At 71.4% G+C, this 56,222-nt stretch carries 52 protein-coding genes and 1 rRNA gene; 16 read left to right on the top strand and 37 right to left on the bottom strand.

The features are described from left to right. Nucleotides 1-670: 670 nt before the first annotated feature. From KBX71_RS27830 to KBX71_RS27820, 3 genes are all read right to left on the bottom strand, one after another. Nucleotides 671-955 (bottom strand): GlsB/YeaQ/YmgE family stress response membrane protein, encoded by a 285-nt coding sequence (locus tag KBX71_RS27830; RefSeq protein ID WP_210820771.1) that lies wholly within the window; start codon nt 953-955, stop codon nt 671-673. 380 nt (nt 956-1,335) lie between these two features. After that, nucleotides 1,336-3,213, bottom strand: a complete 1,878-nt coding sequence (gene lepA / locus KBX71_RS27825; protein WP_210820769.1) for a translation elongation factor 4 — start codon at nt 3,211-3,213, stop codon at nt 1,336-1,338. A gap of 116 nt (nt 3,214-3,329) precedes the next feature. Then, on the bottom strand, nt 3,330-3,866 hold the full coding sequence (locus KBX71_RS27820) for a DUF4240 domain-containing protein (protein WP_112588292.1): 537 nt from the start codon (nt 3,864-3,866) through the stop codon (nt 3,330-3,332). A 61-nt stretch (nt 3,867-3,927) separates the two neighbouring features. On the opposite strand from KBX71_RS27820, the gene KBX71_RS27815 reads away from it, so the two are divergent. Both KBX71_RS27815 and rpsT read left to right on the top strand, forming a co-directional pair. Continuing rightward, entirely contained in the window at nt 3,928-4,914 is a 987-nt protein-coding gene (locus tag KBX71_RS27815) for a phosphotransferase family protein (RefSeq protein WP_210820766.1), read from the top strand. 237 nt (nt 4,915-5,151) lie between these two features. Next, nucleotides 5,152-5,418: a 30S ribosomal protein S20 gene (gene rpsT / locus KBX71_RS27810; protein ID WP_030491765.1), complete on the top strand. Its 267-nt coding sequence runs from the start codon at nt 5,152-5,154 to the stop codon at nt 5,416-5,418. Between the two features lie 166 nt (nt 5,419-5,584). On the opposite strand, the gene KBX71_RS27805 is transcribed toward rpsT, so the two are convergent. The 4 genes from KBX71_RS27805 to KBX71_RS27790 all read right to left on the bottom strand — a co-directional run bounded on the left by KBX71_RS27805 (nt 5,585) and on the right by KBX71_RS27790 (nt 10,414). After that, the gene (locus KBX71_RS27805) at nt 5,585-6,022 is read right to left on the bottom strand and encodes a hypothetical protein (RefSeq protein ID WP_196929926.1); all 438 of its coding nucleotides are present in this window, start codon (nt 6,020-6,022) and stop codon (nt 5,585-5,587) included. Continuing rightward, entirely contained in the window at nt 6,019-6,999 is a 981-nt protein-coding gene (holA, locus tag KBX71_RS27800; RefSeq protein WP_196929925.1) for a DNA polymerase III subunit delta, read from the bottom strand. Before holA ends, KBX71_RS27805 begins: the two co-directional genes overlap by 4 nt. A gap of 143 nt (nt 7,000-7,142) precedes the next feature. Beyond that, the gene (locus KBX71_RS27795) at nt 7,143-9,485 is read right to left on the bottom strand and encodes a ComEC/Rec2 family competence protein (protein WP_247684235.1); all 2,343 of its coding nucleotides are present in this window, start codon (nt 9,483-9,485) and stop codon (nt 7,143-7,145) included. Between the two features lie 92 nt (nt 9,486-9,577). After that, the gene (locus KBX71_RS27790; protein WP_210820762.1) at nt 9,578-10,414 is read right to left on the bottom strand and encodes a ComEA family DNA-binding protein; all 837 of its coding nucleotides are present in this window, start codon (nt 10,412-10,414) and stop codon (nt 9,578-9,580) included. A 1,182-nt stretch (nt 10,415-11,596) separates the two neighbouring features. Here KBX71_RS27790 and KBX71_RS27785 point away from each other — a divergent pair. Then, on the top strand, nt 11,597-11,995 hold the full coding sequence (locus KBX71_RS27785) for an integrase (protein ID WP_210820761.1): 399 nt from the start codon (nt 11,597-11,599) through the stop codon (nt 11,993-11,995). Nucleotides 11,996-12,035: 40 nt separating this feature from the next. Here the strand turns inward: KBX71_RS27785 and KBX71_RS27780 are convergent, their stop codons facing one another. After that, nucleotides 12,036-12,410 (bottom strand): VOC family protein, encoded by a 375-nt coding sequence (locus tag KBX71_RS27780; protein WP_210820759.1) that lies wholly within the window; start codon nt 12,408-12,410, stop codon nt 12,036-12,038. Between the two features lie 229 nt (nt 12,411-12,639). Then, nucleotides 12,640-12,843, bottom strand: coding sequence for a hypothetical protein (locus KBX71_RS27775; protein ID WP_210820758.1), 204 nt, complete (start codon nt 12,841-12,843; stop codon nt 12,640-12,642). A gap of 250 nt (nt 12,844-13,093) precedes the next feature. On the opposite strand from KBX71_RS27775, the gene KBX71_RS27770 reads away from it, so the two are divergent. After that, complete coding sequence (locus tag KBX71_RS27770; RefSeq protein ID WP_091409860.1) at nt 13,094-13,315, top strand: GntR family transcriptional regulator; 222 nt, start codon at nt 13,094-13,096, stop codon at nt 13,313-13,315. A 20-nt stretch (nt 13,316-13,335) separates the two neighbouring features. Here the strand turns inward: KBX71_RS27770 and KBX71_RS27765 are convergent, their stop codons facing one another. From KBX71_RS27765 to nadD, 5 genes are all read right to left on the bottom strand, one after another. Next, nucleotides 13,336-14,109 carry an SDR family NAD(P)-dependent oxidoreductase gene (locus KBX71_RS27765; protein WP_210820756.1) on the bottom strand — a complete coding sequence of 258 codons (774 nt, stop codon included), beginning with the start codon at nt 14,107-14,109 and terminating at the stop codon, nt 13,336-13,338. Nucleotides 14,110-14,112: 3 nt separating this feature from the next. Then, nucleotides 14,113-14,967 (bottom strand): DegV family protein, encoded by an 855-nt coding sequence (locus KBX71_RS27760; RefSeq protein WP_210820755.1) that lies wholly within the window; start codon nt 14,965-14,967, stop codon nt 14,113-14,115. 48 nt (nt 14,968-15,015) lie between these two features. Then, nucleotides 15,016-15,675, bottom strand: a complete 660-nt coding sequence (locus KBX71_RS27755; RefSeq protein WP_210820754.1) for a histidine phosphatase family protein — start codon at nt 15,673-15,675, stop codon at nt 15,016-15,018. Beyond that, a complete protein-coding gene (gene rsfS / locus KBX71_RS27750) occupies nt 15,672-16,079 on the bottom strand; it encodes a ribosome silencing factor (protein WP_124817468.1) in 408 nt (135 codons plus the stop codon). Before rsfS ends, KBX71_RS27755 begins: the two co-directional genes overlap by 4 nt. A gap of 110 nt (nt 16,080-16,189) precedes the next feature. Further along, entirely contained in the window at nt 16,190-16,786 is a 597-nt protein-coding gene (gene nadD / locus KBX71_RS27745) for a nicotinate-nucleotide adenylyltransferase (RefSeq protein WP_124817466.1), read from the bottom strand. A gap of 125 nt (nt 16,787-16,911) precedes the next feature. Between nadD and KBX71_RS27740 the strand changes: the two genes are divergently transcribed. Continuing rightward, on the top strand, nt 16,912-17,655 hold the full coding sequence (locus tag KBX71_RS27740; protein ID WP_210820753.1) for a PadR family transcriptional regulator: 744 nt from the start codon (nt 16,912-16,914) through the stop codon (nt 17,653-17,655). Between the two features lie 187 nt (nt 17,656-17,842). Next, nucleotides 17,843-19,048, top strand: coding sequence for an FAD-dependent monooxygenase (locus KBX71_RS27735; protein WP_210820752.1), 1,206 nt, complete (start codon nt 17,843-17,845; stop codon nt 19,046-19,048). Nucleotides 19,049-19,150: 102 nt separating this feature from the next. On the opposite strand, the gene pepN is transcribed toward KBX71_RS27735, so the two are convergent. Further along, nucleotides 19,151-21,667, bottom strand: coding sequence for an aminopeptidase N (gene pepN / locus KBX71_RS27730; RefSeq protein ID WP_210820751.1), 2,517 nt, complete (start codon nt 21,665-21,667; stop codon nt 19,151-19,153). Between the two features lie 69 nt (nt 21,668-21,736). On the opposite strand from pepN, the gene KBX71_RS27725 reads away from it, so the two are divergent. Next, a complete protein-coding gene (locus KBX71_RS27725) occupies nt 21,737-21,955 on the top strand; it encodes a DUF397 domain-containing protein (RefSeq protein WP_124817462.1) in 219 nt (72 codons plus the stop codon). Between the two features lie 120 nt (nt 21,956-22,075). On the opposite strand, the gene KBX71_RS27720 is transcribed toward KBX71_RS27725, so the two are convergent. Beyond that, the gene (locus KBX71_RS27720) at nt 22,076-22,477 is read right to left on the bottom strand and encodes a hypothetical protein (RefSeq protein WP_210820750.1); all 402 of its coding nucleotides are present in this window, start codon (nt 22,475-22,477) and stop codon (nt 22,076-22,078) included. 144 nt (nt 22,478-22,621) lie between these two features. On the opposite strand from KBX71_RS27720, the gene KBX71_RS27715 reads away from it, so the two are divergent. Beyond that, nucleotides 22,622-23,869 (top strand): cytochrome P450, encoded by a 1,248-nt coding sequence (locus KBX71_RS27715; RefSeq protein ID WP_210820749.1) that lies wholly within the window; start codon nt 22,622-22,624, stop codon nt 23,867-23,869. Nucleotides 23,870-23,942: 73 nt separating this feature from the next. Further along, nucleotides 23,943-24,938 carry a glycosyltransferase family 2 protein gene (locus KBX71_RS27710; RefSeq protein WP_210820748.1) on the top strand — a complete coding sequence of 332 codons (996 nt, stop codon included), beginning with the start codon at nt 23,943-23,945 and terminating at the stop codon, nt 24,936-24,938. 90 nt (nt 24,939-25,028) lie between these two features. Here the strand turns inward: KBX71_RS27710 and KBX71_RS27705 are convergent, their stop codons facing one another. Genes KBX71_RS27705 through KBX71_RS27695 form a run of 3 tightly spaced genes read right to left on the bottom strand, consistent with a single transcriptional unit; the run spans nt 25,029 to nt 27,035 of the window. Beyond that, complete coding sequence (locus tag KBX71_RS27705) at nt 25,029-25,646, bottom strand: DUF3618 domain-containing protein (RefSeq protein ID WP_210820747.1); 618 nt, start codon at nt 25,644-25,646, stop codon at nt 25,029-25,031. Then, entirely contained in the window at nt 25,643-26,110 is a 468-nt protein-coding gene (locus KBX71_RS27700; protein ID WP_124817451.1) for a phage holin family protein, read from the bottom strand. Before KBX71_RS27700 ends, KBX71_RS27705 begins: the two co-directional genes overlap by 4 nt. 31 nt (nt 26,111-26,141) lie before the next feature. Then, the gene (locus KBX71_RS27695) at nt 26,142-27,035 is read right to left on the bottom strand and encodes a hypothetical protein (protein ID WP_210820746.1); all 894 of its coding nucleotides are present in this window, start codon (nt 27,033-27,035) and stop codon (nt 26,142-26,144) included. Nucleotides 27,036-27,264: 229 nt separating this feature from the next. On the opposite strand from KBX71_RS27695, the gene KBX71_RS27690 reads away from it, so the two are divergent. Continuing rightward, entirely contained in the window at nt 27,265-27,756 is a 492-nt protein-coding gene (locus KBX71_RS27690) for a DUF4383 domain-containing protein (RefSeq protein WP_210820745.1), read from the top strand. 56 nt (nt 27,757-27,812) lie between these two features. Continuing rightward, nucleotides 27,813-28,472 (top strand): DUF6766 family protein, encoded by a 660-nt coding sequence (locus tag KBX71_RS27685; RefSeq protein ID WP_210820744.1) that lies wholly within the window; start codon nt 27,813-27,815, stop codon nt 28,470-28,472. Nucleotides 28,473-28,501: 29 nt separating this feature from the next. On the opposite strand, the gene KBX71_RS27680 is transcribed toward KBX71_RS27685, so the two are convergent. The 11 genes from KBX71_RS27680 to KBX71_RS27630 form a co-directional block, all read right to left on the bottom strand. Beyond that, entirely contained in the window at nt 28,502-28,951 is a 450-nt protein-coding gene (locus KBX71_RS27680; protein ID WP_210820743.1) for a GNAT family N-acetyltransferase, read from the bottom strand. A gap of 70 nt (nt 28,952-29,021) precedes the next feature. Then, entirely contained in the window at nt 29,022-30,497 is a 1,476-nt protein-coding gene (gene obgE / locus KBX71_RS27675) for a GTPase ObgE (protein ID WP_210820742.1), read from the bottom strand. 95 nt (nt 30,498-30,592) lie between these two features. Further along, entirely contained in the window at nt 30,593-30,847 is a 255-nt protein-coding gene (gene rpmA / locus KBX71_RS27670) for a 50S ribosomal protein L27 (RefSeq protein ID WP_007464062.1), read from the bottom strand. An 11-nt stretch (nt 30,848-30,858) separates the two neighbouring features. Next, nucleotides 30,859-31,173, bottom strand: coding sequence for a 50S ribosomal protein L21 (gene rplU / locus KBX71_RS27665; protein ID WP_007464063.1), 315 nt, complete (start codon nt 31,171-31,173; stop codon nt 30,859-30,861). A 166-nt stretch (nt 31,174-31,339) separates the two neighbouring features. After that, nucleotides 31,340-31,822 carry a hypothetical protein gene (locus KBX71_RS27660; RefSeq protein ID WP_210820741.1) on the bottom strand — a complete coding sequence of 161 codons (483 nt, stop codon included), beginning with the start codon at nt 31,820-31,822 and terminating at the stop codon, nt 31,340-31,342. A 115-nt stretch (nt 31,823-31,937) separates the two neighbouring features. Further along, complete coding sequence (locus KBX71_RS27655) at nt 31,938-35,024, bottom strand: Rne/Rng family ribonuclease (RefSeq protein WP_210820740.1); 3,087 nt, start codon at nt 35,022-35,024, stop codon at nt 31,938-31,940. A 131-nt stretch (nt 35,025-35,155) separates the two neighbouring features. Continuing rightward, the gene (locus KBX71_RS27650) at nt 35,156-35,968 is read right to left on the bottom strand and encodes a TIGR03936 family radical SAM-associated protein (RefSeq protein ID WP_210820739.1); all 813 of its coding nucleotides are present in this window, start codon (nt 35,966-35,968) and stop codon (nt 35,156-35,158) included. Between the two features lie 156 nt (nt 35,969-36,124). Beyond that, nucleotides 36,125-37,528 carry a type VII secretion-associated serine protease mycosin gene (mycP, locus tag KBX71_RS27645; protein WP_210820738.1) on the bottom strand — a complete coding sequence of 468 codons (1,404 nt, stop codon included), beginning with the start codon at nt 37,526-37,528 and terminating at the stop codon, nt 36,125-36,127. Between the two features lie 10 nt (nt 37,529-37,538). Continuing rightward, complete coding sequence (locus KBX71_RS34435) at nt 37,539-39,026, bottom strand: WXG100 family type VII secretion target (RefSeq protein ID WP_210820737.1); 1,488 nt, start codon at nt 39,024-39,026, stop codon at nt 37,539-37,541. Nucleotides 39,027-39,036: 10 nt separating this feature from the next. Continuing rightward, nucleotides 39,037-39,477, bottom strand: a complete 441-nt coding sequence (locus KBX71_RS27635; RefSeq protein ID WP_210820735.1) for a hypothetical protein — start codon at nt 39,475-39,477, stop codon at nt 39,037-39,039. A gap of 237 nt (nt 39,478-39,714) precedes the next feature. Continuing rightward, nucleotides 39,715-41,715, bottom strand: coding sequence for a TIGR03960 family B12-binding radical SAM protein (locus KBX71_RS27630; protein ID WP_210820734.1), 2,001 nt, complete (start codon nt 41,713-41,715; stop codon nt 39,715-39,717). A 107-nt stretch (nt 41,716-41,822) separates the two neighbouring features. On the opposite strand from KBX71_RS27630, the gene KBX71_RS34015 reads away from it, so the two are divergent. After that, nucleotides 41,823-43,025 carry a hypothetical protein gene (locus tag KBX71_RS34015; protein WP_247684223.1) on the top strand — a complete coding sequence of 401 codons (1,203 nt, stop codon included), beginning with the start codon at nt 41,823-41,825 and terminating at the stop codon, nt 43,023-43,025. Nucleotides 43,026-43,081: 56 nt separating this feature from the next. On the opposite strand, the gene KBX71_RS27620 is transcribed toward KBX71_RS34015, so the two are convergent. Together KBX71_RS27620 and ileS are read right to left on the bottom strand one after the other, a co-directional pair. Then, a complete protein-coding gene (locus KBX71_RS27620; protein ID WP_124823372.1) occupies nt 43,082-43,771 on the bottom strand; it encodes a 1-acyl-sn-glycerol-3-phosphate acyltransferase in 690 nt (229 codons plus the stop codon). 104 nt (nt 43,772-43,875) lie between these two features. After that, nucleotides 43,876-47,100, bottom strand: a complete 3,225-nt coding sequence (gene ileS, locus KBX71_RS27615; protein WP_210820733.1) for an isoleucine--tRNA ligase — start codon at nt 47,098-47,100, stop codon at nt 43,876-43,878. 401 nt (nt 47,101-47,501) lie between these two features. Here ileS and KBX71_RS27610 point away from each other — a divergent pair, with 401 nt between their 5' ends. Beyond that, the gene (locus tag KBX71_RS27610; protein WP_247684228.1) at nt 47,502-47,933 is read left to right on the top strand and encodes a carboxymuconolactone decarboxylase family protein; all 432 of its coding nucleotides are present in this window, start codon (nt 47,502-47,504) and stop codon (nt 47,931-47,933) included. Then, nucleotides 47,930-48,808: an RNA polymerase sigma factor SigJ gene (gene sigJ / locus KBX71_RS27605; RefSeq protein WP_210820729.1), complete on the top strand. Its 879-nt coding sequence runs from the start codon at nt 47,930-47,932 to the stop codon at nt 48,806-48,808. Before KBX71_RS27610 ends, sigJ begins: the two co-directional genes overlap by 4 nt. 38 nt (nt 48,809-48,846) lie before the next feature. Here sigJ and ndk read toward each other — a convergent pair whose 3' ends face one another. Further along, a complete protein-coding gene (ndk, locus tag KBX71_RS27600) occupies nt 48,847-49,272 on the bottom strand; it encodes a nucleoside-diphosphate kinase (RefSeq protein WP_091409968.1) in 426 nt (141 codons plus the stop codon). A gap of 142 nt (nt 49,273-49,414) precedes the next feature. On the opposite strand from ndk, the gene KBX71_RS27595 reads away from it, so the two are divergent. Next, nucleotides 49,415-50,854 carry a VOC family protein gene (locus KBX71_RS27595; protein WP_210820728.1) on the top strand — a complete coding sequence of 480 codons (1,440 nt, stop codon included), beginning with the start codon at nt 49,415-49,417 and terminating at the stop codon, nt 50,852-50,854. Nucleotides 50,855-50,897: 43 nt separating this feature from the next. Here the strand turns inward: KBX71_RS27595 and KBX71_RS27590 are convergent, their stop codons facing one another. Genes KBX71_RS27590 through KBX71_RS27580 form a run of 3 tightly spaced genes read right to left on the bottom strand, consistent with a single transcriptional unit; the run spans nt 50,898 to nt 55,278 of the window. Continuing rightward, nucleotides 50,898-51,332 (bottom strand): DUF4233 domain-containing protein, encoded by a 435-nt coding sequence (locus tag KBX71_RS27590; RefSeq protein ID WP_210820726.1) that lies wholly within the window; start codon nt 51,330-51,332, stop codon nt 50,898-50,900. Next, nucleotides 51,329-52,663 (bottom strand): folylpolyglutamate synthase/dihydrofolate synthase family protein, encoded by a 1,335-nt coding sequence (locus tag KBX71_RS27585; RefSeq protein ID WP_210820724.1) that lies wholly within the window; start codon nt 52,661-52,663, stop codon nt 51,329-51,331. The genes KBX71_RS27590 and KBX71_RS27585 overlap by 4 nt, the downstream gene beginning before the upstream one ends. Then, nucleotides 52,660-55,278, bottom strand: a complete 2,619-nt coding sequence (locus tag KBX71_RS27580; RefSeq protein WP_210820723.1) for a valine--tRNA ligase — start codon at nt 55,276-55,278, stop codon at nt 52,660-52,662. Before KBX71_RS27580 ends, KBX71_RS27585 begins: the two co-directional genes overlap by 4 nt. A gap of 69 nt (nt 55,279-55,347) precedes the next feature. Between KBX71_RS27580 and KBX71_RS27575 the strand changes: the two genes are divergently transcribed. Next, entirely contained in the window at nt 55,348-56,034 is a 687-nt protein-coding gene (locus KBX71_RS27575) for a hypothetical protein (RefSeq protein ID WP_210820715.1), read from the top strand. Between the two features lie 67 nt (nt 56,035-56,101). On the opposite strand, the gene rrf is transcribed toward KBX71_RS27575, so the two are convergent. Continuing rightward, nucleotides 56,102-56,218, bottom strand: a 5S ribosomal RNA gene (gene rrf / locus KBX71_RS27570). Nucleotides 56,219-56,222 lie beyond the last annotated feature (4 nt).

Genomic DNA, 56,222 nt, shown 5'->3' with positions numbered 1-56,222 from the left:
ACACCCGGGCCACCGGGCCCCGGGCCACCGGGCCCCGGGCCACCGGGCCCCGGGCCGCGTTCAACAAGAGGTCGTTGAGGCCGCCGCATCCGGCGGAGGCGGATGATGTCGTCCAACCGGAGCGGACCGAGAGATGGACTTGCCGGGGGTGATGGCACTGCTGCGCGGCGGTACATCCACCCAGGACGCCTCGACGTCACCACAACCGAGCCGATCACCGCGATCCAGCCCAGCGGGGACGCTCGACAGGGCGCCGCAGACCTCCGGCGGGCTCGCCCACAGACCTCGAGCCGCACGCCGCAAACGTCGGGCCGCACGCCGCAAACGTCGGGCCGCACGCCGCAAACGTCGGGCCGCACGCCGCAAACGTCGGGCCCACGCGGCACGCCGCAAACCCTCGAGCCGCCGCAAACGGCAGACCTCGGGCCACACACTGCGACTTCGGGCCGCGTGCCATGGCAGACCGCGGGCGCGCAGGAGGGCAGACCTTCAGGCCGCACGCCGGAGACGTCGGACGAGAGGCCGTCGCGGTGGACAGAACCGGCGACGACCGCGGCGGTGGACAGAACGCGGCGAAGACCGTCGTGGCGGGTGGAACGCCGATGGGCGCCCGACCTGTCGGTCGGGCGCCCATCGAGGTGTCGCGGTGGTACGGGTTGGTGCTGTGGTGTTACCGGGTCATGCGGCGGCGGCCACCCACACCGGCAACCAGTGCGACAGCGATCGCGGCCACCACGACCTGCACCAGCAGCTCGCCCCAGTCGACGCCGTTCGTCTCGGTCGCGATGCCGATGGCCCGCGCCAGTACGGTGCCCAGCAGGGCGGCGCCAATACCGATCAGCATGTGCAGCCAGATCGGCATGTTCTGCCGGCCCGGGACGACCAGGCGGCCGAGCGCGCCGACGATGAGACCAACAACGATCGCAGTGATGATGCCCCACACGGTGAACTCCACGGTCGCCCTCCTTCAAAAGAATGTCTGACACACGATGTGTGTGCTTCCTGTCGTGACCGGTAAGTGCCCGACCCACCGAAAGCCCAAACCGACTCACCGCAAAGGACAGCGCCAGTCGTCAATGTTCTCGGGGTGCGTCGGTTGGCGCGCGGGCACGTCCACACAGGTAGGAGCCCATGTCGTCGAGCGGCCGACCCCACGACAGCGACAGAAAAATTTTCCGCACCCGGCGGTCACACTCGCCACACCCCGGCGCCAGGCCGGCAGTAACGGCGGGCCCGACAGAGGCCAAGACGGGCGAGAACGCGAGACAGGCGAGCACACCGGAAACGCAACGCGCCCGGGTGCGTGTGGCACCCGGGCGCGTACGGCATCGCGAACTACTTCTTGCCGGCGGCCTTGCCGTCGCCGGAGTCGGAGGAGAGGGCGGCGATGAAGGCCTCCTGCGGCACCTCGACTCTGCCGACCATCTTCATCCGCTTCTTGCCTTCCTTCTGCTTCTCCAGCAGCTTGCGCTTGCGGCTGATGTCGCCGCCGTAGCACTTGGCGAGCACGTCCTTGCGGATCGCCCGGATGGTTTCCCGGGCGATGACCCGGCTGCCGATGGCCGCCTGGATCGGCACCTCGAACTGCTGGCGCGGGATCAGGGTGCGCAGCTTGGCGGCGATGGTGACGCCGTAGTTGTACGCCTTGTCCTTGTGCACGATGGCGCTGAACGCGTCCACCGGCTCGCCGTGCAGGAGGATGTCCACCTTCACCAGGTCGGACGCCTGCTCGCCGGAGGGCTCGTAGTCGAGCGAGGCGTAGCCCTTGGTACGGCTCTTCAGCTGGTCGAAGAAGTCGTAGATGATCTCCGCGAGGGGCAGCGTGTAGCGCAGCTCCACCCGGTCGGCGGAGAGGTAGTCCATGCCGAGCAGGGTGCCGCGCCGGCCCTGGCAGAGCTCCATGATCGCGCCCACGTAGTCGTTGGGCGTCAGCACGGTGGCCCGGACCACCGGCTCGTACACCTCGGCGATCTTGCCGGTGGGGTACTCGCTCGGGTTGGTCACGACGATCTCCTCGCCGTCGTCCGTGATCGCCCGGTAGACGACGTTGGGCGCGGTGGAGATCAGGTCGAGGTTGTACTCGCGCTCCAGCCGCTCCCGGATGATCTCCAGGTGGAGCAGGCCGAGGAAGCCGCAGCGGAAGCCGAAGCCGAGCGCGCCGGAGGTCTCCGGCTCGTAGTCCAGGGCGGCGTCGTTGAGCTTGAGCTTGTCCAACGCCTCGCGCAGGTTCGGGTAGTCGGACCCGTCGATCGGGTAGAGGCCGGAGTAGACCATCGGCTTCGGGTCCTTGTAGCCGCCCAACGCCTCGGTCGCCGGCCGGCTGTTGATGGTGACCGTGTCACCGACCCGGGACTGCCGGACGTCCTTCACACCGGTGATCAGGTAGCCGACCTCGCCGACGCCGAGCGCGTCGGCCTTGACCATCTCGGGTGAGATGACGCCGATCTCCAGCAGCTCGTGCACCGCACCGGTGGACATCATCTTGATCCGGTCGCGGGCGCTGATCCGGCCGTCGATGACCCGGACGTACGTGACGACGCCGCGGTAGACGTCGTACACCGAATCGAAGATCATCGCCCGGGCGGGCGCCGCGGCGTCGCCGACCGGTGGAATGAACTGCCGGACGATCTCGTCGAGCAGGTACGGGACGCCCTCACCGGTCTTGCCGGAGACCCGGATGCAGTCGGCGGGGTCGCCGCCGATGAGGTGGGCCAGCTCCTCGGCGTACTTCTCCGGCTGCGCGGCCGGCAGGTCGATCTTGTTGAGCACCGGGATGATGCGCAGGTCGTTCTCGAGAGCCAGGTAGAGGTTCGCCAGGGTCTGCGCCTCGATGCCCTGTGCGGCGTCGACAAGCAGCACTGCGCCCTCGCAGGCGGCCAGCGACCGGGACACCTCGTAGGTGAAGTCCACGTGCCCCGGGGTGTCGATCATGTTGAGCACCGCGTGCTCGCCGGCCCGCTCACCCTCGCGGATGGTCCACGGCATGCGGACGGCCTGGCTCTTGATGGTGATGCCGCGCTCGCGCTCGATGTCCATCCGGTCCAGGTACTGCGCGCGCATCTGCCGAGGGTCGACCACACCGGTGAGCTGCAGCATCCGGTCGGCCAGGGTCGACTTCCCGTGGTCGATGTGGGCGATGATGCCGAAGTTCCGGAGGCGACCGGGGTCGGTGGAACCGGGAGCGTTCGCGCCGGGATCGAGCTTCGGTGGCACAGCGGTCCGTTCTGGTCGGCTGACGTGAACAGGCCGGCGCGCCGCCGACCCCCTCTATGTTCCCACGCCGCCGGGGTGCGCCCACTGTGCGGGCGATGGATCGGCGCGAGGACCCCTCACTCCATCGGCGGCTCGACGAAGAGCGCGGCCAGCCGGGGCAGCCGCCGACGCGCCTCGTCCTCGTCGTCGAAGTCCCAGAAGTCGTTGAGGTCCGGTGTCCGCACCGGGTCGCGGTCGGCCGGCAGCTCGGTCGCGGTGGCCTTGCGGTACGCGTCCCAGGGCACCGAGAGCATCTGCTCTGCGGAGAACTCCTCGCCGCTGAGCGAGGCCGCCCGCACCTGGGGCAGTTCGGCCAGCGAGTCCGGTTCGGCGACCGCGCGGGCGAAGACGGCACGGCCCTGGGTCATCAGCCAGCCCCGGAAGTGTTCGAAGCCGTCGGCCGAGGCACCACCGTTGATCAGGTACGCCGCACCCCAGAGATCCGCCTTGTGTGAGGCGGCCAGCACCCGTGTCTGGTGCCGTGCGTACCCGATGATGTCCTCCGGGTCGCGCTCGGCGAGCAGCGCGACGGCCCGCGCGGCGACCGGGCCGGGCTCACCGCCGCCGCCGGCCCGCGCCTCGTCGATCAACTGCCAGAAGTCCTCGGTCCTCATGGCTTGGCAGTCTGGCAGTGTCGCCGTGCGTCGCGCACGTACCCCGGGGCAGCATGGTGGGATGTCCCCTCCCCTGCTGCCGCCGGTGCCGTACCACGCGAGCGCCCTGCGCCCGTCGTGGCCGGCCTTACCGGCGGCGCTGCGGGCCGCGGTCGCCGAACGGCTGGGCGCGCCGGTGGTCACCGCCCGGGTCGCGGGCGCGGGCTTCACCCGCGGCTTCGCCGCCGTGCTCGACACCGCCGACGGTGGTCGGGCCTTCGTCAAGGCCGCACCCGCCGCCGAGCAACCGCATCTGGTCGACTGGTACGCCCGAGAGGCCGCGATCCTGGACCGGCTGCCGGCGGACCTGCCGGCGCCCCGCCCCCGGTGGACCCTCTCCGCGGCCGGTTGGTTCGTGCTCTGCACCGACGCCGTCGACGGGCACACCCCGCGCCTGCCCTGGGCGCCCGCCGAGTTGGACGCAACCCTCGCCGGGTACGCGCAGGTCGCCGCCGCCCTGACCGACCCGCCGGCCGAGTTGACCGCGCTCGGCCTGCCGCGCCTGGCCGACCTGGCCCGGTCGGACATCCTCTGGTGGGAGGAGGTCGCCGCCGGTCGCGAGCCGAGCCCGCCACTGCCCGCGCCGCTCCTGGACCGGCTGCCCGAGCTGGTGGAGTTGGAGTCCCTCCTCCCCCGGTACGCCGATGGGGCGACCGGCCTGATCCACGGCGACCTGCGGGTCGACAACGTGCTGATCGGCGCGGACGGCCGAGCCTGGTTCTGCGACTGGACCTGGGTCTGCTCCGGGCCGGCCTGGTTCGACGTGGCCGGCCTGCTGCTCACCGCGTACGCCAGCGGGTTGGACGCGGATCGCCTCTTCGCCGCGCACCCGGCCACCGCCGGCGCGCCCCCGGACGCCCTGGACGCGACCCTGGCCGCGTTGGCCGGCTACTACCTCACCGGCGCTGCGGCGGCACCGCCGACGGCCTCACCACACCTACCCGCCCACCAGCGATGGAGCGGCGAGCAGTCGCTCGACTGGCTGGCCCGCCGCCAGGGCTGGCGGTGAAGCGGACGGGGCTGGCGGGGACGCGAGCTGGGCTGCCGCTCGGCTGGCGGGTGAGCCGCCGCCCTGGTCGAGGGCGTAACCTGGTCCCCGACGGGCCGGGTCCGTCCGCGCGAAGGCCGAGCCGTTTTGGCTCGTCCCGGGCGACCTGGTAACCTGGCTCTTCGCGCAGCGATGACGCATGTTCGTCATCACGCGCAATAAGCTGACCAACCCGAGCTATCAAGACGAGGCTGTCGCGTGGCGAACATCAAGTCCCAGATCAAGCGCAACCGGCAGAACGAGAAGGCCCGGCTGCGCAACAAGTCGGTCAAGTCGTCGCTGAAGACCGCCGTCCGGAAGTTCCACGAGGCTGCCGAGGCCGGTGACGTCGAGAAGGCGACCGCGCTCATGCTGGACGCCTCGCGCAAGCTGGACAAGGCCGTCAGCAAGGGCGTGATCCACTCCAACCAGGCCGCGAACCGCAAGTCCGCGATCGCAAAGCGCGTGGTGTCGCTCTCCGCCTGACGACTTCACCGTCAGACTGATTCGGAAAGCCCCGGGCCCAGGCCCGGGGCTTTCGTGTGTCCAGCGGCCGGCCGTCTAAGCCCCCAGGGCAGCATGCCCGCCTAGCGCGCCCGCCTTGAGATCTTGGAAGGAAAGTGCCCCAAGAGGGGCCGTTCCGCTCCAAGATCTACGACGAGTGCGTCGGTGGGCGCGTCGGCGCGTCGGTGTGCGGGGGCGATGTGTCCGTCGCCACGACGACGCCGGGCACGCTGTGCAGGATCCACTCCACCTGCGCTCGCCCGACCGCCGGCTCCATCTGCCGGCGAAACCGGTCCCGTTCCTGCTCGGGCACGAGCGCGGCGGAACGGACAACGACCGCGGCCACCATGTCGTTGAGTTTGACCATGGCCGCCACCACGACCGGCAACACCAGCACCGCCCACCAGCTGACCAACTCGGCGAGGGCGAGCAGCACCGCCAGGGCGATGGCGCCCTCGAAGAAGAGGAAGCACAGCACCCCGCCGGGGTTGACGAACCGCAGGCCGAGGAGCCGGGCGTAGAGCGGCCGGTAGCGCTCCTCGTCCACTCCGATGGTTGCCCACACTGGGCGGTTCGCCCTCGTCACCTGGTGCTGCCCTGCCGGGCCGCCGCGACGGAGAAGACCGCACGTTCCAGGGCGTACGCCCTGTCGTCGGAGCCGCCCTTGACGGCCGCGTTGCACTCGGCGGCGACCTGCATGGCCCGGACCAGGCCCTCCGGCGTCCAGCCCCGCGCCTGCCGCTGCGCCCGTTCGATCTTCCAGGCGGGCATTCCGAGGCTGCTGGCGAGCTGGTACGCATTACCTCGTCCGGCCGATGCCACCCGGGCCACAGTGCGCACGCCGTCGGCCAGGGCGTCGGCGATGGGCACCGGGTCGACCCCGACATGCAGGGCCCAGCGCAGTGCCTCAAGCGCCGCCGGCACGTCGCCGACCATCGTGGCGTCGGCCACCGTGAAGCCGGTCACCTCGACCCGGCCCCGGTAGTAACGGGAGACCGTCTCGGCGCTGATCCGCCCGTCGGTGTCGGCGATCAGTTGGGAGCAGGCGGCGGCCAGCTCGCGCAGGTCGTTGCCGACCGCGGCGATGAGCGCTTCGGCGGCGTCGTCGGTGCACTTCCCGCCGGCCCGGCGGATCTCGTCGCGGACGAAGGTAACCCGGTCGCGGTGCCCCTTGAGCTTGCCGGCCGGAACCACAGTCGCGCCGGCCGCCCGCAGACCGTCGGCGAACGCCTTGCCCTTCGCACCGCCCAGGTGCAGCACCAGCAGTTGGACGTCCGGGTCGGGGTTCTTCGCGTACGCCAACAGCGCGGCGACCAGATCCTTGCGGGCGTCCTGGCCGGAACGCAGGACCAGCAGCCGCCGTCCGCCGAACAGCGAGGGGCTGAGCATCTCGGCGATCTCGCCGACGGTGAGCGCACTGGCCTGGTACTCGCGGACGTCCACCTCGGCGTCGACGCTGCGAACCTTCGCGACAGCTTCGGTGACCGCGCGCGTGGCGAGCAGTTCCTCGTCACCGAGGACGAGCAGAATGGGGGCGAGGCTGGCGGGGGTCACGTCGCCCATATTCGCACGGCCTGCGGCGGGATCGTGCCTGCTCATTCGCTGCTTGATCGGCGCAGCCCGCACACAGCGCAAATCCAGACATCAACCCCAATTCCTCGCTTAATCCACAAGTCACCCGCTCAATGGACGGCCCGCCGCCTTGATCAGGGTTGTCGGCCTGCGGGCACCCCTCGTCGGGCCACCGCCAGACCGTCGCCCGTTCGGACCGCCGCCACATCGCCGTCCGTGTCGGTACGCAGCACCCGCACGCCGCCTCTGCTCAGTCGGGCAAGCAACCCTGGACTCGGGTGCCCGTAGGTGTTGCCCGTGCCCACCGGCACGAGCGCCACCGATGGCCGCACCGCGTCGAGGAAGCCCGGGTCCTGGTACGCCGACCCGTGGTGCGCGATTTTCAACACGTCCGCCCGCAACTGGCCGGGCGCCGCCCGCGTCACCATCGCGTGCTGCTCCTCGGTCTCCGCGTCGCCGGCCAGCAGGATCCGCACCCCGGCCACCGTGGCGCGCAGCACCAGCGAGTTGTTGTTGGGGTCGGACCTCGTCCCAGCCAGCGGGTACGGCGGGCCGAGCACCAGCAGGTCGACCCCGCCCACGGGATGGCGAGCGCCGGCCACCGTGGTCAGCAGCGCTGCCCGCCCGCCGGTGGCCGCCGCCCGGACCAGGTCCCGGCCGCTCTCCGGGTCGGTCGACGACGGCGTCAGCACGGCACCCACCCGCCGACCCCGAAACACTCCGGCCACCCCGCCGACGTGGTCGGCGTGGAAGTGGCTGATCACCAGCAGGGGCACCTCCCGCACGCCGAGCCGACGCAGGCAACCGTCCACCGCACCCGGTTCCGGCCCGGCGTCCACCACCACGGCCCGGCCGGGGTCGACCGGGAGCACCAGGGCGTCGCCCTGGCCCACCGCGCAGGCCACCACCACCCAGCCGGCGGGCGGCCAACCGGCTGCCATCAGCCGAACCGGCAGGGCACCCAGCACGGCGGCGACACCGACAACCGCCACCAGCCGACGTACGAGTGGCCGGCGCACCGCGATCAGCAACGCAACGGTCAGCCCGGTCAGCAGGAGGGCACCGGGCACCCCGCCCGGCCACGGCAGGGTGCCGCCCGGCAGTCGAGCACCCTGCCGGGCGATGATCACCAGCCACCAGGCCGGCCAACTTGCCAGCCACGCGACGAACTCGGCACCGGCCGGCCAGATCGGCGACATCATGGCCGCCAGCACGCCCAGCACGGTCGCCGGCGCGATGGCCGGCACCGCCAGCAGATTGGCCGGTACCGCCACCAGGCTCACCGTGCCGGAGATTCCGGCGACGACCGGGCCGCAGGCAAGTTGGGCGGCCGCCGGCACGGCCAACGCCTCGGCCAGCCCCGGTGGGACGCCTCGCCGCCGCAACCCGTCCCGCCAGCGTGGCGCGAGCAGCAGCAGGCCACCGGTGGCCAGCACGGAGAGCGCGAACCCCGGGTCCCCGGCCAGCTCGGGGTCGACGAGCACCAGCACGGTCACGGCGGCGGCCAACGCGGGCAACGCCGCGCGGGGACGACCGGCGGCGAGCGCGGCGAGACCGATCGCTCCCATCGTGGCGGCTCGTACGACGCTCGGCGACGGGCGGACCAGAATGACGAACCCCACCAGCGCCACCCCGCACAGCCCGGCGGCGAGCCACGGACCGGCCCGTGACCACCGGGCCAGCAACAACACCGCACCCACCACGATCGCGACGTTGGAGCCGGAGACCGCGTTGAGATGGGTCATCCCGGTGGCCTGGAACTCCTCCTCGACGGCGGGTGGCAGTCGGCTGGTGTCGCCCACCACCAGACCGGGCAGCAGCCCACCGGGGTCGTCGGGCAGCGGCGCGCAGGCGCGTTGCAGGCCGGTACGCAGCGTCCCGGCGGCGCGCTGCGCCCAGGACGGCGCACCGTGCCGCTCCGGTGGGCCGTTGGTGCTGAGCACCGCCGCGGTGAGGTCGCCACCGCGCGGTACGCCGAGCCGGCCGTCGGCGGTGAGGCGCTGCCCGGGCAACAGACCCCGCCACGCCGGGTCGGTGGCCAGGACGAGCAGCCGCACCGACGCATGGATCCGCCGACCATCCGGGCCGGTGAGCCGAACCAGTTCGGTCGAGACCAGCAACATGCCTGGCCGCCCGGCGCTCCGGATCGGGCGTGGATCGTCCCGGACGACCAGGTCGGCGGTCACCGGAGCGCGTTGCTCGGCCAGGACACGGATCGGCGGTGTGTCCCGGATGGCGAGCCGAGCAGCGGTGGCCGCCCCTGCGCAGACCACGCCGAGACCGACCGCGACGACGATCCAGCCGTAGCGGTGAGCCGTCGCCCGAGGCCAACGACCGAGGTGACCGAGCAGGTACAGGGCGCTGAGCACCGTCAGGACGACGGCGGCGCCGCCGACCAGCAACAGCGTGCGGGTGCCGAGATGCAGGCCGGCGAGCGCCGTGAGCCAGGCGGCCACCGCCAACCCGGCGAGCCGCAGATCTGGCGGCGACGTCTGGTCGTGGGCAACGCTCGGGTCGTTTCCAGCCCTTGTGCTCGACGGCTCCCGCTCGTCGGTGGCGCGGTGGGCGCTCACACCGTCACCAGGTCCTTGAGCTGCTCGTACCGGGCGTCACCAATCCCGTCGACCTGGCGCAGATCGCCAACGGACTTGAACCCGCCGTGCTGATCCCGATGGGCGAGGATCCGTTGGGCGAGGACCGGCCCTACCCCGGGCAACGCGTCGAGCTGGGCCAGGGTGGCGGTGTTGAGGTTCACCGGACCGGCGGCGGGTGCCGCGCCGCCCGCCACAGGCCCGGCCGCGCCCCCCGGCCCCGGTGGTGGCGTCACCCCGACCACGATCAATTCACCGTCGGTGACCTTGCGGGCGGGGTTGAGCAGCGCCACGTCGACCCCGGGCAGCGCGCCGCCGGCTGCCTGCACCGCGTCGGCGAGACGGGAGCCGGCCGGCAGGCGTACCAGACCGGGCTTGCGGACCTTTCCTGCCACCGCCACCACCAGCTCGCCGGACCCGGACGCGCTGAGGTCACCCGCCGGCGCAGCCGATGCAGTCTCGCGGGACAGCGGGGCGACCGGTTCCGACTGCGGCCGGGATCGCCAAGCCCAACCGGCCGCGACCAACAGCACCACCACGGCGACCACCGCCAACGCCCGCACCCCCCTGCGCCCGGGATCGAACGCCCCAGGCCCGGGCAACCGCGATTCAGACACCACCGCAAGGCCGCCCGGCACCAGCTCAGAGGCCTGCGCCGGTTGGGCCGACCGCACGTCCGGAGACGGCGCGCCGGGCGGCACGCCAAACGGGGGTACGCCCGCGAGCGACGCCTCGGTCCGGGTCAGCGGGACGACAACCGTCTCCGTCAGCCGGCGCAGGCGCTGGCGTACCTCTGTCTCCTCGTCGTGCGACACATCGCGACGCTATGGCGGCGGCCGGGACGGTGGACGGGGGCGACGCCGTCCTGTGGACAACTATCGCCACTGTGGACAACTACCTGATCAAGCCTCGATCTGCTACGGGGCAGAATGTTGACCTGGCCCGGTCAGGGCTGGCCCTGGACGCCAGAGAAGAACCAAGCCACGGTTCAGGATTGGCGGCGGGCCTGGCGAGGCGAGGACTCCAAGCGCGGCGGACCGGAACTGTGCCGACCGGTCCTGCCCCGCCTGCGCTTCCGCCGCGGGCGAGGGCCAATCTTGGCAGCAGAGCGTCTGGAAGGTCGTCGGCGACCCGACTTTGTCCTTCCGTCATCGATGCGCCGGCCGGCGGCCAGCATGCTGAGCACTGCTGTGATAACGAAGATGCCCGGCCAGAGCATCCATCCGGTCGTGCTCTCGACGAGTTCTTCCGGCAACCGTGGGTGGACCAGGCCTTCAGGGTCACGCACCACAGTGACGTGTTGTCCCACTACCCCCTCCGGCTTGTCCGGCGCTCCATCGGGGTTCCCTGGCCAACGCCCCAATTCCCCGCGAATGCGCGGGTTGTCCTGATCGGCGAGAGTATAGTACAGCTGCCGGGGCCTCTCGCTGCCGTCTCGCACGGATATGACTGTGGCTACGACCCGCTCGCCGCGATGGTGGAGAACAGACGACCACAGTCCCGCGGCAACCATGAGCACGAAGAAGGCGCTGACCAGCCAAGCGAGGACCAGTCGGACCACGTGCGGTGGCATCCCGGGCGAGGTCACCCGCACGGCCACCGCCAAGGAGACGCACCACAGCAGGAGGGTCGGAATGATTGCGTCCCCGGGTCGGATCCAGGTTGTCGCTCCCACTGCACCGATCGCTTCGGTGACGGTAAACACCAACAGATACACCCCGGCCAGCGGATTGATCCATCGACGAACGCGCAGATCCCCCATGGGCGCAGAGTAGGTCCGGCAGGCAAAGACCGACGGACACTCCCGCGCCAGCATCGCTGGCGATGGCTCAGACGGTGGCGTCGGATCGTCCCGCCGGTCTCCACGGTCGAGGGACGTCATCGGCGGGCAGGGGCCGCCCGGCCAGCATGCAGAGGACGGCGAGCACGACGAAGACGATTGGGGAGTGCGGCGTAGGGTACGTCCCATCGATCTTGAAGGATCGGAGGTGGCTCGGATGCGGGCTCGACTACGGCAGATACACATCGACGGGCACACCTACACGTGGCGCGCGGCGCTGCACCGCGTACAGATCGATGGCTTCCACCACCGGGCGGTCTACGTCCGGGCCTGGGGTAGCGGCGGCAAGAACAGCCAGAAGCTCGAAGCGGATCTGTTGTCGGCCCCCGGGCCGTACGTTGTCGACGACGGCTACCCCACACCCGCCGACGTGCGGGCCGTCATCATCTGTGGTCTGAAGAGTGGTTGGCAGCCAGAGCAGCGGGGCGGAACGTTCGTGCTGTCCGACCGCGAGCATGGGGCCAGCTTCGCGGCGTCGGGGTTCCAGCTGACCAATCCCGTACGCCCGGGCGAGAGCGCCGACCGCACGGCCCACGAGGCTCAGCAGCGAGGCTGACGGCCGGCGGGCAACAGTGCCCGACCGGCCGCCGGGCCTGCTACAGGTACGGCCGGGTGATGATCTCGATGGCGTGTCCCACCGGGTCGAAGAAGTAGAAGCCCCGCCCACCGTGCTCGGTGTTGGTCTCCCCCTCCCGCTTCAGCTGCGGGTCGGCCCAGTACGTGATGCCACGCCCCTCGACGAACGCCAGGCACCGCACGAACAACTCGTCGTCGACGAGGAACGCGTAGTGCTGCATCTGGATGTCCACCGGCGGCTCGGCGAACTGGAGCAGCACACCCTCGTCCAGTTGGACGTTGGCGAACGGCCCCCATGAAGGCGCCTCCGGCAGCTCGAACAGCTCCCGGTAGAACGCGGCCGAGGCGCTCTTGTCCTTGCTGGCGATGATGGTGTGGTTGAACGTGACTGTCATGCGTACCGTCTTCTTTCCCGGTCGATCCGAAGACCCGACCGGAAGCCCACAGCGTTCACCCAGCCACGCAGATGACAAAGCCCCGAGGGCACCGACGCCCCGGATCCCGCACGAGAGACGCGTACATCGCATCGATCTCGGCGTGGTGGCTGAAGTAGCCAGAACCTCCGGGGGGTAGGCCCATCTGGGGCGCGCACGGAGGCTAACACAGCGGCGTGGGCGGGCTCATTCACCGTTTCTGGAGCATGACCGCGGCGACCTCTGCCAGGAGCGCCAACGCCCAGTCGAGTTGTCGGCACTCGTTGCGCCCTCGGCACTCCAGGCACCCGCCCGCCCGCCACGGCCGGTGGAGTGCCCGAGTCCAGTGAGCATCCAGTACCCGCTTGGCCGTGAACAGTTCCGTCGCCGTGGACACCGGTTCATCGATTGGCATGGTCGGCACCTCCGCGCGATCCGAAGTAGCCCGCCCTGGGGGCCGAGGCTTTGCGGTGCACTCCCTCAGGGCGGGCAGACCGGATACCTCAGGAGTGCTGAAGTCCAGGAGCACCCGGTCACTGTCTCACTGTATCCACTGTCTCGGTGTAGTCAAGTTCTCACTGTCTCCACTTTGCCGCGTTGTCGCCTTGCCTCGATCACACCCGGGCTGGAAACATGATCTCCGCTGAAGTCCGGGAGAACCGCTCATGCCAACGAGACCACCGCACTACCGCCGCGTGGCGGATGACATCGAGCAGAAGATCCGCTCAGGCGAATACTCGCCCGGCCAACAACTGCCGTCGGTGTCCGAGATCGGCGAGCTGTACAACGTGGCACGCTCCACGGCCTATCGAGCCGTCAAGGAACTGCACGAGCGGAACCTGATCTACGGTCAGCAGGGCCAGGGCGTCTTCGTCGCCGACAGCTAGAAGCCGAGCGGTCTAGGCGGTCAGCGGGCCTCTGGGTCGAGGCCGAGTACGGCTCGTCCGCCGTCCACCGGCAGCGTCACCCCGTTGACGAAGCTCGCCGCGGGCGACAGCAGGTACGCGACCGCCTCGGCCACCTCCTCGGCCCGCCCGATGCGGCCCACCGGGTGCAGCCGGGTCAGCTCGGCGTCGATCCACTGGGCCTGGTTGGGCTCCTGCGTGGCGAGGAATTCGGCGTGCCGCTCGGTGGCGATCGAGCCGAGCGCGACGGCGTTGGCGCGGATGCCGTGCCGCCCGTACTCGACTGCCAGTGCCCGGGTGAGCCCCTCCACGGCGGCCTTCGCCGTCGCGTACGGCAGGGCGCCTGACACCGGTCGACGGGCCTGGTGGGACGAGACGTTGACGATCGCGCCACCGGCGGCGCGGGCCAGGAAGCGGCGGACGGCGACTGCGGCGCCCACCACGGCTGGGCGCAGGTTCACGTTGATCAGGTCCAGCACCGTGTCGGCCGACGCGGAGTGCAGCGTGGCATCGCGGAACACCGCCGCGTTGTTCACCCAGCCGGTCAGTGGCGCGGCGCGGTCCGCCAGTTCGGCGGCGCGCTCGGCCACCTGCTCGTCGGCGGCGTCGCCGACCACCGGGACGAGCCGATCGGCGGCCGGATGGCCGGCCAACCAGTCGACCGCGGCGGCGTCGCGTTCCAGTACGACGATGGTGGCGCCGGTCGCCACCAGCCGTTCCACCACCGCCCGGCCGACACCGCGACCGCCACCGGTCACCACGCACGACGTGGACACGGCTCAGCCCTCCGGTCGGCGGTGGACGACCACGCAGGCCAGGCCGGGCCCGGCGTGCGCGGCGACGACGGCACCCGCCTCGGAGACGTACGTGTCGTGCAGCCGGTCGCCGAACCGTTCGGTCAGCGCGGCGCGCAACGCCTCGGCCCGTTGCGGTGCGGCCAGGTGGTGCACCCCGAGATCCACGTCGTCGTCGCCTGCCGCCTCGACGGCAAGGTCCACGAGACGGGCCACTCCCCGGCTGGCGGTGCGAACCTTCTCGCGCAGCACGATCGCCCCGTCCGGCATGTGCATGATCGGCTTGACGGACAGCGCGGTGCCGACCAATGCCTCGGCCGCGTTGATCCGGCCGCCCCGGCGCAGGAATTCCAGCGTGTCGACGTAGAACCAGACGGTGGTGCGGGCGATGGCGGCGAGCGCCGCGTCGCGTACCCCGGCAAGGTCGCCGCCGGTCTCGGCGGCGATGGCGGCGGCGATGGCCGGAAAGCCCAGCCCCATTCCCGCCGAGCGGCTGTCCACGACCTCGACCCGGCCGTCCAGGTCGGTGGCGGCCAGCCGGGCGGCCTCCACCGTGCCGGACAGCGCGGCGGAGAGGTGCACCGAGACGATCCCATCGGCGCCGGCGTCGAGCAGTCGGCGGTACGTGCGGGCGAACTGCTCGGGTGCCGGGCGGGAGGTGGTCGCCGTGACCCGGCGGGCGCTCAGTGCCACTGTCGCGTCGGCCGGCTGGGTCTCCACCCCCTCCAGCCCTTCCGCTCCGTTGAGTACGACGGTCAACGGCACGACGGTCAGCCGGTGCGCCTGCACCAGCTCGGGCGGAAGGTAGGCGGTGGAGTCGATGACAACCGCGACGGGCATGCCCGGCACGCTAGCCGATCGAGGCCGCGAACGCCGAGGCGCGAGTGCTCAGATCGCGTCGACGGCGACCGGGGCGGTGATCAGGCCGACGTTGTGTGCCCGCAACTGCCACCCACTGACGTCCTGCGGGCGCCCGATGGCCGGCGCGCGGTCGTCGTGCCGCAGCTCACTCCAGTGGCAGTTGGCCAACGAGCCGATGGAGCGCAGCACGCCGGTGTCCCAGCCGAGAAGGTGGCCCATGCCCTGCCGGGAGCCGCCACCGTGGGTGGCGATCACCACCGTGCCGCCTGGTGGCGCCTCGGCCGCCTCCCGCAGCGCGAGGCCGACCCGCTCGCCGAGGTCGTGCAGGGGCTCCACATCCGCGCCCGGGTCGGGGTCGCCGGCCCGCCAGCGCGCGTACTCCTCGGGGAAGCGTTCGGCGACCTCGGTGAGGTGCAGACCCTGCCACTGGCCGAAGTGCCGCTCGCGCAGCCGGGCGTCGGTGCGTACCGGAAGCCCGGTCAGCGCGGCGAGCGCGGCGGCGGTCTCCGCGGCGCGGCTCAGGTCGCTGGCCACGATGGCGTCGGGTCGCAGCGCCGCGAGCAGCGGCGCGGCGGCGCGGGCCTGGTCGCGACCAAGCTCGTTGAGGGGTACGTCGGTCTGCCCCTGGACGCGGTTGGCGGCGTTCCAGTCGGTGTTGCCGTGCCGCCAGACGATCAGCCGGGTCATTCGGCGGCGGCGGACCCGCTGGCGTCGGCCTCGACCAGGTCGCGGTCGACGAACGGGATGGTGGGGCAGTCCTTCCACAGGCGGTCGAGCCCGTAGAACTCGCGCTCCTCGGTGTGCTGGACGTGCACCACGATGTCGACGTAGTCGAGCAGCACCCAACGGCCACCACGCTCGCCCTCGCGCCGCACCGGCTTCGCCTTGTCCGGCAGCTCCAGCAGGCTCTCCTCGATGGCGTCGACGATGGCCAGCACCTGACGCTCGTTGGGGGCGGCGGCGAGCACGAACGCGTCGGTGATGGCGAGCTGGTCGCCGACGTCGATGATCGTGATGTCCTGCGCCTTCTTGTCGGCGGCGGCCTGGGCGGCCGCGATAGCCAGCTCGTGAGCGCGTTCGGAAACTGTCACCGTTCTCCTTCGATCAAGCGTGCGATCCTCCAAGCGTCTCATACCCGCCGGCACCCCGATCGTCCAGTTCTGGTCGGTTAGGGCCACGAACCTGGGCATAAGGGGCGCGTTCAGCGCTGATAGAGGCTCCGCTTGGCGATGTACTGCACCACACCGTCGGGCACCAGGTACCAGACCGGCTCACCCCTGGCGACCCGAGCGCGACAGTCGGTCGACGAGATGGACATCGCGGGCACCTGGATCAGGCTGACGGTGTCCGCCGGGAGGTGCTTGTCGGTCAACGGGAAACCCGGCCGGGTCACGCCGACGAAGTGGGCCAGCTCGAAGATCTCGTCCAGGTCCTTCCAGGACAGGATGCGTTGCAGGGCGTCCGCGCCGGTGATGAAGAACAACTGCACCTTCGGGCCGTACTCGGCCTGAAGGTCACGCAACGTGTCGACCGTGTAGGTCGGGCCACTGCGGTCGATGTCGACCCGGCTGACCTGGAAGCGAGGGTTCGAGGCGGTGGCGATCACGGTCATCAGGTACCGGTCCTCGGCCGGGCTGACCGGCTCGTCGGCCTTCTGCCACGGCTGCCCGGTGGGGACGAAGACCACCTCGTCCAGGCCGAACCGGTCCGCCACCTCACTGGCCGCGACGAGGTGCCCGTGGTGAATCGGGTCAAAGGTGCCACCCATGATCCCGATCCGCCGGATATCTTCCTCCACCCAGTGATCGTAGGCCGAGCGTCGTGGCCGACCGTCCCGGCCCGTCCGCAGACTGGGGTCGCGCCGACTCCGGCCGTCGGCGTATATTCGTCGACGAGTAACCGTCGACGAGCGAGGGGGTCATCGTGCCGAAGCGGCGCAAGGTCGGCAACCTGCTGGCGCTGGCCGTGCTGTCCGCACTGGTCCAGCGGCCGATGCACCCGTACGAGATCGCCACCGCACTGCGTACCTGGGGCAAGGACCAGGACATGGAGTTCAAGTGGGGATCCTTCTACACGGTGATCGGCAACCTGGACAAACACCACCTGATCGAGGCGGTGGAGAGCGTGCGCGAGGGCCGACGCCCGGAACGCACCGTCTACCGGATCACCGACGCGGGGCGGGCGGAGCTGGTCGACTGGGCCCGCGAGCTGGTCTCCACCCCGATGGCGGAGCATCCCCGTTTCCGGGCCGGGTTGTCAGTGCTCGCCGCGCTGCACCCGGACGAGGCCACCGACCTGCTGCGACAACGGCTCGATCTGCTGGAGGCCGCGATCCGCCAGGACCGCGAGGCGCTCGACGCGCACCTGCGGGAGATCCCGCGACTGTTCCTGGTGGAGTCGGAGTACGACCTCGCCATGCGGGACGCGGAGGCGGCCTGGCTGCGGGCGCTGCTTGCCGAGCTGACCTCGGGCAGCTACCCCGGGTTGGACACCTGGCGGACCTTCCACGAGACAGGCGAGATGCCGGCCGAGCTGACCGAGTTGGCCGAGAGAACGAACCCCCCGAAGGCCAACTCCGACACCCCAACCACCCACACCCCGGAGGCCAGCCCCGACAGCTCCGAACGCCCCGACAGCAGCAGCCGGAGAGGCGACACCACCGGCTGAAGAGCGGCCCCGGCGAGGTGCGCCAACACCTCACCGGGGCCCTGACCCCGAACCGACGCCTGGGAAGGCACCCGGCCCGAAGCGGCAACCACGAGGATAACCGGGCTCCCTCCCAGGTCCGCGCGCCCGCGCACCGACCACACCAGGTCCGCGCCCGCGCGCCAACGACCACAACCAGGGAGAGAGCATGACCACGGTACGAACAGCGATCGTCATCGGCAGCGGCATCGCCGGGCCGGTGACAGCGCTCGCGCTGCGCCGCGCCGGCATCACCGCAACCGTCTACGAGGCGTACCCGACCACGGCCAGCGGCATCGGCGGCACCCTCGCCCTCGCGCCAAACGGCGTGGCGGCTCTGCGTACGGTCGGTGCGCACGAGGCGGTGACGGCGATCGCCACACCGATCGACCGCAGCGCTCTGGCCGTCGGCCGCCGCCGCATCGCCATGCCCACGCTGACCGGGGTGCCGCCGCTGCACGTGGTGCACCGGGCCGAGCTGTACCAGGTGCTGCACGACCAGGCATTCGCCGAGGGCGTGCCGTTCGCGTACGGCAAGCGGCTGGTCGGCGCCGAGCAGACCGGCGACGGCGTGACCGCACGCTTCGAGGATGGCAGCACCGCGACCGCCGACATCCTCGTCGGCGCGGACGGGATCCGTTCCACGGTCCGGGGTCTCATCGACCCGGCCGCGCCCGGCCCCCGGTTCACCGGGCTGCTCGGCTTCGAGGCAGTCGCCCGCCACGAGGTGGACGCCGAGCCGGGCACTATGACGTTCGCGTTCGGCCGACGCGGTTACTACCTGTACTGGCCGGAGCCCGGCGGCGGCACCCGGTGGGGGGCCAACCTGCCGCAGCAGCGGCCGATGAGCCTCGTCGAGGCCCGGGCGGTGCCGGCGGAGCAGTGGCTGGACACGCTGCGCGCCACCTACGGCGATGACGACCCCGGCCGGGAGTTGGTCGCCACCAGCGACGCCGACGACCTCCAGGTGGTCGGGTCGTTGCAGATCATGCCGCCCCTGCCGCACTGGCATCGGGGGAGAATGGTGCTGGTCGGCGACGCGGCGCACGCGCCGTCGAACAGTTCGGGCCAGGGCGCGTCGTTGGCCATCGAGAGCGCGGTCCAACTCGCCCGCTGCCTGCGTGACCTGCCGGACGTCGAGGCGGCGTTCGCCGCGTACGTGCGGCTGCGTCGTACCCGGGTGGAAAAGGTCGCGGCCCGGGCGGCCCGGATCAACCACGCGAAGGCCCCCGGTGCGGTCGCGCGGACGTTGATGCCGTTGCTGATGCCGCTGATGGTGCGCACGGTGCTGGACCCGGAGAAGACCGTCGCCGACGAGCAGCGCTACGTCATCGACTGGGACGCGCCGGTCACGGCGGAGCCCGCCCTGCGCTGAGCGGTGGCTGCGGGATGGCCGGCCAGCCACCCCGCAGCGCCCCGCCCGCGCCGGGCCAGCCCGCGCCGGCCACCCGACGACGTCAGGCCGCGCGGGCAGCGGTCAGGCCGAGGCGGCGGCCGTCGCCGTCCGGGCGACCAGCGCGCGGCGCAGGTCGTCGTCGGCGTCGGTCACCACGCGACGCAGGCCGGGAGTCAAGTCGTCGCGGGCCAGCAGTGCCGCGGCCGCCTCCCGGGTGGGCTGCGCCACGGCGTAGCGGGGAAACGCCAGGGCCGCCACCCGGTCGGCCGTCCAGGGGGTACGCCGGTGCGCGGCGGCCGGCATCTCCGCGAAGTACCGATCGACGTACGCGGCGGTCAGCTCGGCCTGTTCGGGTTGCCAGAACCCCTCGGCGATCGCCTCCAGCAGCCGACCGGACAGCCCGGTGTCCCGCAGGATGATCTCCCAGGTCGCCTGCTTCGCTGCCGGGTCGGGCAGGGCCGCCCGACAGTGGGCGGCCCGTTGCGCGCCCGTGGAGCTGTTGTCGGCAGCGGCCTCGATGGCGATCTCCGCCTCGCCGGCGGCGCCCAACACCACCAGTCGGCGCAGCACCGACCAGCGCAGTTCCGCGTCGACCGTCAGACCGGCCGGCACGTCCCGGCCGGCGAGCCAACCGACGAGCAGATCCGCGTCGGTGGTCGCGGCGATCCAACCCCGCGCGGCGGCCAGCTGCAGCGACTCCCCGGCCGGCGCGCCATCGAGCAGCCGCTGGCACGCCCCCGACACCCTGGCCAGGGCCGTGGAGCGGGTCAGCGGGTCGAGGTAGCGGTCGACCAGGGACCGGCTGAGCGTCAGCACGTCCTCCGCGATGATCACCTCGGACTCGGCGGGCAGCGCGGCGACCATCAGGTCGACCAGGCCGGTGACCGGGCGCTCGCCGTCGGTCGCCGCGTCCAGCGCCTCGCGCCAGAGCAGCGCCCTCGCCAGCGGGTCGGTCAGACCGGGCAGCACCTGCGCGACGGCGTCCGCCGACGCCGGGTCGAGGCGTACCTTCGCGAAGGTGAGGTCGCCGTCGTTGAGCAGCAGCAGCCGGGCCGCCGGCTCGCCGGCCAGCACGCCGAGCACGGTCCGGCCTCCGTCGACGCTCGGGTCGATGTCCACCTCGTCGCGCCGCCCGGTGCCGTCCGCCGAGTAGCGGCCCACGCCGATCCGGTGTGGGCGCAGCACCGGGTACGACTCGGACGCGGTCTGCACCACGGCCACCTCGGTGTAGCGGCCCTCGGCGTCGACGGCGACCTCGGCACGCAGGGTGTTGACCTGCGGTCGGCGCAACCACAGCTCGGCCCAGTCGGACAGGTCCCGTCCGCTGCTGGTGGAGAGGCTGGCCAGCAGGTCGGCGAGGGTGGCGTTGCCGAAGCGGTGCGCGGCGAAGTGCGCGTTCAGGCCGGCGAGGAATGCCTCGTCACCGAGCCACGCGACCAGCTGCCGCAGGACGCTGGCCCCCTTGGCGTACGAGATGCCGTCGAAGTTGAGCAGGCCCTCCTCGGCGTCGGCGACCTCCTGCGGCGCGATCGGGTGGGTGGAGGGCCGCTGGTCGGCGGCGTACCCCCAGGCCTTGCGGCGCATGGCGAAGGTCGTCCAGGCCTGACCGAATCGGGTCGCCTCGGCGGTGACCCGGGTGCCGAGGTACTCCGCGAAGGACTCGTTCAACCACAGGTCGTCCCACCAGCGCATGGTGACCAGGTCACCGAACCACATGTGGGCCATCTCGTGGGCGATGGTGCCGGCCCGCTGCTCGCGCTGGGTGTCGGTGACCACCGAACGGAACACGTAGTCGTCGCGGAAGGTGACCAGACCCGGATTCTCCATCGCGCCGGCGTTGAACTCGGGCACGAACGCCTGGTCGTACTTGCCGAACGGGTAGCGCTCGGTGAAGAGCTGGTGGAACCGGTCCAGGCACTGCCGGGTGATGGTGAAGATCTCGTCGGCGTCGGCGTCCAGGTGCTCGGCGAGTGACCGGCGGCAGTAGATGCCCAGCGGTATGCCGTCGTGCTCGGCCCGCCGGACGTGGTACGGCCCGGCGATCAGCGAGAAGAAGTACGTGGCCAGGGGCGCGCTCGGGGCGAACTCCCAGCGACCGGGGGCCGGGTTGGCGGCCAGCTCGGCGTTGCCGGCGACGATCCACTGCGGCGGCGCGGTGACCGAGAGCCTGACCGGGGCCTTGAGGTCGGGCTGGTCGAAGGCGGCGAAGATGCGCGGCGCGTTGTCGAGGAAGGACTCGGCGTAGAGGTAGGTCTCACCGTCGGCCGGGTCGACGAAGCGGTGCATCCCCTCCCCCGTCCGGGAATATGCCATCTCGGCCTCGACGATGAGCGTGTTCGCCACGGCCAGGTCGTCGAGCGGCAGCCGGTTGTCGGTGAGCAGGTCGGGATCGAGGTCGCGGTCGTTGAGGCGTACGCCGAGCAGTTTGGCGGGCTTGACCTCGGCGAAGGTCGAGGCGCCGACGGTGGCCCGGAACCGGATCTCGACGCGGGAGCGGAACAACTCCCCGTCACCGGTCAGGTCGAGGTCCACCTGATAGGACTCGACAGTAATCGCCGCGCCACGCGCGGTCGCCTCTACACGGGTCAGGCTCGGCATCCGCTTATCCTGCCCGATGGGGATCGGCACCCGGTCACCACACGACCCTCGGCACTGGAGGAAAGAACAATGGCGCAGCACCCCAAGGGCGACTTCGACCTCTCACGGGCGGTCTGGCAGCGGGCCGAGGGGGACACCTCCGACAGCGCCGTTGAGGTCGCCTTCGTCGACGACCTGATCGGGATGCGCAACTCCGCCGAGCCGAACGGGCCGGTGCTGGTCTTCACCCAGGCCGAGTGGGACGCCTTCGTGGCCGGAGCGCAGGACGGCGAGTTCGACCTGGACTGATCGTGCCCGCCGACCCGTCGGCGTTGGGTCGCCGTGCCGGTGCCCGTGGTCGGGACACCGGCGCGGCCACGCGGGCGGGCTGGTCGACGCACTCCCGGATCGACCGCCCGGGACCGCCGGTCAACCATCACCGGGGCCGTCGCCGTCGCCCCAGCCGAGGCCACCGGGCCCCGGGGCGTGGTGGAAGCCCGGATGGTCGGCCACGTCGACGCAGCGCTCCCCGTCCGGGCCGACCGCGCCGCAGAACAGCCGCTCGGCCCGCTGCCAGGCGTCCGCCGGTGACAGGGCCGCCGCCCCGAGTGCCACCTCCGAGCGGAGCAGGCTCAGGGCCTCGGCGTACGCCACGGCCAGCTCGCGCGCCTCGGCCGGGCCGGGCGCGGTGAAGCCCAGGTGCACTGTGAAGAACCGGTGCGGGCGGGTGGGCCGCCGAGGCGGCCCGATGAGTGACCGCCCGTCGCGGACTCCGCCCAGTGCTCCGGCCGCTCGCCTCTGCCGCCAGTGCGGCGATCTGTTGTCGCGCATCCGCCCTCCCCGTGGTTGTCCCACCAGCAGCAAACCAGGTTCCGCCGCCCCCGGGAGGGGCCAGCCGCGCGGGGTTCAGCGGCGTCGACGGGGGTAAGCGCGGTGGTAAAGGCGACCAACCGCACCCGCGCGTGAGGAGACCCGATGGCGACCATGCCGGCCGACCGCAGCCCGGACAGCACTCTCGCGCTGCTCCGCGCCGGCTACCGGTTCATCGGCGAGCGCTGCGAGCGGTACGGCAGCGACGTCTTCCGGACCCGGATCCTGCTCGCCCCGACCATCTGCCTGCGCGGTCGGCCGGCGGCGGAACTGTTCTACGACAACGACCGCTTCCAACGCGCCACCGCGATGCCGCTGCGCGTGCAGCGGACCCTGACCGGTCGGGGTGGGGTGCAGGGGCTGGACGGGTCGGAGCACTCCGACCGCAAGGCCATGTTCATGTCGATCATGACGCCGGCCGCGATCCAGCGGCTCGGCCAGCTCTTCGACGACGAGTGGCAGGCCCGGATCACCGCCTGGGAGGGCGCCGCTCCGGTGTCGCTCTACGACGAGCTGGGTCGGATGCTGACCCGGGTGGTCTGCGCCTGGGCCGGGGTGCCGCTTCCCGCGTCGCAGGTCGAGCGGCGCGCCGTCGAGCTGCACGCCATGATCGAGGCCCCGGCGGTGATCGGGCCCCGCCACTGGCGGGGACGGCTCGCCCGGTACCGCGCCGAACGGTGGCTCGCCGACCTCATCGAACGGACCCGGGTCGGTTTCGCTCCGGCGCCGGCCGGCAGCGCCCTGGCCGTGATCGCCGAACACCGGGACGGGCGCGGCAACCTCCTCCCCCGGCGGATCGCGGCGGTGGAGTTGCTCAACGTGCTGCGCCCGGTGGTCGCCGTCGACCAGTACATGACCTTCGCCGCGCTCGCTCTGCACGACCATCCGGCCTGGCGGGAACGGGTCCGTGACGACGACGAGGCCACCGAGCAGTTCGTCCAGGAGGTACGCCGCTACTACCCGTTCTTTCCGATCGCGGCGGCCCGGGTCCGGCGGTCCTTCGACTGGCAGGGCCACCACTTTCCGAAGGGCCGGCGGGTGCTGCTCGATCTCTACGGCACCAACCACCACCCGACACTCTGGCCGCAACCGGAGCTGTTTCGCCCGGAGCGGTTCGCCGGCCGCCGGGTGGACCCGTTCGAGCTGATCCCGCAGGGCGGCGGCGACCACTGGGCCGGGCACCGCTGCGCCGGCGAGTGGATCACCATCGACCTGATGAAGCGGGCGGTCACCAACCTGGCCACCACCATGCGCTACGAGGTGCCCGTCCAGAACCTGGCCCTGGACCTGCACCGGATGCCCGCGCTGCCGCCCCTCGGGCTGACCCTCACCGACGTCCACCGCGCCGCCTGAGGGGGCGACGATCGTGCGTGGTCGAGGTGACGAGGCGGTACGGCGGACCGGCGCCCCACCGACCCTCCTACCGATGACGTACGTGCTGCCGCTGCGCTGGCACACCGACACCGGCCTGGCCGAGCTGACCGACTACCTGCGCTGGCTGGGTGAGCGGGTCGAGGTGCTCGTGGTCGACGGCTCGCCTCCGGACCTCTTTGCCCGGCACGCCGAGGCGTGGCGAGGGCTGGTCCGGCACCTCCCACCGGACCCGAGCGAGCACGGACTCAACGGCAAGGTGCTCGGCGTACGCACCGGCGTCCGTGCGGCCGGCCACGAGCACGTGGTGATCGCCGACGACGACGTCCGGTACGACGAGGCCGCGCTGACCGCCGTACACCGGCTGCTGGGCCGGGCCGACCTGGTACGACCGCAGAACTACTTCGACCCGATGCCCTGGCACTCCTGGTGGGACACCGGCCGCACGCTGCTCAACCGGGCACTCGGAGCGGACTACCCGGGCACCCTCGCCGTGCGGCGCAGCACCTTCCTCGCCATGGGCGGGTACGACCCGGACGTGCTCTTCGAGAACCTGGAGCTGATCCGCACGGTGCGCGGCTATGGCGGCACCGAGGCCGCCCCAGCCTGGCTGTACGTCCGCCGGCTGCCTCCGGACGCCGCGCACTTCCGCGGTCAACGGGTCCGTCAGGCGTACGACGATCTGGCTCAGCCGGCTCGCCTGCTGACCGCGCTCGCGGTGCTGCCGGCGCTGACGGCGGCGGTCGCGTCGCACCGGCCCAGGCTGCTGCTCGGCGCGGTGGCCGTGGTCGTCGCCCTGGCCGAGACGGGTCGCCGCCGCGCCGACGGATGCCGTGTTTTCCCGCCGACCACAGCCCTGGCAGCCCCGCTCTGGCTGTTGGAGCGTGGCATCTGCAGCTGGCTCGCGGTCGCCCAACGCTTCCTGCGAGGCGGCGTCCGTTATGGCGAGACCCGAATCCGCCGAGCCGCGACCCCCGCCCCCCAAACCCGCGCGATCTTGCACTTTCTGCGGGTGCGAAACACCCTAGAAGCGACAAAAAGCCAACCGTAAGTGCAAGATCGCGCGGGAAGGTCGGGGGTGGGTGGAGCGCGACGGCTCGCGGTCACCCCCGGGGGGTGACCGCGAGCCGTCGTGGTGGGGTCAGGGGGCGGCGTGGTCCTTGACCTGGTGGGCGGCGGACTTCGTGTCGTCCTTGACCGCGTGCACGGCGTCCTGAGCGGAGGACCTCACCGACTCGGCGGCGTGCTGGGCCGGCTCGCGCAGTTCGCTGGCCACCTCGCCCAGCTTCTCCTTCACCGCTCCGCTGTGCTCGCTGACCTTGGCCTTCACCTGGGTGGCGGCCTGCTGCTCACGGCGGGAGGCCGGGATCAGCGACGACGCCAGCCAGCCGACCCCGAACGCGATCAAGCCGGCGGCGAGAGGGTTGCCCTGGGACTTCTGCCGGATCACCCGCGGCGCGCTGTGCGCGGCGTCGCTGACAGTGGCCGCCGCCGACTGCGCGGCGTCGCCGACGCTGGACGCCGCCGACGAGGCGCGGTCACCCACCGAGTGGGCGGCCTGGCCGGTGCCGTCGCCGAGGTCAGACGCGGTTCCCATGACCTTGTCCCTCACATTCTGAAGAGCGGAACGGGCCCGCTGCTTGCGGTCGTCGACGATGCGGCTGGGGCTGACCTTGTACGCCAGCGCATCCACATCGGAGCTGAGACTGTTACGGGTGGCTTCGATCTCCCGGCGGATCTGATCGGGATCGGTGCTCATCGGGTGACTCCCTCCGGGTGCGGCTTGAGCGCGTCGGGGATCCGCTGCACGCTGTCGTTGGTCTGCTTGAGCCCGCGTACGTGCTGGGCGTTCTTCTTGGCCATCGAGTAGAGGACCGCGGCGACCGCCGCCCAGATCACGGCCACGATCAGCGCGGCCAGGCCGGAGTCCATGACGTTGTCCAGGAACTGCCAGACGGCGATGGACACGAAGAGCGCCACCATGTAGCCGCCGAAGCCGGCACCGCCGAAGAGGCCCGCGGCCTTGCCGGCCTTCTTGCCCTCCTGGCGGATCTCGGCCTTGGCCAGCTCGACCTCCTGACGCATCAGCGTCGACAGGTCGGTGGTGACCTGACGCATCAGGTCACCCAGCGAGCTGCTCTTCACCTCCGCCGCGCTGTGCGGGGCACCCGCGTCGGGGTGGTACCCGGAGTCCAGTCCGGACCCCTGCGTCGGCATGCTCATGCCGTCGTCTCCCTTCGGATGACTCGGCGGCTCACGGGCGGGGGCTGCCGCTGGACGGCACGCCCGGCAGCGGATCGGTCTGGGTCACCGGCGGCAACGGCTGACCGGTGCCGGAGTGCTCCGGGTAGTCGCCCCGATCGGGCTCCGCGTAGCCGCCGGGGGCCGGGTCGGCGTAGTTACCGGGGGCCGGGTCGGCGTAGTTACCGGGCGCCGGGTCGGCGGAGGTGCCGGGCGCCTGATCGGTGTAGCCACCGGACGTCGGCGGGGTGTGCGTACCGGGGGTCGGGTCGAGGTAGCCGCCCGGCGGAACGGCGTCCGGCACCGCGCGGGGCGCCGGCGGCTGCGTCGGGATCACGGCGGTCTGCTCCGGGTCGTACGCCCCGGCGCCCCGGTAGGTCGAGGAACCGTTGCCGGAGTCGTCGCCGGCGGCCGAGATGCCACGGGTCAGCCGGCCGGCCAGCACACCGAGCACCGCCGCGCCGACCAGGAAGGTGCCCGGGTTACGCCGCGCGTAGTCGCGGACCTCGGTGATCAGGTCGCCGGGCTCGCGCTGCTCGAGCCAACCGGCGACGCCGTGCACCCGGTCGGCGGCCTGACGGGCCAGCTCGGTCACCGGGCCGGCCTGGCCGCCCTGCTCGGCCATCGAGCGCATCTCCTCGGCCAGGGAACGCAGCCCACCGGCGGCTCGGCGCTGCTGCTCACCGGTCTGGCTGGCGAGCTGGCTGCGGGCCTCGCCGTACAGGTTGCGGGCCTGCCGGGCCGCCTCACGGCCGACCTCGGTGCCCTGCTCCTTGGCGGTCTGGGCGACCGCGCCACCAGCCTGCGCGGCCTCGGACCCGACCTGGCGCGCCTGGTCCCGGACGCCACCGCCGTTTGTCGACTGCTGCCCGTACGTGGAGGACGTAGGTGAAAGATCGTAAGTCATGATTTCCCTTCCGCTCAGAAAGTCGTCGCGGTTGTGCTGGGGGGATGCGGCGCGTTGCCGCCGCCGCTGACCATTCACCTACCCTGCGTTCTCGCTTCCATACCTCTTCGTGCATTTCTCTGCGCGGCCCACCGGATGGACTTCAAAATGGAGGATCGTCGGGCTGCGTCACGTCGCCGCCGCGGACAGTGAGGTTCGCGAGGCCGGCAGATCCACGGAGGGGGCAGCGATGGCACGAGACGCACGGGGAGGCCGAGGGGCCCGCCCCCGATCCCGGGTGCAGCTGGCCGCGCTGGTCGTGGCCGGGGTCTTCCTGCTGATCGGCGTTCTCGGCTTCATCCCCGGCATCACCACCGACTACGGCGAGCTGCGGTTCGCCGGGCACCACTCGGAAGCTGACCTGCTCGGGCTGTTCCAGGTGTCGATCCTGCACAACGCGGTGCACCTGATCTTCGGGCTGGCCGGCCTGCTGCTGGCCCGCAGCGTGGCCGGCGCCCGCGTGTTCCTGGCCGCCGGCGGCGCGATCTACCTCGCTCTCTGGCTGTACGGCCTGGCGATCGAGGCGATCAACCCGGAGGGCGGGGCGAACATCCTGCCGGTCAACGACAACGACAACTGGCTGCACCTCGCGCTCGGCTTCGGGATGCTCGCGCTCGGGCTGCTGCTGTCGAACCAGGCGGGCACCGGCGGACGCCTGGACAGCCCCGCCGACCGGCACTGACCTGGGTTTCGTGGTCGCGCCCGCAGGGGTAATCGACAGGCGAAGGAGGTGCGATCATGCCTCGTTGGCTGCGTGAAAACGCCCTGGCCGTCGCCATGCTGGGGGCGTTCCTGGTCTTTCTGGTGTTACAGAGCGTCTTCGGCTGGCAGACCCACAATAAGGAGCTGACCGAGTTCGGGGCCGTGCCGCTGAGCTGGCCCGCGTACCTGACCAGTGGGCACTTCGCCGAGTCGGTCTTCGAGAACTGGGAGTCGGAGTTCCTCCAGATGGGCGGGTACGTGCTCCTCACCGCGTACCTGGTGCAGCGGGGCTCGGCCGAGTCGAAGCCGATGGACCAGACCGACCGGCCCGAGGACGACGCGCGCCGGGCGACCCCGCAGTCACCCTGGCCGGTACGCGTCGGCGGCCTGCCGCTGGTGATCTACCGGAACAGCCTCTCCCTCGCACTGCTGCTGATCTTCGCCGGCTCGTTCGTCGGTCACCTGTTCGGTGGCACCGCCGCGTACAACCAGGAGCAGGCGCTGCAGAGCGGAGCGCCGCCGATCGGGGCGTGGGAGTTCCTCGGCACCAGTGACTTCTGGTTCCAGTCCATGCAGAACTGGCAGAGCGAGTTCCTCGCGGTCGGCGCGCTGATCCTGCTGAGCATCGTCCTGCGCCAGCACGCCTCGCCGGAGTCGAAGCCGGTGACCGTCGCGCACGCCACCACCGGCGCCTGAAACGGCGGTCGCGGCCACGGCGACGACAGTCAGGCCGCGACCGGCAACCGCTTGGCGAAACACACGCTGTACGGGTTGCCCACGTACTCGCCGTAGACCGGGATCCCCTGATAGCCACACGAGGTGTACAAGGCGATGGCGGCCGGCAGGTAGGTGCCCGTCTCCAGGCAGACCACCGAGTGCCCCTGCCGGAACGCGCACTCCTCCAGCGCGGCGAGCAACTGACGACCGATCCCCCGCCCCCGGTACGCGGGCCGGACGTACATCCGCTTGATCTCACCGGTTTCGGCATCGAGCGCCTGGAGCCCACCGCAGGCGACTGCCCGACCGTTCACCACCACCGCCAGGTAGCGGACGTCGTCATGGGGGACGAAGACCTGCCCGTCCAACCCACCATCGGCCTCGCGCAGCTCACGCTGCTGCGCGGTGACCATGGCGGCGATCTCCGGATCGATGGCAGGCCGGGACTCGATCAACATCACCCCACGCTAGGACGCGTGGATTTCGGGGAGGTTTCCGGCAATCAACCCCGTCACGGAGCGCAGCGAACTACTCGGCGTCGTCCTCGTCGTCGAGGTCGGCGTCGAGGTCGTCGGACGCGTCCGCGCCCACCTCGTCGGCCGACCGCACCCGACGAGCCTTCCGGGCGGCGAGCCGATCCGCGGCGGAGGCCCGGTTCGACTTCTCCTCCAGGCGGACGTCGGTGCCCCGGTTGCCGGGTACGAAGTCCACCCCGGCGAAGAGCGTCGGCTGCCAGTCGAACTCGCGCGCACCGATCCGGACCAGGTCACCGGGCTGCGCGCCGGCCTTGGCCAGCTTGTCCTCCACCCCGAGCCGGGCCAGCCGGTCAGCCAGGTAGCCGACCGCCTCGTCGTTGTCGAAGTTGGTCTGCTTGACCCAGCGTTCCGGCCGTGTGCCGCGGACGGTGAACGAGCCGTCCGTCTCGGCCGTGATGGTGAAACCGTCGTCGTCCACCGCCATCGGGCGGATCACGATCCGGGTCGGCTCGGCCGGCGGAGCGGCCTTACGCTCCGCGTCGACCAGCGCGGCCATCGCGTAGGTCAACTCCTTGAGCCCTTCCCGCGTGGCCGCGGAGACCTCGAACACGCGGTAACCGCGCTCCTCCAGGTCGGGGCGCACGATCTCGGCGAGGTCGCGGCCGTCCGGCACGTCGACCTTGTTCACGGCGACCAGCCGTGGGCGTTCGGCCAGGCCGCCGTACTGGCTCAGCTCGGCCTCGATGGCGTCGATGTCGGCCACCGGGTCACGACCGGGCTCAAGGGTCGCCGAGTCGATGACGTGCACCAGCACCGCGCAGCGCTCGATGTGCCGCAGGAACTCCAGGCCCAGCCCCTTGCCGGTGGCCGCGCCGGGGATCAGGCCCGGCACGTCCGCGACGGTGAAGGTGTGGTTGTCCATCCGGACCACACCGAGGTTGGGCACCAGGGTGGTGAACGGGTAGTCGGCGATCTTCGGCTTCGCGGCGGAGATCACCGAGATCAGCGACGACTTGCCGGCGGACGGGAAGCCCACCAGGCCCACATCGGCGACGCTCTTCAGCTCCAGCACGATGTCCAGTTGGTCGCCGGGCTCCCCCAGCTCGGCGAAGCCGGGTGCCTTGCGCTTGGCGTTGGCCAGCGAGGCGTTGCCCCGCCCGCCGCGCCCGCCCCGGGCGACCTCGAAGGTGGTGCCGGCGCCGACCATGTCGGCCAGCACGGTGCCGTCGGAGGTCTGCACCACGGTGCCGTTGGGCACCTTGAGCACCAGGTTGCGGCCGTTGGCCCCGTCCCGGTTCGAGCCGGCGCCGCCCTTGCCGTTGTCGGCCTTGACGTGCGGGTGGAAGTGGAAGTCGAGCAGCGTGGTCACCTGCGGGTCGACCACCAGGGACACGCTGCCCCCGTGCCCACCGTTGCCGCCGTCCGGTCCACCGAACGGCTTGAACTTCTCGCGGTGGATCGAGGCACAACCGTGCCCGCCATCGCCGGACTGCAGGTGCAGTACGACCCGGTCAACGAACGTTGCCACGGCGTCAATCCTTCCAGCGAGGTCCGACCTCGCACTTCGCGAAAAAGGCTAAGCGGGCCGGGACCCGGAGGTCCGCGGCCCGCTTAGCCCCAGAACTACTGCTGCGGAACGATGCTGACGGTCTTACGACCGCGCTTGGTGCCGAACAGGACCGCACCGGCGGACAGCGCGAACAGCGTGTCGTCGCCGCCACGGCCGACCAGGTCACCGGGGTGGAACTTGGTGCCACGCTGCCGGATGATGATCTCACCGGCGCTGACAACCTGACCACCGAAGCGCTTCACGCCGAGTCGCTGGGCCGCGGAGTCACGACCGTTACGCGAGCTGGACGCACCCTTTTTGTGAGCCATTGGAGGACGACCTACTTCCCGCTGGAGATGCCGGTCACCTTGACCTGGGTCAACGGCTGGCGGTGACCCTGGCGCTTGTGGTAGCCGGTCTTGTTCTTGAACTTGTGGATCCGGATCTTCGGGCCCTTGGTGTGCGCGGCGATTTCGCCGGACACCGCGACCTCGGCAAGCTTCGCCGCGTCGGTCACCAGGTCGTCACCGTCGACGAGGAGCACCGCGGTGAGCTTCACCGCGTCACCGGGGGCGCCGGTGAGCTTCTCGACCTCGATCACGTCGCCCTCGGCGACCTTGTACTGCTTGCCGCCGGTCTTGACGATCGCGTACATCGGAGGCGGACTCCCTGTCGTTGAGGCTGCTGGCGGTCGTCCCCGCAGCGGCTCGCCGGGTAGCAGTGCACGGCGGCGCGGGCACACGGGAACTCGGCACACCAAAGGTGGGCCGCAGGCAAGAGTACGCCATTGCTGGCCCGGACCCCAAACCGGCCCGCCCTGGTCAGCGCGGGCAGAGCTGGTCGAGGCGCTGCTGGAGCCTGTCGAGTTCGGTCTCGTCGATCGACTCGACGTCGGCGCCGAGCGCGGAGACTTCGGTCCCGATGTCGGTGAGCAGAGTCTTGAGCTGCGGATCGTCGGTCCGCGCCGACTGCTCCCGCAGCACCGTCCGCCAGTTGGCCAGCGCCGCTTCGGCCCGTCCCCGGGCGGCCTCGGCCGTGCGGGTGTCCCCGGCGCCCACCGCCACGAGCATCTGGCCCAACTCCGCCACGTACGTCCGGACAGCAGTGGTGCCGGCCTCCCGCGCGGCGGTGCAGACCTGGGTGGCCTCGCCACCCGCCACACCACCGCTGGCCGGCATGCCGGTCGGCCCGGAAGGGGTGCCAGCGGCCGCCGAGCCAGCGCCCCCGGCGGTCCCACCGGTGGAGCAGCCGGCCGCGCCGGAGAGCATGGTGAGCAGCGCGGTGACGGCGAGCAGACGGCGCATCTTCTTCTCCTGACCTGGGACGGCCGATCGAGGACCGGGTGGCCACAACGGCGAGGTCCCTCCCCCGTCACTTTCCGGGAGAGGGACCTCGTCAAACACGTGGCCGGTCAGGCGCTCAGGGGCGGGTCCGCCGACGGGCGCCACCGCGACGCGACCGGCGACGGCCGCCACCGCCCTCGGTGGTCTCCTCGTCGCCCTCACCGTCGGCGAGCGCGTCCGGGTCGTCCGCTGCGGCCAGCCGAGCCGACTCACCCTGCTGAGCGTCGGAGATCGCCGGTGCGGCGGCGGTGTCCGACTCGTAGCGGGACAGGTCGTACCCCATGGTGTCCTGGTAGTCGGCGTCCGGTTCGGCGGTGGTGTCGGTGTCGACGACCTCGACCACGGTCCGCTCCGCCGGGGCGTTCTTGCGCGCCCGGCGGCGGGACGACGTGGCTGTGGCACCCTGCTCGGCCGCCGGAGCGGCAGCCACCGACGAGGCGACCGCCTTGACCTTCTCTCCCGCACCAGCGGGACGCGGCTTCTCCGGCACCGGCTCGGTGTGCATGATGACGCCCCGACCCTTGCAGCACTCGCAGGTCTCGCTGAACGCCTCCAGCAGGCCCGCGCCGATCCGCTTACGGGTCATCTGCACCAGGCCGAGCGAGGTGATCTCGGTGACCTGGTGCTTGGTGCGGTCCCGGCCCAGGCACTCGGTCAGCCGACGCAGCACCAGCTCACGGTTCGACTCCAGCACCATGTCGATGAAGTCGATCACCACGATGCCGCCGATGTCACGCAGCCGGAGCTGACGGACGATCTCCTCCGCCGCCTCCAGGTTGTTGCGGGTGACAGTCTCCTCCAGGTTGCCCCCGGAGCCGGTGTACTTACCGGTGTTGACGTCGACAACGGTCATGGCCTCGGTGCGGTCGATCACCAGCGAGCCGCCGGAGGGCAGGAAGACCTTCCGGTCCAGGCCCTTGATGATCTGCTCGTCGATCCGGTACTCGGCGAAGACGTCGCTCGTGCCGACGTGCCGGCGCACCCGGTCGACCAGGTCCGGCGAGACGTGCGACAGGTACGACTCGACGATGTCGTACGACTGCTCGCCCTCGATCACCAGCTCGCGGAAGTCCTCGTTGAACAGGTCCCGGACAACCCGGATGACCAGGTCGGGCTCCCCGTAGAGCAGCGCCGGAGCGCCACCCTCGGCGGCCTTGGCCTGGATGTCCTCCCACTGCGCCTGCAGACGCTTGACGTCGCGGGCCAGCTCGTCCTCGGTGGCACCCTCGGCGGCCGTCCGGACGATCACGCCCGCGCCGTCCGGGACCAGCTTCTTGAGCACGTCCCGCAGCCGCTTGCGCTCGTTGTCCGGCAGCTTGCGGCTGATCCCGGAGGCGTTGCCGTTGGGCACGTAGACCAGGTGCCGGCCCGAGAGCGCGATGTGGCTGGTCAGCCGTGCGCCCTTGTGCCCGATCGGGTCCTTGGTGACCTGGACCAGCACCGAGTCGCCGGAGCGCAGCGCCTGCTCGATCGAGCGAGCGCGCCCCTCCAGCCCGGAGGTGTCCCAGTTGACCTCACCGGCGTACAGCACCGCGTTGCGGCCCCGGCCGACGTCGACGAACGCGGCCTCCATGCTCGGCAGCACGTTCTGCACCTTGCCCAGGTACACGTTGCCGGCCATCGTCCCGGAGGAGTTGCGGGTGACGTAGTGCTCGACCAGCACGCCGTCCTCCAGGACGGCGATCTGGGTGCGGTCACCGCGCTGGCGGACCGCCATCACCCGGTCGACGGCCTCGCGGCGTGCCAGGAACTCCGACTCGCTGAGGATCGGCGGGCGGGTACGGCGCTGCTCCCGACCGTCGCGGCGGCGCTGCCGCTTGGCCTCCAGCCGGGTCGAGCCGGACACACCCTGCACCTCGTCGACGGTCCGGCGCGGCTCGCGGATCTTCACCACGGTCGGCACACCGTCGTCCGCCGCACCCTCGGTGTCACCGGCGCCACGACGGCGACGGCGGCGACGACGACGGGTCAGGCCGTCCCCGCCCTCGGACTCCTCGTCCTCGTCGCCCTCAGGCTCGGCCTCGGCGGTCTCTTCCTCATCGGCCTGCGCCGCCTCTTCGGACTCCTCGTCCTCGGCGTCGTCGGCCCCGCCCTTGCCCCGGCCCCGGCCCCGGCGCCCACGCCGGCGGCGGCGGCGCGCGGCGGCGCTGTCCTCGTCGTCCTCATCCGCCTCGGCGGCCTCGTCGGCCTCCTCGGTCGGCTCTTCCTCTGCCTCGATGGCCTCGATCGGCTCCACCGGTTCGGCCTCACGGCGACCACGCCGACGACGGCGGGACGGCTCGGCGGCCTCCTCGACGGCCGGCTCCTCGGTCGCCGCGGCGGGCTCCACCGGTCGGGTCACCGGCACGGCGTCCGGCTGGGGCGCCATGAACAGCACGGTGGGCGCGGAGAGCGCAGCCCGCCGACGACGGGTACGCGGCTGCTCCGGCTCGACCTCGGCCGGCTCGTTCGGCTCATCCGTCACAACGGGAACGGCCACACCCGGTGGCACCTCGCCGGAGCGGTCCTGCGCGCCACTGCTCCAGGGGAGCTCGGCGGCGGACGTGCTCGGGAGGGTTTCGGAGTCGTTCAACTCGGCCTCGGCCTCGCGCAGGTCGGACTCGGCCGGCTCCTCGACGGCGGCGACCGGCTCCTCGACGGCGGCGGCCGGCTGCTCGGTGGCGGGCGGCTCCTCGACAGCGGCCGGGGTGGCCTTCTTGCGCCGGGTACGGGTCACCTTGACCGGCGGAACCACCTCGGCCGAGGCCGCCTCCGCGGAGGCGGCGACCAGCGGCTCTTCGGCGGTCGTCTCGACAGCTGTGGCCTTGCGGCGGCGCCGGGGGGTCTTCGGGGCGACATCCAGATCACCGGAGACCGGCGCGAACACCTCCGCCTGCGGCGATTCGGCGCTGCCGGCCCCACCGGTGGACGCCTCGACCGGGGCATCGGTCTGCTCCGGCTGGTTGAGCGGGGCGGCCCGACGACGGGTCGCCCGGGTGCGGCGCACCGGCGCGGCGGGCTCGACGGCCTCGCTCTCCGCGCCGGCTGGTTCCACCGAGGCCGAACCGACAGCCGTGGTGGAGGTCTCGACGGCGGCGCCGTCGGCCGTGGTGCTCTGGTCAGCGGTGTCGGCGGCCGGCTGTGAACCGGTCCGTTCGCCGCCCTCGGGCTCGTTCTCGAGCATGGACGTTCTCCAGTTCTGGCTAGCCCGGGCGCGGGTGAGCGCTGCCACGCAGGGTCGCCGCAAAAGTGTTTCCGCCGGGCGCGCGTGGTGCGCGACCGCCGAAGTCTGCCTGCCAGAACACCGACCGTCGGTCAGTGCCCAACGATGGCTGCCCCGTCGCGGTCCGCATCCAACGGATCCACGATCGCACCCTGCGCGGTCAACGTGCCCTGAGCCAGCCGGGTCACCCTCGGCGAAACCGGCGGCTCCAGGTCGGCCACCACGCGGAGGCCGGAAAGGACGTCATCGGGCCGTACGGACGGGGTGACCTGCCGCACGACCAGTTCGAGTATCGCACACGGGACGGCCGGCGCCCCGGAAGGCGTCGGGGCAGGAGGTTGGACATCGATAGACATCACGGCGGCGCGGGCATCGAAAGTGCGTCGACCCTGCTTGGTCATCCGCTCGACCAGCACCTCCTCGGCCGCGACGAAGGCGTCCACCGCGGCGCGCAGCGCCGCGGTGTCGACCTCGGGCAACTCGATGTACCAGTGCGACGCCTCGATCCGGTCCGGCAGATTGCCCCCCTCGGCGATCACGGCGTCCAGGACGTCCAGCCCCGGCGAGAGCGCGGCGTCCAAAGCGGCGCGCAGCGCCTCCGGGTCGACCTCGGCCTGAAGGGCGATTTCCAGGTACTCCGCCTCGCTCGCCACTCCGGTGGGCGCGGCGCTGGCGTAGGAGATCTTCGGGTGCGGGTGGAACCCCTGGGAGAAGGCGACCGGAACTGCGGCCCGGCGGAGCGCGCGCTCGAACGCACGGGCGAAGTCCCGGTGCGAGGTGAACCGCAGCGGCCCGCGCTTGGCGTACCGGATGCGGACGCGCTGGACGACCGGTGCCTGGCCGCCCTCGGGTTGAGGCTTTCTGGCGATCGTGGGCTCCTCGGGTGTACCTGCGTGTCCGCCCATCCTGGCTCAGGGCTCGTGACGGTACGCAGCCGGGGCGGTCGAACCGCCCCGCAGACGGGTGCGAAACGGCCAACAGGGTCGCGACCACCAGCCCCAAGAGCCGATGGCCGGCCGGTGACGCGCGGGTCACCGGCCGGCCATCACGGTCGGGACCGGTTATCGCTCCCTCGGCGGCGCGGGTGGCGCCTCGCCCGGCGGCGGGCCGTAGCCGGAGGGCGGGGTGTAGCCCGAGGGAGGGGCGTAGCCGGAAGGCGGGGCATACCCGGCAGGAGGGGCGTAGCCGGGCGGGGGCGGGTAACCCGGCGGTGGGGCGTAACCCGCGTCCGGCGGCGGGTACGCGCCCTGGGCCGCCCGGTCGAGCACCTCGTCCGGGATGTCGGCGGCTCGGGCCGCCTCCCGCCGGTACCGACGCCGGTTCCAGATGAGGAAGACCACCAGACCCAACAGCAACACCAGCACCACGGCGATGCCGATGCCGATCACCATGACCTGCTGGTCGGTGGGGCCACCGCGATCGCCGTGCTGGGTGACGTCGAACTCCTCGTCCGCGCCCTCGGCACGGGCCGGGCCCGGGTCGGTCGCCGCCGCGGCCGGGTCGAGCAGCGGGTTGGCGGTAACCGGTGGCACGTTGGCCGTCAACGCCTTGATCGGGTCGATCACCCCGAAGCCGTACTGCGGATCTCGCCCGGACGGGCCGGCGTCGCGCGCGGTCCGGATGATCCGGTTGATCACGCTCGGAGCGTTGAGGTCCGGGTGCTTGGCTCGGATCAACGCGGCCAGAGCGGAGACGATCGCAGCGGAGTCGGAGGTGCCGTCACCCCAGCCGTAGCCCCCCTCGTTGGCGACGTTGTAGATGCCGTCGCCGGGAGCGGCGACCACCGCCTCCGGCCCCTGGACCGAGCCGGGCCAGAACGCGCCACCTCTGGTCGTTCCGGTCACCGCGATCACGCCCGGGGTGTTGGCGGGGGTGCCCACTGTGGTGCGGCCCTGGGCGATGTTACCCGCGGAGGCGACCAGGACGACGTCACGGTCCAACGCGTACTTGATCGCGCTCGCTTCCACGGCGGTGGCGAAGCCAGCGCCACCGATGGATACGTTGATCACCTTGGCGCCACCGTCGACGGCCATCCGGATGCCCCGAACAATCCCGGCGCCCTTGTAGACCCCATCCTCCTTGCGCAGCTTGATGGGAAGGATCTTCACACCGGGGGCGATGCCAGTCACACCGTCGCTGCTGGCCTTGGCCGCGATGATGCCGGCCATGTGCGTGCCATGCCCATCCTCGTCAGCCCGACCATCTCCGGAACCGTAGCTGCGACCACCGGCAAGCACCTGACCGCGCAGGTCCGGATGACTGGCCTCGACACCACTGTCGATCACGGCCACGACCACGCCTCGCCCAGTCGAGATCTTGTGCACCTGATCGATCCGGAGCTCGTCCAAATACCACTGCTCGGCCCGCCGGGGCGCGGCGGCCGCCGGTTGAGCGGCCCCCACCACCAGGAACCCCGCCAGCAGACAGGCGACTACCGGCCGGAGGCTTCCGAGGTTCACCTTCATCCGTCCATCCTCATCGAAGGACACCCGGGGACGCGCTGTCACCAGGGCCCCACGGATCGTCGTCCTCAGTCAACCACGACGAGTGCTCGGAGCCGCTGCCACCGCCGCCGTGTCCGGCGCCGCCCGCGCCGCCCATCATGCCGCCGCCCATCATTCCGGCACCGCCGACACCGGCACCACGCGCGCCGCCCGCCATCCCGGCGCCGCCGGCGGCCTGGGCCGTGCGCAACGCGTTCGCCGCGCTCGTCATCGGCGGCAGTTTTCCGTTGCCGCCACCCACCATGCCGGGGATGCCGCCCACGCCGACCCCGGCACCGCCGCCGAGGCCACCGCCCGCGCCGCCGCCGATCCCGCCGGCCGAGCCGACGCCGGCACCGCCTCCGAAACCACCGCCGGCGCCACCGAGACCGGCGCTGCCGACCCCGCCGCCGCCGATGCCGCCGCCCAGGCCACCGACCCCGCCCGGGGTGGCGCCAGCCAGACCGCTGGTGTAGTCGTCGTCGCCGTAGCCCGGATAACCGGAACCGGTCGGTGGGGCCGTCAGCTGGCCGGTGCCGCCGCCGGTGGGCGGGCCATCGCCGATCCCACCGGGCTTGGTCGGGGAGAACGGGTCGACGGTGGACGTCGGACCGCCCGTGTCGCCGATGGTCGGTGGCCTGCTGCCGATCGTGGGGCCGCCACCACCGATGTCGGGCTTCCCGCCGATTTCGCCACTACTGATGTCGGGTCGCCCCGACGGCGGAACCCGGGGGTCGCGACGGAGCACATCCTCTCCGTCTCCCGCGTCCGGCCTGTTCACGGTGAGCTTCGGACGCTCGGTGTAGACCGCCTGGGGCAGCGGGGCCATCGCGGTGTTCGCCGCGTTCTGGTTGTCCCGGTACCAGTTGTCCAGGTGAGCCCCGGTGTCCCACCAGCCGCCCCGCTTCTGGTCACCGGCCTGGCCGTCGACCTTCATCGTCGCTTCCAGGTCGTCGGCCTTGTCACGGAACGCGCCGTCGGCGTACGAGCCGGGGTTGTTCTGGTAGTCCTTGCGCAGCGCGGCGAGGAACCCCGACGAGCTCTCGCCGTCGCGGGCGTCGTCGAGCTCGGTGCCGTTGGGCAGGCTCCACTCGTTGAAGCCGAAATCGTCCATCAGCGGGATCGGGATCGTGGAGACGGACTTACGGATGTCGCCCTCGATCCGCGTCAACGCGCCACTGACGTTCGTCGCGTCGGTGATCAGATCCTCGATCTGCTTGCCAATCTTGCCCAGGTGCTCGCGGTACGCGTCGCCACCGCTGCCCTTCCAGCCGGCCAGCATCCCGGGCAGACCGCCGACGTGCGGGCGCTCCTGGCCCGTAGCGATCGGGCCGACGAACGACCGACCGACGAGCGCGTCCCGCAGTTGTTGCAGGCCGCTGGAGAGATTGCTCCAGCCCGCTCCGACCGATCCGACAGTTTCCGGGTCCGCGGAGAGCGTCACCTCGCGGACGCACCGCTCCCAGGTTCCTCCAGCCATGACGTCCCCCTCAGGCCGTGTACGGGTAGGTGGGTGCGCCGCTGGCCGTGGGCGGCGGCGCCGCCGACTCCAGCAACCGCTCGATCTCCTTGCCGTTGGCGCCGTTGCGCGCCTCGGTGTCGCGGAACGCCTTGGCGATCTCCTCGGTGCCCTCCTTGAGCGCGGCGAGCTTCTGGGAGAGCGTCGTGAGGTGCGCTTCCATGTTCGCCGTGGACACCTCCAGGGCACGCCACTGCATGCGGGCGTCCTCGTACGCGCCGAAGGGAGTGCCGTTCGGGACGGTCTGGGCGTTGTTGCTGTCGCCCTTCATCCGCTCCTTGATGCGTTCCATCTCGTACTTGATGGTGTCGTCGATGTACTGCCTGAGCCGCTCGACGTACGTGGCGGCGGCGTCCAGGTCCTCGACGCTGACGTGCAGATCGCCGATGCTCGGCGGCGGGATGCTACCCATGCGCTTCCTCCCCCGTTCCCGACCCGCCGGGTCGGTCCATGTCAGACGCAGCGTATCGAGTCTGACCTAGTCGAGGCAGCCCCAGCCACCACCACGTGGTACAGATGACCGCCGATCTCGGGGAAGGTCCGATGCGCGGCGAGGCCCGTAACGGGCCAACGGGCCCGCGAGACGCGGACCCGTTGGGCGACATGTCGGATGTGGAGGGTGGTGCGCCGCCAGCCGGCGCTACCCCGGTCAGGGGTGCGAGTGCGAGTGGCCCGACGGGACCTTCATGCCGTTGCCGCCCAGCGGGGTGAGCGGCAGCAACTTCTTGCCGGTGGGGCCGATCTGGATCTCAGTGTCCATCGATGGGCAGACACCGCAGTCGAAGCAGGGGGTCCACCGGCAGTCGTCCTGCTCGAACCCGCTGACCGAGTCCTGCCAGTCCTGCCAGAGCCAGTCCTTGTCCAGGCCCGAGTCGAGGTGGTCCCAGGGCAGGACCTCCAGCTCGTCGCGCTGACGGGTGGTGAACCAGTCGAGATCCACCCCGAACGCGGGCAGCGTCTCGGCCGCCGCGTCCACCCAGCGCTGGTACGAGAAGTGCTCGCTCCACCCGTCGAACCGGCCGCCGTTCTCCCAGACCTTGCGGATCACCGAGCCGACCCGGCGGTCACCCCTGGAGAGCAGTCCTTCGATGAGCGACGGCTCGCCGTCGTGGTAGCGGTAGCCGATGGCCCGGCCCAGCGAACGGTCCGCGTTGATGGCCTGCTTGAGGATCTTGAGCCGGTGGTCGATGACCTCCGGACGGTCCATGGAGGCCCACTGGAACGGGGTGTGCGGCTTCGGCACGAACCCGCCGATGGACACCGTGCAACGGATGTCCTTGGAGCCGGTCGCGGCCCGGCCGGCCCTGATCACCTCGTGGGCCATCTCCGCGATCTCGAGGACGTCCTCGTCGGTCTCGGTGGGCAGGCCGCACATGAAGTAGAGCTTCACCTGCCGCCAGCCGTTGGTGTACGCGGTGACGACCGTCCGGATCAGGTCTTCCTTCGTCACCATCTTGTTGATGACCTTGCGGATCCGCTCCGACCCGCCCTCCGGGGCGAAGGTCAGGCCGGTACGCCGCCCGTTGCGGGACAGCTCCTGCGCGAGGTCGATGTTGAAGGCGTCCACCCGGGTCGACGGCAGCGACAGCGAGACGTTCGTGCCCGCGTACTGCTCGGCGAGGCCCGAGCACATGTCGCCGATCTCGGAGTGGTCCGCGGAGGAGAGCGACAGCAGGCCGACCTCGTTGAAGCCGGAGAACTCCAGGCCCTCGCGGACCATCTGGGCGACAGTGGTGATCGACCGCTCCCGCACCGGCCGGGTGATCATCCCGGCCTGGCAGAACCGGCATCCCCGGGTGCAGCCCCGGAAGATCTCCACCGCGTACCGCTCGTGCACCGTCTCGGCCAGCGGAACGAGGGGCTTCTTCGGGTACGGCCAGGCGTCCAGGTCCATCGTCGTGCGCTTGTGCACCCGGAACGGCACGTCCGCCCGGTTCGGCACGACCCGCTGGATCCGGCCGTCCGGCAGGTAGTCGACGTCGTAGAAGCGCGGAACGTAGACGCTCTCGGTGCGGGCCAGCCGCAGCAGCAGCTCGTCACGGCCGCCCGGCGAGCCCTCGGCCTTCCACTCCCGGACGATCGCGGTGATCTCCAGGACCGCCTCCTCGCCGTCGCCGAGCACCGCGGCGTCGATGAAGTCGGCGATCGGCTCCGGGTTGAACGCGGCGTGCCCGCCGGCCACGATCACCGGGTCGGCGTCGGTGCGGTCGGCGGCCAGCATCGGGATGCCGGCCAGGTCGATCGCGGTGAGCATGTTGGTGTAGCCAAGCTCGGTGGAGAAGGAGATGCCGAACACGTCGAACCCGCGCACCGCCCGGTGCGCGTCGACGGTGAACTGCGGCACGCCGTGCGTGCGCATCAGCGTCTCCAGGTCCGGCCAGACCGCGTACGTCCGCTCGGCGAGGGTGTCGGGCAGCTCGTTGAGCACCTCGTAGAGGATCTGCACGCCCTGGTTGGGCAGGCCCACCTCGTAGGCGTCGGGATACATCAGCGCCCAGCGCACGGTCGCCGCGCCCCAGTCCTTCGTCACCGCGCCCAACTCGCCCCCGACGTACTGGATGGGCTTGGAGACCTGGGGCAGCAGCGGCTCGAGCTGGGACCAGACGGAATTGGTCGCGGCCGCGCGCGGCGTCGTGGACGGGGCACTCATGATGCCCAAGGGTACGCGTTCGCTCGGCGACTATCGCGCGCACGCCCGATCGGCGGTGGTGGCGGCGCGGTACTAACCTCGGATCGGCGCGAGAGGAGATTGCCGCGATGCCGGAGCCCCAGCCGGAAGCACGGCCGGCCGACGGGAGCACCCCGGGCACGGAGCCGGAGCAGGACCCGGCGGTCGCCGACGAGCCGACCTCCCCACCCGTACCCTCGGACCAGCCGGAACCCTCGGACCAGCAGGACCCCCCGGACCAGCCGGAACCCACCGCCACCGCGGAGGTCCCGGCGCCCAGGTGGAGCGGCTCGGCGCCGGTGCCGCCGCCGCTGCCACGCCGGTCCTCCTGGGGCGAGTCGGCCGAGCCGACCCCTCCCCCGCCGGTCCCCGTCGGGCCGCCGGAGCACCAGACGCCTGTCGACCCGTGGGCCGGCGTGGACACCGGCGGCTGGGACCTGCCCTCCGCCGAACTGCCCCCGCTGCCGCCGACGATGTCGTACCCGACGCCGCCGGACACCCGGCAGTGGTCCGGGCCGCCAGCTTCCCCGGCCGGGCCACACCCCGTGCCGCCGCCGGCTGCCCCGAGCGCACCGCGGGCCGTCGGGCCCATGGTGCCGGCCCGACCGGTGTCGCCACCCGCGCCGCAGAAGGCGCCGAAAGTGCCGAAGCAGCGCCGGGGCCGGCGATCGACAGCGCCACCGCCGACGCCACCGCCCGGTTGGCAGGCCCCCAAGGGGTACGTGCCGGTCCCGGTCCGCCGGCGACGTCGCTGGCCGTGGCTGCTGCTCCTCACGCTGGCCTGCTGCTGTGGCTGCCCCGCCTACTACGGGTTCCCGATCTCGGCCCAGTACCCGGCGCGCGCGGCACTGCCCGTCCAGGTGGACGACCTCAGCCTGCGGCAGGACAACCGCAGCACGGAGACCGCCCAGACGTTGGAGAACGAGGTACGCAAGGAGCACTGGCTGGCCGAGGACACGTTCGCCGGCGTCTACTCAACGACGAGCGGCAAACTGGTGACCGTCTTCGGGGGCACCGGCTTCCGGCTGAGTCCGGAGTCGGACGCGGAAGCCGAGATCAGTCGGCTCACCGCGCGGTTCGCGCTGGACGCTCCGGAGAGCGTGGACACCGGTGTGCGGGGCAGGCACGAACGATGCGCGGTGGGTAGCGCCGACGGCAGTGCCGTGGTGGTCTGCACGTCGGTCGACCACGGCAGCATCGCCACCGGCGTGTTCACCCGGCTCTCGGTGGCCGACAGTGCCGACCTGCTGGCCACCCTGCGCGCCCAGATCGTCCAGCCCGAGCGGGGCTGAGCCGCACCCCGCGCGGTCGGCCCGCGCGGCACGTGCACTGCCGGCGGCAGCCGGGGTCAGGCGTCGCCTGTCGAGTCCGAGTGGGCGCGCGGCGGGGCGTAGCGGGCCACGTACTCCTGGCCGGTGAGCTTCTGGATCTCACTCATCAGCTCGTCGGTCATCTGCCGCAGTGAGGTGCGGTCGTCCGGTCGGCCGGTGAAGTCCAGCGGCTTGCCGAATCGAACCGTGATCTTGGCAGTGCCCGGCCGGGGCACCCGGGCACCGATCGGCTGCGCCTTGTCCGTGCCGATCATGCCGACCGGAATGATCGGTACGCCGGCCGAGATCGCCAGCCGAGCCGCGCCGGTCCGCCCCCGGTAGAGCTTGCCGTCCGGAGAGCGGGTGCCCTCCGGGTAGACCACCACCAGGTCACCGCCCTTGAGCGCCGGGATCGCCGCGTCGAACGCGGACAGCGCCGCCCGGCCACCGGCCCGCTCGACCGGGATCGCGCCCAGGCCGGTGAGGACGAACTTGGAGAACGCGCCCTTCGCGCCGGCGCCCGTGAAGTACTCCGACTTGGCCCAGAACGCCAGGTGCCGGGGCACGACCGTGCCGAGGAACAGCTCGTCGGCCACCGAGAGGTGGTTACCGGCGAAGACCGCGCCACCGGTCTCCGGCACGTGTTCCAGCCCTTCCACGGTCGGGCGGAACGCCAACCGCAGCGCGGGCGCCACGGTCAGCTTGCCGATGGTGTAGAGCAGGGGCACTGGTCCTCCGGCAGATCAGGTGCGAACAGGCGGTGTCACGGTAGCGGACGCCTCCACACCTCTCCGACGGAGGTGGGAGGCGCCCGCAACCGGGCGATGGTCCGTTATACCCGGCGTACGACCACAGTTACCCGCTCACCATCGCCGACCTCGCCAGCGAACCCCTCCAGGCCCTCAACGGCGGAGCCGTCCGGGCCCTCGACGGCGGAGCCGTCCGGACTTTCGGCGAAGTCCACCGAGTCGGCCAGCACCTCCGCGGAGACGAAGTCGACGTACGCGGCCACCGCCGCGCGTACCTCGTCGGACGCCGACACCGACACCACGATCCGGTCCGAGACGTCCAGGTCGGCGTCCCGGCGGGCCTGCTGCACCACCCGCACCACGTCGCGGGCCAGCCCCTCGGCGGCCAACTCCGGGGTGACGTCGGTGTCCAACACCACCACGCCCTCGCCGCCGGGCAGCGGCGCGGAGTGCTCGGCGTCGGCGGCGACCAGGCGCAGCTCGTACTCACCCTCGGCGAGGGTGACGCCGGCGGCCACCGGGGCGCCGTCGACCAGCTCCCACTCGCCCGCCTTGACCGCCTTGATCACCTGCTGCACCTGCTTGCCGACCCGCGGGCCGAGCGCCCGGGGCACCACAGTCAACACCTGCTCGCAGTACGCGGACAGCTCCGCGCTGAACTCCACGGTCTTCACGTTGACCTCGTCGGCGACCAGGTCGGCGAACGGCCGCAGCTGCTCCGCGACCGGCGAGGCCACGGTCAGCTTGGACAGCGGCAGTCGCACCCGCAGCCCCTTGGCCTTGCGCAGCGACAGCGCCGCCGAGGCGACCGCCCGCACGTTGTCCATCGCGGCGACCAGGTCGTGGTCGGCTGGGAACTCGCTCGCCTCCGGCCAGTCGGTCAGGTGCACCGAACGCTCCCCGGTCAGGCCACGCCAGATCTCCTCCGCGGTCAGCGGCGCGAGCGGCGCCACCACCCGGCAGAGCGTCTCCAGCACCGTCGACAGCGTGTCGAAGGCGTCGGCGTCGCCGGACCAGAACCGGTCCCGGGACCGGCGCACGTACCAGTTGGTCAGCGCGTCGAGGTAGGACCGGATGGTGCCGCAGGCACCGGAGATGTCGTACGCGTCCATCTGCGCGCCGACAGTCGACACCAGCTCGTTCGTCTTCGCCAGCACGTACCTGTCGAGCAGGGTGCCGGCGGCGGCTTCGCCGTCGCCGATCGGCTCCGCGTCGGTCTTCCGCTTTGCCCGGTACCCGTCGGCGTTGGCGTAGAGCGTGAAGAAGTACCACACGTTCCACAGCGGCAGCAGCACCTGCCGAACGGCGTCGCGGATGCCCGACTCGGTGACCGCCATGTCCCCACCGCGCAGCACCGGCGAGGACATCAGCATCCACCGCATCGCGTCCGAGCCGTACGAGTCGAAGGCGTGGTAGACGTCCGGGTAGTTGCGCAGGCTCTTGGACATCTTGCGCCCGTCCGACCCGAGCAGGATGCCGTGGCTCAGGCAGTTGCGGAACGCCGGCCTGTCGAACAGCGCGGTGGCCAGCACGTGCATCGTGTAGAACCAGCCGCGGGTCTGCCCGATGTACTCGACGATGAAGTCACCCGGGTAGTGGTGCTCGAACCAGTCCGCGTTCTCGAACGGGTAGTGCACCTGGGCGAACGGCATCGACCCGGACTCGAACCAGCAGTCCAGCACCTCCGGCACCCGACGCATCATCGACGCACCCGTAGGGTCGTCCGGGTTGGGGCGGACCAGGTCGTCCACCGCCGGCCGGTGCAGGTCGGTCAGGCGTACGCCGAAGTCCCGCTCGATGTCAGCCAGCGAGCCGTAGACGTCCAGCCGGGGGTAGTTCGGGTCGTCGGACTTCCACGCCGGGATCGGCGAGCCCCAGAACCGGTTCCGACTGATCGACCAGTCCCGGGCGTTGGCCAGCCACTTGCCGAACGAACCGTCCTTGATGTGGCCGGGCGTCCAGTTGATCTCCTGGTTCAGCTCGACCATCCGGTCCCGGAACTGGGTCACCGCGACGAACCACGAGGACACCGCCTTGTAGACCAGCGGGGTGTCGCAGCGCCAGCAGTGCGGGTACGAGTGGGTGTAGGTGTCCTGCTTGAGCACCACCCCCCGGTCCTTCAGCTCCCGGATCACCGGCTTGTTGACGTCGAAGACCTGCTCACCCTGGTACGGCGGGACCAGCGCGGTGAACCGGGTGTGGTCGTCGACAGTGACGATGGTGGGGATGCCGGCGGCGTTGCAGACGTTCTGGTCGTCCTCACCGAAGGCCGGGGCCAGGTGGACGATCCCGGTGCCGTCCTCGGTGGTGACGAACTCCGCGCCGAGCACCTGGTAGGCGTTCTCCCCGGCCTGCTCGACGAGGAAGTCGAACAGCGGCGTGTAGCGGCGCCCGACCAGGTCCCGGCCGTACACGGTACCGACCTGCTCGTAGCCGTCCAGCTCCTTGGCGTACGCGGCCAGCCGCGCCGCGCCGACGACGTGACGCTGACCCTCGCGCTCCAGCACCGCGTACTCGATGTCGGGGCCGACGGCGAGCGCCAGGTTCGACGGCAGGGTCCACGGCGTGGTGGTCCAGACGCCCAGCTTGACCGGCCCGCGCACCAGCTCCGGCGCGGACTCGTCGGCGGTCAGCTCGAACCACACCGACAGGGTGGGGTCGTGCCGGTCCCGGTAGACGTCGTCCATCCGGGTCTCGGTGTTCGACAGCGGGGTCTCGCAGCGCCAGCAGTACGCGAGCACCCGGAAGCCCTCGTAGATCAGACCCTTGTCGTGCAGGGTCTTGAAGGCCCACATGACGCTTTCCATGTAGTCCAGGTCGAGGGTCTTGTAGTCGTTGCTGAAGTCGACCCAGCGGGCCTGCCGGTTGATGTACCGCTCCCAGTCCTGGGTGAACTCCAGCACCGAGGTACGGCAGGCCTCGTTGAACCGGGCCACGCCCAGGTCGATGATCTCCGCCTTGCTGGTGATGCCGAGCTGCTTCTCGGCCACCACCTCGGCGGGCAGGCCGTGGCAGTCCCAGCCGAAGCGCCGCTCGACGTGCCGGCCGCGCATGGTCTGGTAGCGCGGCACCACGTCCTTGACGTAGCCGGTGAAGAGGTGACCGTAGTGCGGCAGGCCGTTGGCGAAGGGCGGGCCGTCGTAGAAGACGTATTCGTTCTTGCCGTCGTCGCCGGCCGGACGGGCCTCGACCGACGCCTCGAAGGTCTTGTCGGCCGTCCAGTGCTCCAGCACCCGGCGCTCGACCGCGGGCAGGTCCGGGCTCGCCGGCACACCGGCGGCGGTCGGGTCGTGCAACGGGTAGGCCATCGGGGGTCGCTCTCCTCATGCAGCTCACGCAACGTGGTCTGCGAGGACGAGCTTTCCGGGGTACGCCTGGAACGGCGCTCCCGGGTGGCCCGCGGTACCACCCCGCTTGGCGGTCAGGATCGACCGCCCGCTCATTTGCCGGCTGTGACGGGCCGCACCCGTCCGGTTCTACTGGGCCGGTCACCCGGCTGTTCTTCCGGAGGCTCACCGGTGATAGCCGGGTCAAAGCCTTACGGTCCCAAACGATACAAGACCCGCTCCCCCTCCCGCCCGTTCCCCGCCCCTCTCCCCACCCCGGCGGTTTCGGCGACATGAGCGGGCTCACACACCCGGTTGTCACGACCAAACCGGCCCACCCGTCGTACGGGTGTCGGACCGATCAGGAGGTAGTCGTGCAACGGATGAACGCGGCCGAGGTCGCACCGCAGGCGTACAAGGCCGTCATGGGGTTGGAGAAGTACGTCCAGACGAACGTCGACCGCACAGTGCTGGAGCTGGTGAAGCTACGGGCGTCGATGATCAACGGGTGCGCGTACTGCGTGGACATGCACAGCCGGGACGCGCTCGCCGACGGCGAGTCGAGCCGGCGGCTGTTCGCGGTCGCCACCTGGCGGGAGGCGCCCTTCTTCGACGAGCGGGAGCGGGCCGCGCTGGCCCTCACCGACGCGGTCACCCGGCTCGGTGAGCACGGGGTGCCGGACGACGTGTGGGACGACGCCGCGAAGGTCTGGTCGGAGAAGGAACTGGCCGACCTCGTCATCGCGATTGCCACAATCAACGTGTGGAATCGGATCGGGGTGACGATGCGGCTGGAGCCTCCGACCCAGGCGTGACCACCGAGGCGGCAGCAGAGGCGGCCGGTGCGCTCGAGGCGCACCGGCCGATGCTGCTTGGGCTCGCGTACCGCCTGCTCGGCAGCCGGCACGACGCGGAGGACGTGCTCCAGGAGTCGTACCTGCGCTGGGTGGGTGTGGACCGGGCCCGGGTCGAGGAGCCGCGCCGGTACCTGTCCCGGGTGGTCACCCGGTTGGCAGTGGACCGGCTGCGCGCCCGGCAGGCGGCCCGCGAGACGTACGTCGGGACGTGGTTGCCCGAACCGGTGCCGACCGCGCCGTCGCCGTTCGGGCCACTGGACCGGGTGGAGCTACGCGACTCGCTCTCCACCGCGTTGCTGCACGTGCTGGAGCGGCTCACCCCGCCGGAGCGAGCGGTGTACGTCCTGCACACGGCCTTCGACGTGCCGTACGCGGAGATCGCCGAGATCCTGGACCGGTCCGCCGCCGACTGCCGCCAGCTGTACCACCGGGCGACCGCGCGGGTACGGCAGGAGCAGCGCCGGTTCACCGCCAGTCGCCCGGAGCGGGAGCGGCTGCTGGACGCGTTCCTCGCGGCCGCCCGCGACGGTGACCTGGCGACGCTCACTGACCTGGTGGCCGCCGACGCCACAGCGTGGAACGACGGTGGCGGTCGGGCGCGGGCCGCCCTCAACCCGGTCACCGGCGCGGACCGGATCGCCAGGTTCTACGCCGGGGTCTACGGCCCGCGTCACCGGACGATCATGGATCCGGTCGAGCTCAACGGGGAACCCGCGATGCTGATCACCCGCGCGGACGGCAGTCGGTACACGCTGACCATCGCCGCGGCCGACGGACGGATCACCGGGATCTACGTGGTCGGCAACCCGGCGAAGGTGCCGGCGATCGACTGAACCGGGGCGTCGTCGGTCGGCCCCCGGGCCGGTGGACGTCAGCCCAGCTCGGGGAACCAGAGCGCGATCTCGCGCTTGGCGCTGTCCGTCGAGTCGGACGCGTGCACCAGGTTCTCCCGGTTGGACAGCGACAGGTCACCCCGGATGGTGCCGGCGGCTGCCTTGCGCCCGTCGGTGGCGCCGACCAGCCCGCGGACCACGTCGATGACCTGGTCGCCGGAGAGCACCAGGGCGACCAGTGGGCCGCCGGTCATGAAGTCCTTCAGCGGCGGGTAGAACGCCTTGTCGACGTGCTCGGCGTAGTGCTCGTCGGCGAGCGCGGCGTCCATCGTCCGGTGCACCATCGCGTCGATCCGCAGCCCCTTGCGCTCGAAGCGGGAGAGGACCTCGCCGACCAGGCCGCGGCGAACCGCGTCGGGCTTGATCAGAACGAGGCTGCGCTCATCCGGGCTGTTGCTGGACACGCTGGGTTCCTCCTGTACGCACTGAACGCTTGGGATCGGTACGGTCAGCCTAGCGACCCGGTCCCGGCGCCGGCGCGGCGGCCGGTCTTTCCCCCGGTGGCCGATCCGGCCTAGCCTGGCCCTGACCCCCGGGAGGTCCACTGTGGCGAATGGCGGGAACCGACCCATCGCGCCGGTACGCAAGCTGATCGGCACGGTGCTGGGCACCGTGGCCACGTTCATCGTCCTGTTCGGGCTGGGCATGACCAGTTGGGCCATCGTGGCTCTCGGGGTCGCCCTGCTGGTGCTGGCGATCGCGCTGGCGACCTTACGCGGCGGCGGTCGCACGTGGGTCGTCGGTGTCGGGCACGTGCACAGCGCCTCCGAACCACCCACCCAGTACGCTTTCGGCCGCTGCGAACTGCAACTGGTGATCGACGCCCCTGGTCTGCCGCCGCGGTCCAAGAAAATCATCGAGCCGAGGGTGCCGGTCTCCAAGTGGCCGTCGCTGGGCCAGACCCTGCCGATCCGGGTCGCATTGGACGACCAGCGGCACGTCAAGGTCCTCTGGGACGAGGTGCCGACCCATGCCGAGACCGCCGCCGCCGTCGCCGATCTCCCGCCCGAGTTCGCCGACGCGGAGGCGATGGACGAGCTGCTGATCCAGCAGGACGCGCCACCCTGGGCCGACCGTGCGCCGGACGACGACTTCCGCGACGACTTCCGCGACCCGGTCGGTGACCCGTTCCGGGACCCGCTCGGTGACCCTCTGCGCACCGACCCCCGGCGTGACGACCTCCGGCGTGACGACCCGGTCGTCGTGCCCGAGGAGCGCCAGCCCGTGGTGATGCACCAGAGCCCGGGTGGCCCGATGGTGCTGGAGGGCGTCGTCGTCGAACCGCAGGCCGGTGGGCTGCCCCGACGGGCAACCACTCCCGCGCCGCGCCCGCCCGTCGAGGAGCGCTTCGACGAGCCCACCGCCGACCGGTCCGACGCTCCGGAGGCGGACGGCCCGACCACCCCGTCCTCGGACGACTTCGTCGACCCGCCCAGCGCGCAGCGCTCCGACCCACCGCCCACGCAGCGGTCCGGCCCGGGTTTGGCCGACCCGCTGGACCCCCTCGACCTTCCGCTGGACGACCCTGCACCGGCCGGGGCGGCCCGCACGACAGTGACCAACGAGGAACTGGACCGGGCGATCTTCGGGTTCGACGGCGGCTCGGCCGCGCCGATCAGCGGGGTGGGTCTCACCCTGCTGGTCACCGACCTGCCGCGGTCGCTCGGCTTCTACCGCGACGTGCTCGGCTTCAGCGAGGTCGACCAGGGTGCCCACAACGCCGTCCTCGCCTCCGGGGCGACCCGGATCGTCCTGCGCGAGGTGAGCGGCGCAGCGCCCATCAGCCGCCGACTGGTGCACGTCAACCTCGAGGTGAACGACATCGAGGCGGCGTACGAGCGGTTGCGCGAGTCGGGCGTCCGCTTCACGTACGCGCCCCGCGTGGTCAACCGGGGCACCAAGCTGGAGGGGTGGGCGGCGGCCTTCCGCGACCCGGACGGCCACGGCGTCGCGCTCACCCAGTGGCGCGAACGCGCCGACGCCTGACCCGGCCCGTTCGCGCCGGGGGTGCCACCGGCCGGGTCAGGCGTCAGCCGAGGATGACGCGGCGAACGTGCAACGCGTACGCCCAGACCAGGGCGAAGATGATGCCCAGCCCGAGCAGCGACCAGTGCAGCAGACCGCCCAGCAACAACAGGCCCTGGAGCACGGTGCCGGCGTTCCAGGCCCAGGGGCGGCGCATCATGCCGGCGAGCACCACGGCGGCCACCGCCAGTGCCACGACCGCACCGATCGCGGCGCCGCCGAGGTCACCGCGGACCACCCGGATCGGCTGGATCGCCAGCAGGAGCACCAGCGCCTCCAGGCTGAGCGTGCCAGCGCCGAGACCGCGTACCGCCCGCTCCGGGTTGCGCAACCCGGAGCGCCGCGGCTGCCCGGTCGTGGGCTCCTCCCCCACCGGCTGCTCGGCCGGCGGGCCGGTCGGGTCCTCGGTGGTGTGCGGGTCCCGCTCCGGGCTGGTCATCGCTTCAGCAGCCTGCGCGCGTCGGCGACCGTCACCACGGAACCCGTGATCAGCACCCCGACGCCGCTCAGCTCACCTGGGACGTCCTCCTCGGCCATCGCCACCGCCAACTCGATGGCGTCCGGCATCTCCTCCGCCGAGGCCACCCGCTCCTCGCCGAAGATCTCGGCGGTCAGCGCGGTGAGTTCGTCCGTCGGCATCGACCGTGGCGAGCTGTTGCGGGTGACCACCACCTGGTCGACCACCGGCTCCAGCAGCTCCAGCATCGCTTCCGCGTCCTTGTCGGCGAGTACGCCGATCACGGCCACCAGCTTGCTGAACGCGAACTCCTCCTGGAGCGCGGTGACGGTGGCCTTCATGCCGTGCGGGTTGTGCGCACCGTCCAGCAGGATGGTCGGGGCGTTCCGGACCCGCTCCAGCCGACCCGGGGAGCTGGTCGAGGCGAAGCCCTCCCGGACCGCCTCGATGTCCAGCTGACGTCGGGCCCCCGCACCCAGGAACGCCTCCACGGCGGCGAGCGCCACCGCCGCGTTCTGCGCCTGATGGGCGCCGTGCAGCGGGATGAAGATGTCGTCGTACACGCCGCCCAGGCCCTGGAGGGTGAGCACCTGCCCGCCGACTGCGACCGCCCGACCCAGTACGCCGAACTCGCCGCCCTCCCGGGCGATGGTGGCTCCGACCTCGGCGCAGCGTTCGAGGATGGGACCAGCGGCCTCCTCCTCCTGCGCTGCCGCGATCACGGTGGCGCCCGGGTGGATGATGCCGGCCTTGGCCAGCGCGATGTCCTGAAGCGTGTCGCCGAGCCACTCGGTGTGGTCCAGCCCGATCGGGGTGATCACACAGACCCCGGCCTGGAGAACGTTTGTGGCGTCCTCGGCACCGCCGAGGCCGACCTCGACCACAGCGATGTCGACAGGCGCGTCGGCGAACGTGGCGAACGCCAACGCGGTGGTCATGTCGAAGTACGTCAGCGGCTCGTCCGACCGTGCGTCGACCAGCTCGGCCAGCGGTTTGATCTCGCGGTACACCGAAGTGAACCGCTCCTCGCTGACCGGCTCCCCGTCCAGGCTGATCCGCTCCCGGACGGTCTCCAGGTGCGGGCTGGTGTACCGCCCGGTGTGCAGTCCGTGCGACCGCAGCAGCGAGTCGATCATCCGCGCGGTGGAGGTCTTGCCGTTGGTGCCGGTCAGGTGGATCGCGGGGTACGCCCGCTGTGGGCTGCCGAGCAGGTCGAGCAGCGACTCGATCCGGTCCAGCTCGAAGACCATGCGGGTGAAGCCGCGGGCGTTCAGCTCGGCTTCGACGGCGGCGAAATCGGTACGGTCGGTCACGAGGGCAGTGTCTCCAGAGCAGCGTCGATCCGGACCAGGTCGGCCTCGGCGGTGGCGAGCCGGTCGCGGATCTTCGCGACCACCGGCTCGGGGGCCTTGCCGATGAAGGCAGGGTTGTCGAGCTTCGCCCGGGCCTGCGCGACCTCCTTCTCGGCGGCTGCGCGGTCCTTCGTCAGCCGGGCCCGCTCGGCGGCCACGTCGATCGACCCCCGGGTGTCCAACGCGACACCGACCGCGCCGGGCATGGCCAGCGTGGCGCTGGCCTGGAAGTCGTCACCGGCCGGGTCCAGCCGGACCAGCGAACGGATCAGCGGTTCGTGGGCCGCGATACCCGCGCCGGACAGCCCGTCCAGGCGGGCAGCCACCCGCTGCGTCGGGCGCAGCCCCTGGTCGGAACGGAACCGCCGGATCTCGGTGACCACCCGCTGCACGCCGACCAGCTCGGCCTCGGCGGCGTCGTCGATCAGCGACCGGTCGGCCACCGGCCAGGCGGCGGCCTGCACCGTCTCGCCGCCGGTCAGCGCGAGCCACAACTCCTCGGTGACGAACGGGATGACCGGGTGCAGCAGCCGCAGCAGCTGGTCGAGCACGTGCCCGAGCACCCGGCGGCTGGCCTCCGCGCGCTCACCGCCCTCGGCGAGCACCGGCTTGCTCAGCTCGACGTACCAGTCGCAGACGTCGTCCCAGGCGAAGTGGTACAGCAGGTCACACACCTTGGCGAACTCGTACGCCTCGAACTGCTCGTCGACCTCGGCGGTGACGTGCGCCAACCGGGACAGGATCCACCGGTCGACGGTGGAGAGCTGCTCGGTGGGAGGCAGGTCGCCAGTGGTGTGCGCGCCGTTCATCAGGGCGAACCGGGTGGCGTTCCAGAGCTTGTTGCAGAAGTTGCGCGAGCCCTGGCACCACTCCTCGCTGACCGGGACGTCCTGGCCGGGGTTCGCGCCCCGCGCCAGGGTGAACCGGGTGGCGTCGGCGCCGTACCTGTCGATCCAGTCCAGCGGGTCGACCACGTTGCCGAACGACTTCGACATCTTCTTGCCGAACTGGTCGCGCACCATGCCGTGCAACGCGACCACGTCGAAGGGCGGCCGGCCGTCCATCGCGTAGAGGCCGAACATCATCATCCGGGCGACCCAGAAGAACAGGATGTCGTACCCGGTGACCAGCACGCTGGTCGGGTAGAACTTCGCCAGGTCCGGGGTCTGCTCGGGCCAGCCCAGGGTGGAGAACGGCCACAGACCGCTGGAGAACCAGGTGTCCAGGACGTCCTCGTCCTGGTGCCAGCCCTCGCCGGTCGGCGGCGCCTCGTCGGGGCCGACGCAGACAATCTCACCCGCCGGGCCGTACCAGACCGGGATGCGGTGCCCCCACCACAGCTGGCGGGAGATGCACCAGTCGTGCATGTTGTCGACCCAGGCGAAGTAGCGCTTGGCCAACTCGGCCGGCTCGATGCGGACCCGACCGTCGCGCACCGCGTCACCCGCGGCCTGGGCCAGCGGGGCGGTGTTGACGAACCACTGCAGCGACAGCCGCGGCTCGACAGTGGTCTTGCAGCGCGAGCAGTGCCCGACCGCGTGCACGTACGGGCGCTTCTCGGCGACGATCAGGCCCTGCTCCCGCAGCGCCGCCACGATCGCGGGCCGCGCCTCGAACCGGTCCAACCCCTCGAACGGGCCGGGCACGGTGATCACACCGCGCTCGTCCATCACGGTGAGCGCGGGCAGGTCGTGCCGCTGGCCGATCTCGAAGTCGTTCGGGTCGTGGGCGGGCGTCACCTTGACCATGCCGGTGCCGAACGACGGGTCGACGTGCGCGTCGGCGACGATCGGGATCCGGCGGCCGGTCAGCGGCAGCTCGACCTCCGTGCCGATCAGGTGCTGGTAGCGCTCGTCGTCGGGGTGCACCGCCACCGCGGTGTCGCCGAGCATCGTCTCGGCACGGGTGGTGGCCACCACGACCTCGTCGCTGTAGCGGATCGAGATCAGCTCGCCGTCGTCGTCGGTGTGCTCGACCTCGATGTCGGAGAGCGCAGTGAGGCAGCGCGGACACCAGTTGATGATCCGGTTGGCCCGGTAGATGAGGCCGTCGTCGAAGAGCTTCTTGAAGATCGTCTGGACGGCGCGGGTCAGCCCCGCGTCCATCGTGAAGCGCTCGCGGTCCCAGTCGACGGAGTCGCCGAGGCGGCGCATCTGGCCGAGGATGGCGCCGCCGGACTCGGCCTTCCACTGCCAGACCCGCTCGACGAACTTCTCCCGGCCGAGATCGTGCCGGGAAAGACCCTCGGCGGCGAGCTGGCGCTCGACCAGGTTCTGGGTGGCGATGCCGGCGTGGTCCATGCCCGGCAGCCACAGCGCCTCGAAGCCCTGCATCCGCTTACGTCGGGTCAACGCGTCCATCAACGTGTGCTCGAACGCGTGGCCCATGTGCAGCGAGCCGGTGACGTTCGGCGGCGGGATGACGATGGTGAAGGGGGGCTTGTCGCTGTCGGCGGAGGCCCGGAAGTGCCCGCCGGCTACCCACTGCTCGTACCGTCGCTGCTCTACCTCACCGGGCTGGTACTGGCCGGCAAGGGTCGGGGCGTCGGGGCGTCGGGCATCCAGTCTCTCGGTCACCGGACAAGTCTACGGAGGGCTTCCGCAGACCTGACGTGCGCCACCTGCCGTTCGCGTACGGTGTCGGCTATGTCCGACGCACATCTCACCGAGCGGTCGCGCGACGGCGGCCGCGAGCCGGTCGAGCTGACCGAAGAGCCGATCCAGCTGAGCACCCGGGACCCCGGAGGCGACCCCGACGAGGGGTCCGCCGGCTGGTCACGCCGCCGCAAGATCGGTTGGACGGCCGCACTGGTGGTCGGCCTGGCCGGCGCCGCGGTGCTCGGTGTCGGTGGGTGGCGGGTAGCACAGCAGAAGGACACCCAACTGACCTCACCCGATCGGGTGGCGGGTCTGACCCGCGACGACAGCGAGCGGGCGAAGAGCACCGCCGACTATCTGCGCAGCGGTCTGGCGGCGAACATCGAACTGGACCGCAGTTTCGGGACGGTCTACCGCGACCCGGCCGACGACAAACGCTCGGTGCTCATCTTCGGGGGCACCACCCTGCTCTGGCAGCCGGAACGGGACCTGGCCAGCCTCTTCCGCCTGATGTCGGACGAGACCGGTGCGGTGAACGGCCTGCGGGAGCTGCCCGCGGGCGATCTCGGCGGGGTGCTGAAGTGCGGCAACACCAGCGGCGAGGGCGGGGACTTCGCGGTGTGCGGCTGGGCCGACCACGGCAGCGTGGTGATGGCGATGTTCCCGGGTCGGTCGGTCAGCGACGCGGGCGGCCTCCTGCGCAACCTCCGCGACGGCATGCAGGCCCGGGACTGACACGCCGGATCCCCCGGGCAACGCAGAAAAGGCCACCCCGAAAGGGGGTGGCCTTTTCTGAAAGATTGTCCGGCGGCGTCCTACTCTCCCACACCCTCACGAGTGCAGTACCATCGGCGCTGGAGGGCTTAGCTTCCGGGTTCGGAATGTAACCGGGCGTTTCCCCTCCGCCATGACCGCCGTAACTC

Source organism: Micromonospora sp. D93 (assembly GCF_018070365.1).
Lineage (GTDB): Bacteria > Actinomycetota > Actinomycetes > Mycobacteriales > Micromonosporaceae > Micromonospora > Micromonospora ureilytica.
The sequence above is the reverse complement of the archived record's forward strand: the minus strand, read 5'-3'. Positions and strand labels throughout refer to the sequence as shown.

Bases quoted from the DNA above. Each gene is read 5' to 3' on its own strand.
- KBX71_RS27820 (WP_112588292.1), bottom strand. From the start codon at position 3,866: ATGAGGACCGAGGACTTCTGGCAGTTGATCGACGAGGCGCGGGCCGGC.
- KBX71_RS27815 (WP_210820766.1), top strand. From the start codon at position 3,928: ATGTCCCCTCCCCTGCTGCCGCCGGTGCCGTACCACGCGAGCGCCCTG.
- holA (WP_196929925.1), bottom strand. From the start codon at position 6,999: ATGGGCGACGTGACCCCCGCCAGCCTCGCCCCCATTCTGCTCGTCCTC.
- KBX71_RS27785 (WP_210820761.1), top strand. From the start codon at position 11,597: ATGCGGGCTCGACTACGGCAGATACACATCGACGGGCACACCTACACG.
- KBX71_RS27780 (WP_210820759.1), bottom strand. From the start codon at position 12,410: ATGACAGTCACGTTCAACCACACCATCATCGCCAGCAAGGACAAGAGC.
- KBX71_RS27775 (WP_210820758.1), bottom strand. From the start codon at position 12,843: ATGCCAATCGATGAACCGGTGTCCACGGCGACGGAACTGTTCACGGCC.
- KBX71_RS27770 (WP_091409860.1), top strand. From the start codon at position 13,094: ATGCCAACGAGACCACCGCACTACCGCCGCGTGGCGGATGACATCGAG.
- KBX71_RS27760 (WP_210820755.1), bottom strand. From the start codon at position 14,967: ATGCCCGTCGCGGTTGTCATCGACTCCACCGCCTACCTTCCGCCCGAG.
- KBX71_RS27755 (WP_210820754.1), bottom strand. From the start codon at position 15,675: ATGACCCGGCTGATCGTCTGGCGGCACGGCAACACCGACTGGAACGCC.
- KBX71_RS27735 (WP_210820752.1), top strand. From the start codon at position 17,843: ATGACCACGGTACGAACAGCGATCGTCATCGGCAGCGGCATCGCCGGG.
- pepN (WP_210820751.1), bottom strand. From the start codon at position 21,667: ATGCCGAGCCTGACCCGTGTAGAGGCGACCGCGCGTGGCGCGGCGATT.
- KBX71_RS27725 (WP_124817462.1), top strand. From the start codon at position 21,737: ATGGCGCAGCACCCCAAGGGCGACTTCGACCTCTCACGGGCGGTCTGG.
- KBX71_RS27720 (WP_210820750.1), bottom strand. From the start codon at position 22,477: ATGCGCGACAACAGATCGCCGCACTGGCGGCAGAGGCGAGCGGCCGGA.
- KBX71_RS27715 (WP_210820749.1), top strand. From the start codon at position 22,622: ATGGCGACCATGCCGGCCGACCGCAGCCCGGACAGCACTCTCGCGCTG.
- KBX71_RS27710 (WP_210820748.1), top strand. From the start codon at position 23,943: ATGACGTACGTGCTGCCGCTGCGCTGGCACACCGACACCGGCCTGGCC.
- KBX71_RS27705 (WP_210820747.1), bottom strand. From the start codon at position 25,646: ATGAGCACCGATCCCGATCAGATCCGCCGGGAGATCGAAGCCACCCGT.
- KBX71_RS27700 (WP_124817451.1), bottom strand. From the start codon at position 26,110: ATGAGCATGCCGACGCAGGGGTCCGGACTGGACTCCGGGTACCACCCC.
- KBX71_RS27695 (WP_210820746.1), bottom strand. From the start codon at position 27,035: ATGACTTACGATCTTTCACCTACGTCCTCCACGTACGGGCAGCAGTCG.
- KBX71_RS27690 (WP_210820745.1), top strand. From the start codon at position 27,265: ATGGCACGAGACGCACGGGGAGGCCGAGGGGCCCGCCCCCGATCCCGG.
- KBX71_RS27685 (WP_210820744.1), top strand. From the start codon at position 27,813: ATGCCTCGTTGGCTGCGTGAAAACGCCCTGGCCGTCGCCATGCTGGGG.
- KBX71_RS27680 (WP_210820743.1), bottom strand. From the start codon at position 28,951: ATGTTGATCGAGTCCCGGCCTGCCATCGATCCGGAGATCGCCGCCATG.
- rpmA (WP_007464062.1), bottom strand. From the start codon at position 30,847: ATGGCTCACAAAAAGGGTGCGTCCAGCTCGCGTAACGGTCGTGACTCC.
- rplU (WP_007464063.1), bottom strand. From the start codon at position 31,173: ATGTACGCGATCGTCAAGACCGGCGGCAAGCAGTACAAGGTCGCCGAG.
- KBX71_RS27660 (WP_210820741.1), bottom strand. From the start codon at position 31,822: ATGCGCCGTCTGCTCGCCGTCACCGCGCTGCTCACCATGCTCTCCGGC.
- KBX71_RS27655 (WP_210820740.1), bottom strand. From the start codon at position 35,024: ATGCTCGAGAACGAGCCCGAGGGCGGCGAACGGACCGGTTCACAGCCG.
- KBX71_RS27650 (WP_210820739.1), bottom strand. From the start codon at position 35,968: ATGGGCGGACACGCAGGTACACCCGAGGAGCCCACGATCGCCAGAAAG.
- mycP (WP_210820738.1), bottom strand. From the start codon at position 37,528: ATGAAGGTGAACCTCGGAAGCCTCCGGCCGGTAGTCGCCTGTCTGCTG.
- KBX71_RS34435 (WP_210820737.1), bottom strand. From the start codon at position 39,026: ATGGCTGGAGGAACCTGGGAGCGGTGCGTCCGCGAGGTGACGCTCTCC.
- KBX71_RS27635 (WP_210820735.1), bottom strand. From the start codon at position 39,477: ATGGGTAGCATCCCGCCGCCGAGCATCGGCGATCTGCACGTCAGCGTC.
- KBX71_RS27630 (WP_210820734.1), bottom strand. From the start codon at position 41,715: ATGAGTGCCCCGTCCACGACGCCGCGCGCGGCCGCGACCAATTCCGTC.
- KBX71_RS34015 (WP_247684223.1), top strand. From the start codon at position 41,823: ATGCCGGAGCCCCAGCCGGAAGCACGGCCGGCCGACGGGAGCACCCCG.
- ileS (WP_210820733.1), bottom strand. From the start codon at position 47,100: ATGGCCTACCCGTTGCACGACCCGACCGCCGCCGGTGTGCCGGCGAGC.
- KBX71_RS27610 (WP_247684228.1), top strand. From the start codon at position 47,502: ATGAACGCGGCCGAGGTCGCACCGCAGGCGTACAAGGCCGTCATGGGG.
- KBX71_RS27590 (WP_210820726.1), bottom strand. From the start codon at position 51,332: ATGACCAGCCCGGAGCGGGACCCGCACACCACCGAGGACCCGACCGGC.
- KBX71_RS27575 (WP_210820715.1), top strand. From the start codon at position 55,348: ATGTCCGACGCACATCTCACCGAGCGGTCGCGCGACGGCGGCCGCGAG.